This is a genomic window from Polaribacter porphyrae (assembly GCF_002954685.1).
Classification (GTDB): domain Bacteria; phylum Bacteroidota; class Bacteroidia; order Flavobacteriales; family Flavobacteriaceae; genus Polaribacter; species Polaribacter porphyrae.
In genome coordinates this window covers 3651774-3699951 of the sequence record NZ_MSCN01000001.1, presented here as the reverse complement: position 1 = coordinate 3699951, position 48178 = coordinate 3651774, and the positions used below count along the sequence as shown (strand labels likewise).

44 protein-coding genes and 1 pseudogene (1 of these 45 running past the window's edge) are annotated in these 48178 nt (G+C 30.9%); 17 read left to right on the top strand and 28 right to left on the bottom strand.

Translation table 11 applies throughout. The annotated features are described in order from the left end of the window. Positions 1-101 precede the first annotated feature (101 nt). From BTO18_RS16515 to BTO18_RS16505, 3 genes are all read right to left on the bottom strand, one after another. Complete coding sequence (locus BTO18_RS16515; protein ID WP_105017285.1) at positions 102-1349, bottom strand: recombinase family protein; 1248 nt, start codon at positions 1347-1349, stop codon at positions 102-104. After that, entirely contained in the window at positions 1315-1653 is a 339-nt protein-coding gene (locus BTO18_RS16510) for a recombinase family protein (protein ID WP_170063303.1), read from the bottom strand. The genes BTO18_RS16515 and BTO18_RS16510 overlap by 35 nt, the downstream gene beginning before the upstream one ends. 137 nt (positions 1654-1790) lie before the next feature. After that, on the bottom strand, positions 1791-2045 hold the full coding sequence (locus tag BTO18_RS16505; protein WP_105017283.1) for a helix-turn-helix domain-containing protein: 255 nt from the start codon (positions 2043-2045) through the stop codon (positions 1791-1793). A gap of 196 nt (positions 2046-2241) precedes the next feature. Here BTO18_RS16505 and BTO18_RS16500 point away from each other — a divergent pair, with 196 nt between their 5' ends. Next, complete coding sequence (locus tag BTO18_RS16500; protein WP_146106974.1) at positions 2242-2910, top strand: hypothetical protein; 669 nt, start codon at positions 2242-2244, stop codon at positions 2908-2910. Position 2911: 1 nt separating this feature from the next. Continuing rightward, positions 2912-3145, top strand: coding sequence for a DUF8108 domain-containing protein (locus BTO18_RS16495; protein WP_105017281.1), 234 nt, complete (start codon positions 2912-2914; stop codon positions 3143-3145). 68 nt (positions 3146-3213) lie between these two features. On the opposite strand, the gene tnpA is transcribed toward BTO18_RS16495, so the two are convergent. Next, the gene (gene tnpA, locus BTO18_RS16490; protein WP_105017280.1) at positions 3214-3654 is read right to left on the bottom strand and encodes an IS200/IS605 family transposase; all 441 of its coding nucleotides are present in this window, start codon (positions 3652-3654) and stop codon (positions 3214-3216) included. A gap of 134 nt (positions 3655-3788) precedes the next feature. Here tnpA and BTO18_RS16485 point away from each other — a divergent pair. After that, positions 3789-3991 (top strand): annotated as a pseudogene (locus BTO18_RS16485) (transposase); the annotation flags it as partial. Between the two features lie 381 nt (positions 3992-4372). Here BTO18_RS16485 and BTO18_RS16480 read toward each other — a convergent pair. The 5 genes from BTO18_RS16480 to BTO18_RS16460 all read right to left on the bottom strand — a co-directional run bounded on the left by BTO18_RS16480 (position 4373) and on the right by BTO18_RS16460 (position 6298). Beyond that, complete coding sequence (locus BTO18_RS16480) at positions 4373-4864, bottom strand: hypothetical protein (RefSeq protein ID WP_105017279.1); 492 nt, start codon at positions 4862-4864, stop codon at positions 4373-4375. Further along, positions 4854-5207: a helix-turn-helix domain-containing protein gene (locus BTO18_RS16475; RefSeq protein WP_105017278.1), complete on the bottom strand. Its 354-nt coding sequence runs from the start codon at positions 5205-5207 to the stop codon at positions 4854-4856. The genes BTO18_RS16480 and BTO18_RS16475 overlap by 11 nt, the downstream gene beginning before the upstream one ends. Before the next feature lie 157 nt (positions 5208-5364). After that, complete coding sequence (locus BTO18_RS16470; protein WP_105017277.1) at positions 5365-5832, bottom strand: replication protein; 468 nt, start codon at positions 5830-5832, stop codon at positions 5365-5367. Between the two features lie 58 nt (positions 5833-5890). Then, positions 5891-6085, bottom strand: coding sequence for a hypothetical protein (locus BTO18_RS16465; RefSeq protein WP_146106973.1), 195 nt, complete (start codon positions 6083-6085; stop codon positions 5891-5893). 30 nt (positions 6086-6115) lie between these two features. Continuing rightward, positions 6116-6298, bottom strand: a complete 183-nt coding sequence (locus BTO18_RS16460; protein WP_105017275.1) for a hypothetical protein — start codon at positions 6296-6298, stop codon at positions 6116-6118. Positions 6299-6675: 377 nt separating this feature from the next. Here BTO18_RS16460 and BTO18_RS16455 point away from each other — a divergent pair, with 377 nt between their 5' ends. The 11 genes from BTO18_RS16455 to BTO18_RS16410 all read left to right on the top strand — a co-directional run bounded on the left by BTO18_RS16455 (position 6676) and on the right by BTO18_RS16410 (position 19322). Next, positions 6676-8280 carry a recombinase family protein gene (locus BTO18_RS16455; RefSeq protein WP_105017274.1) on the top strand — a complete coding sequence of 535 codons (1605 nt, stop codon included), beginning with the start codon at positions 6676-6678 and terminating at the stop codon, positions 8278-8280. 98 nt (positions 8281-8378) lie between these two features. After that, a complete protein-coding gene (locus tag BTO18_RS16450) occupies positions 8379-9581 on the top strand; it encodes a type IV secretory system conjugative DNA transfer family protein (RefSeq protein WP_105017273.1) in 1203 nt (400 codons plus the stop codon). 49 nt (positions 9582-9630) lie between these two features. Beyond that, positions 9631-10098 carry a JAB domain-containing protein gene (locus BTO18_RS16445; protein ID WP_105017272.1) on the top strand — a complete coding sequence of 156 codons (468 nt, stop codon included), beginning with the start codon at positions 9631-9633 and terminating at the stop codon, positions 10096-10098. 65 nt (positions 10099-10163) lie between these two features. Next, positions 10164-10949: a DNA adenine methylase gene (locus BTO18_RS16440; protein ID WP_105017271.1), complete on the top strand. Its 786-nt coding sequence runs from the start codon at positions 10164-10166 to the stop codon at positions 10947-10949. Beyond that, positions 10946-11812, top strand: coding sequence for a DNA cytosine methyltransferase (locus BTO18_RS16435; protein WP_226789025.1), 867 nt, complete (start codon positions 10946-10948; stop codon positions 11810-11812). Before BTO18_RS16440 ends, BTO18_RS16435 begins: the two co-directional genes overlap by 4 nt. Then, positions 11805-12263 carry a DNA cytosine methyltransferase gene (locus BTO18_RS18095; RefSeq protein WP_226789024.1) on the top strand — a complete coding sequence of 153 codons (459 nt, stop codon included), beginning with the start codon at positions 11805-11807 and terminating at the stop codon, positions 12261-12263. The genes BTO18_RS16435 and BTO18_RS18095 overlap by 8 nt, the downstream gene beginning before the upstream one ends. A gap of 42 nt (positions 12264-12305) precedes the next feature. Further along, positions 12306-12527 (top strand): hypothetical protein, encoded by a 222-nt coding sequence (locus tag BTO18_RS16430; RefSeq protein ID WP_105017270.1) that lies wholly within the window; start codon positions 12306-12308, stop codon positions 12525-12527. Next, positions 12517-13113, top strand: a complete 597-nt coding sequence (locus tag BTO18_RS16425; RefSeq protein ID WP_105017269.1) for a hypothetical protein — start codon at positions 12517-12519, stop codon at positions 13111-13113. The genes BTO18_RS16430 and BTO18_RS16425 overlap by 11 nt, the downstream gene beginning before the upstream one ends. 66 nt (positions 13114-13179) lie before the next feature. Next, on the top strand, positions 13180-13821 hold the full coding sequence (locus BTO18_RS16420) for a hypothetical protein (protein WP_105017268.1): 642 nt from the start codon (positions 13180-13182) through the stop codon (positions 13819-13821). Between the two features lie 154 nt (positions 13822-13975). Beyond that, positions 13976-14248 carry a hypothetical protein gene (locus tag BTO18_RS16415; RefSeq protein ID WP_146106971.1) on the top strand — a complete coding sequence of 91 codons (273 nt, stop codon included), beginning with the start codon at positions 13976-13978 and terminating at the stop codon, positions 14246-14248. Between the two features lie 871 nt (positions 14249-15119). Then, positions 15120-19322, top strand: coding sequence for a hybrid sensor histidine kinase/response regulator transcription factor (locus BTO18_RS16410; RefSeq protein ID WP_226789023.1), 4203 nt, complete (start codon positions 15120-15122; stop codon positions 19320-19322). A 114-nt stretch (positions 19323-19436) separates the two neighbouring features. Here BTO18_RS16410 and BTO18_RS16405 read toward each other — a convergent pair whose 3' ends face one another. The 10 genes from BTO18_RS16405 to BTO18_RS16360 form a co-directional block, all read right to left on the bottom strand. Continuing rightward, a complete protein-coding gene (locus tag BTO18_RS16405; protein WP_105017265.1) occupies positions 19437-19778 on the bottom strand; it encodes an L-rhamnose mutarotase in 342 nt (113 codons plus the stop codon). 109 nt (positions 19779-19887) lie between these two features. Continuing rightward, positions 19888-21225, bottom strand: a complete 1338-nt coding sequence (gene fucP, locus BTO18_RS16400) for an L-fucose:H+ symporter permease (protein WP_105017264.1) — start codon at positions 21223-21225, stop codon at positions 19888-19890. Positions 21226-21256: 31 nt separating this feature from the next. Further along, positions 21257-22048 (bottom strand): SDR family oxidoreductase, encoded by a 792-nt coding sequence (locus tag BTO18_RS16395; RefSeq protein ID WP_105017263.1) that lies wholly within the window; start codon positions 22046-22048, stop codon positions 21257-21259. A gap of 56 nt (positions 22049-22104) precedes the next feature. Then, positions 22105-22932: an amidohydrolase family protein gene (locus BTO18_RS16390; RefSeq protein ID WP_105017262.1), complete on the bottom strand. Its 828-nt coding sequence runs from the start codon at positions 22930-22932 to the stop codon at positions 22105-22107. Between the two features lie 9 nt (positions 22933-22941). Then, on the bottom strand, positions 22942-24378 hold the full coding sequence (locus BTO18_RS16385) for a tagaturonate reductase (protein ID WP_105017261.1): 1437 nt from the start codon (positions 24376-24378) through the stop codon (positions 22942-22944). Between the two features lie 110 nt (positions 24379-24488). Next, positions 24489-26141, bottom strand: coding sequence for a UxaA family hydrolase (locus tag BTO18_RS16380; RefSeq protein ID WP_105017260.1), 1653 nt, complete (start codon positions 26139-26141; stop codon positions 24489-24491). Between the two features lie 9 nt (positions 26142-26150). Further along, entirely contained in the window at positions 26151-27161 is a 1011-nt protein-coding gene (locus tag BTO18_RS16375) for a zinc-binding alcohol dehydrogenase family protein (RefSeq protein ID WP_105017615.1), read from the bottom strand. A 101-nt stretch (positions 27162-27262) separates the two neighbouring features. Beyond that, on the bottom strand, positions 27263-28783 hold the full coding sequence (locus tag BTO18_RS16370; protein WP_105017259.1) for an alpha-L-fucosidase: 1521 nt from the start codon (positions 28781-28783) through the stop codon (positions 27263-27265). Between the two features lie 95 nt (positions 28784-28878). After that, positions 28879-30696 (bottom strand): beta-agarase, encoded by a 1818-nt coding sequence (locus BTO18_RS16365; RefSeq protein ID WP_226789022.1) that lies wholly within the window; start codon positions 30694-30696, stop codon positions 28879-28881. 4 nt (positions 30697-30700) lie between these two features. Then, complete coding sequence (locus BTO18_RS16360) at positions 30701-31663, bottom strand: hypothetical protein (RefSeq protein WP_105017258.1); 963 nt, start codon at positions 31661-31663, stop codon at positions 30701-30703. Positions 31664-31970: 307 nt separating this feature from the next. Here BTO18_RS16360 and BTO18_RS16355 point away from each other — a divergent pair, with 307 nt between their 5' ends. Genes BTO18_RS16355 through BTO18_RS16345 form a run of 3 tightly spaced genes read left to right on the top strand, consistent with a single transcriptional unit; the run spans position 31971 to position 37310 of the window. Then, positions 31971-33845 carry a T9SS type A sorting domain-containing protein gene (locus BTO18_RS16355; RefSeq protein WP_105017257.1) on the top strand — a complete coding sequence of 625 codons (1875 nt, stop codon included), beginning with the start codon at positions 31971-31973 and terminating at the stop codon, positions 33843-33845. Between the two features lie 23 nt (positions 33846-33868). Then, on the top strand, positions 33869-34753 hold the full coding sequence (locus BTO18_RS16350; RefSeq protein ID WP_105017613.1) for a family 16 glycosylhydrolase: 885 nt from the start codon (positions 33869-33871) through the stop codon (positions 34751-34753). Between the two features lie 7 nt (positions 34754-34760). Further along, positions 34761-37310, top strand: a complete 2550-nt coding sequence (locus BTO18_RS16345) for a glycoside hydrolase family 2 TIM barrel-domain containing protein (protein WP_105017256.1) — start codon at positions 34761-34763, stop codon at positions 37308-37310. A 10-nt stretch (positions 37311-37320) separates the two neighbouring features. Here the strand turns inward: BTO18_RS16345 and BTO18_RS16340 are convergent, their stop codons facing one another. The 9 genes from BTO18_RS16340 to BTO18_RS16300 all read right to left on the bottom strand — a co-directional run. Further along, positions 37321-38511 (bottom strand): HYR domain-containing protein, encoded by a 1191-nt coding sequence (locus tag BTO18_RS16340; protein WP_105017612.1) that lies wholly within the window; start codon positions 38509-38511, stop codon positions 37321-37323. Between the two features lie 147 nt (positions 38512-38658). Continuing rightward, positions 38659-40770 carry a beta-galactosidase gene (locus tag BTO18_RS16335; RefSeq protein ID WP_105017255.1) on the bottom strand — a complete coding sequence of 704 codons (2112 nt, stop codon included), beginning with the start codon at positions 40768-40770 and terminating at the stop codon, positions 38659-38661. A gap of 18 nt (positions 40771-40788) precedes the next feature. Further along, on the bottom strand, positions 40789-42348 hold the full coding sequence (locus tag BTO18_RS16330; RefSeq protein ID WP_105017254.1) for a sugar porter family MFS transporter: 1560 nt from the start codon (positions 42346-42348) through the stop codon (positions 40789-40791). A gap of 21 nt (positions 42349-42369) precedes the next feature. Next, the gene (locus BTO18_RS16325; RefSeq protein WP_105017253.1) at positions 42370-43488 is read right to left on the bottom strand and encodes a glycoside hydrolase family 117 protein; all 1119 of its coding nucleotides are present in this window, start codon (positions 43486-43488) and stop codon (positions 42370-42372) included. Between the two features lie 10 nt (positions 43489-43498). Next, positions 43499-44590: a mandelate racemase/muconate lactonizing enzyme family protein gene (locus BTO18_RS16320; protein ID WP_105017252.1), complete on the bottom strand. Its 1092-nt coding sequence runs from the start codon at positions 44588-44590 to the stop codon at positions 43499-43501. 4 nt (positions 44591-44594) lie between these two features. Then, a complete protein-coding gene (gene aldA / locus BTO18_RS16315) occupies positions 44595-46049 on the bottom strand; it encodes an aldehyde dehydrogenase (RefSeq protein WP_105017251.1) in 1455 nt (484 codons plus the stop codon). A gap of 174 nt (positions 46050-46223) precedes the next feature. After that, positions 46224-46988 (bottom strand): SDR family oxidoreductase, encoded by a 765-nt coding sequence (locus BTO18_RS16310; RefSeq protein WP_211295638.1) that lies wholly within the window; start codon positions 46986-46988, stop codon positions 46224-46226. A gap of 85 nt (positions 46989-47073) precedes the next feature. Further along, the gene (locus BTO18_RS16305) at positions 47074-48090 is read right to left on the bottom strand and encodes a zinc-dependent alcohol dehydrogenase (protein WP_105017249.1); all 1017 of its coding nucleotides are present in this window, start codon (positions 48088-48090) and stop codon (positions 47074-47076) included. Positions 48091-48109: 19 nt separating this feature from the next. Beyond that, positions 48110-48178: the 3' end of a LamG domain-containing protein gene (locus BTO18_RS16300; protein ID WP_105017248.1), read on the bottom strand. 909 nt of this gene lie beyond the right edge of the window; the window shows 69 of its 978 coding nt (coding positions 910-978); its start codon lies beyond the right edge, outside the window; its stop codon occupies positions 48110-48112.

The window sequence follows — 48178 nt, the reverse complement described above, 5'->3', positions numbered from 1 at the left end:
GATAACACTTTGTCTCTGAATACAGAAAATCTAAATGAAGGATCTTTTTTAAACGTCTGTAAAAATTATCCTTGGGAACTCGCTCACTCAACTGGAAATTATTAAACAGCTTTTCTTGATATTGCTTCTTGCCTTGCATTATTAAATATACGAAATTTCTGTATCTTTATCAAGTTGTGCAACAGACACACCGTGTATAGTTTATGTAACCCATTTGCAGTCGTTTTAAAAGAAGTGGTTTTGGGTAGGATATAGTTAAGGTTTATAGCTATTTCCTGTTCTCCGACTATTATTTTTTCTGTAATGATTTCTATAATTTTTCGTTTTTGTAGTTTGGTAAGTTTACTCCAGTTTTCATATAATGATCTTGCTTCTTCTATAATATATCCACTAGATTTAAATTGATCGTTTAAAGCAAATATCTCTCCTTCTAATTCTGGAATTTTCATTTTAAGTCGTTTTATTTCTCTATTTGGTTTGTCATAAAACTCATTAAAACGATTTGTTTCAATCTGTCCTTTTTCGTGTAGCTCAAATATTTTTTCAATTTTAACTTCTAGCTTTTCAATCTTTGATTCAATAATTTTTATTTCTTCTTTTTTCTCATTTATGACAGTATGGGTTCCATCAAAATATCTATTTACTTCTTCTTTAGATAAGATAAATTCTGTGAGTTGTTCTTTAAAGATTTCTTCAATGTCTTCGATTCCAATCTTGCGTTTACATTTTTTACAGGTGTATTTTGGGTTCCCTGATGGGATATACATTTTTCCACCACACTCACAAAACAAATAACCAGTAAACAAATGTACTTTTCTATTAAGTGGTTGAGTTCTTCCTATTTCTTGTTTGGCAATTAATAAATTTACTTCGCCCCATAATTTATCAGAAACAATTCTTGGTGCTTCATGAATGTACCATTCTTCTTTATCTCGTATTTCTGTTTTCCCTTTTTTATTAACTTTGGTATGATGAGACCTCCTTATTCCTTTGCTTGTTGGATCTTTAAGTAACCGCTTGATTGTTATTCCTGAAAAGAGACTGTTTCGTTTTGTTCTGTATCCTTTATCATTTAAAATTTTGGCAACCGTTCCAAAACGTTGATGTTCTAAATACAGCGTATACATCATTTTTCTAATTGGAGCTTCTTTTTCATCAAGTTCCATTTCTTCTTTTCCTACTCGTTTATAGCCAAAAGGAATAGCACCCATTACTTTTCCCATTTTAGCTCTTACTTCTACAGAGGAATTGATACGCTCTACAATATTTTCTCTTTCCCATTGGCTCATTGCAGAAATGATTGTATAGAAGAACCTACCAGATGGAGAACTTGTTATCAATAGATTCATGTAAGGAAATTAAATCTGCATTGTATTCTTGGAAATGATCAGAAAATTCCAATAGTTCTTTTACATTTCTTGCAAGACGGGCAATTTTAGAGAAGATAAGACCTTCTATTTGTCCGTTTTGGATATCTCTTAACATTCGTTGAGCTTCATGATGTGCCATTACACTTTTTCCACTTACTGCTTCTAGATGATATTCTTCTACAATTTCCCATTCTTTCAAGTCTGCATACATTTTTGCTTTTTGTAAATGATGCTCAGGACTGTCTGAATTTTGCTGTAACTTGGTGGACACGCGAATCCACACCCCAACTTTTTTTTTCATTGTTTACTTATTGACATTCAATGTCTAAAGTAACACAAATGTTTCAAACATTTAAAATATAAGTAAGCAAAAAGTGTGCTTTTATAATATTAAAATCAATAATAGGCTGCATAATTTTATTACTTTTCTGAATCATCAACTTTAGGTAAATCAATAAAAGAATTGGTTTTTACATTAAGCACATCTGCTAATTTAAAGAGAAATAGTATTTGAATATTTGTTTTCCCCTTTTCGATTCTTCTTAAAACACGAACGTCAATGTCTAAAAGATCAGACAATTCATATTGTTTCAAACCCTTTTTTTCACGTAATCTAACAATATAAATTCCTAACTTTTTTAAATACTCCTCTTGGTTCTTTTTTGACAGATTCAAGTTACTTTTCTATTTATTTGAAATGTATAGGAATATTTAAAAAAATAAGCGGACTATATTGTCCGTATTTAAAATTATTTGTTATGTTTGCTTTTTAACTTAATAAAAACAAAACATTATGAAAAAAATCTCATTTATTTTAACTCTTTTAGTTCTTACAAGTTGTGGTTCGGCACCTAAAGTAGCCCAGAAAGAAGTGCCAAGGTATAACCCAAATTTTGATTACACACCACAAGACAGATCTAATCCTAGAAGTGCCGATATTACCATTGCACTTTTGAACCCTGTTTTTGCAGACAAAAATCCAAATTTAAGAGTTCAACCTTATTCTACATTTATCGAAAATATGGCGGATGACTTTGAAGAAATGCTCATAGCTAAAGGTTTTTCATTACGTGGGCCATTCAAAAATCGTGACGAGATGGTCTATGGAGATAAAAAGAACTCTGATATTGCACTAGAGATTAGAATTAGTTTAAAAGACGAGGGAAATTTAACGTTAAAACAACAAACAAACTGGTCGCAAATGATTAGTAAAAATGCTCCTAACCATTACAAGGTTTCAGGAACATTCTATCACTTTGGCAATATTATCATTGAGGCTACTGATCCTTTTACTGGAGAGAAGTTTTGGAAGAAAACTATAGCACTTCCACGTAAAGAAATTACGGCTAAAGGAAACAAGACGTGGACAGGCAAACCAACACCGAGACAATTAATGTCAGAAGATACAGGAGTGTATAATCCAACAGCTAAAGCACTTGAGGAATACTACCAAGAAGCTATAAAAACCGCATATAGACATATTGATGTTAACGAAATGAAAATGATTAAAAAAGAAATCCAAAAATCTAAACAAAATTAATATGAAAAACCAAGAACAAACTCAAAAAAGAGAAGAAGCCATTAAGGATATGAAAATGTATCTTGCAAATGATTGGAATTTAAAAGAAGAAACACCAGAGTATTTTTTATTAACAAGAAATACCGCATCAACTACGGTACATATTTTATTAGCCTTTTTCTTTTTTTGGATGGCTTTTATACCAAATATTGTGTATCATTTTTCTAAAAAAGAGAAAAAGAAAATATTGAAATAAGACTATTTTATAAATAAACTACTACCGGCTCCAAGCCGGTAGTTTTTTGTAAGGCTTGAAAGCCTGTATTATGCAGACAAAACCGTAAAGTCATCTCCACGCTTATCAACATCTTCATCTTGGTTGGTAATGTATTCAAGGATCATTTCATCAGTGATTTGCCTTGAGGTGGTAGCAAAGTATCCACGAGCCCATAGGTGATTACCCCAGTATTGTTTTGACAGTGCCTTGTCTTCTTGGAGGAGTTTACGTGAGGTTTTACCTTTAATGAGTTGTGCGATCTTTGATACTGAAATCTGTGGTGGCATAGAGATGAAGATATGGATGTGATCTTTAGATACATGACCTTTTAAGATTTGTACGTTATGCGTAAGACAGATTTCACGTATCAAATCTCGTACATGCTTCCCTCTACGTTCAGTGAGGATAGGTTTGCTATACTTGGTGGCCCATACAATATGGTACTTGAGATCATAGAGGGTATGAGATCCTTTGCGGTAGAGTTGCATGTAGGTAGTGTATCATGTTGACCTAAAGGGATCGCCTGAAGGCGAGGGTTTTGCTCCCAAAGATTGGAAAATAAAAACTTCAACTTTTTTGTTGGAGTTTTTTTTAGTTATTTAATTGTCTCGTCCTAAAATAGTGTAATAAAATTAATAAATTAAAGATAGTGGTTTTTATCATTGTCTATTTGGAAAGCATAATAAACAGCAGTAATTTAAAAGGCATAAACTCTAAAATTCAACTTGCTAAAAAAGAGCTAGAGGGTACAGAAATATCAATAATTTCATCAATATGATTTACTTTATTTATGGTAAACTCAAATTTGATTACCCTCTAATTTAACATATGGCCTATTTTTAAATATCAATTGATCTTGATCAATTGATGCAATTGCATGGTAAAGCATCATAATTGATTTGCCTTACCATCTAATGGTGTTATCTAAACGTAAATTAATCATCCATAAAGATATTTAAGAAGAATTTTAGACTTTTTTAGAGAAAATATAAGTTTATAGTTGCCTATTTTTAATTCTCTTTTTTTATATATTTTTTGTAACTATAAATTTACTCTTCTTTATTTTTAGCATTGTTTTAAAGTAAAAATAATATTTCCCTCCGATATGTATTTCTGATAGCAGAGTGGATTTATTTTATATGGCAGAACATAGGTAAGCTCATGAAGATCTTGCAAAGAAAATACGTGTTAAAACGATAAAATTATTTAATTCTCAATATAATAATGGGTTAACATTAACGCAAAAGCATCAAAAACTCCCATTTGATAATGCTCTGCTTTCGTATTTTTACGAATATCAGGCATCCGTGATTGCAACTCTGGATACCAAGAACTAATTGTTTTTGAAATAGCATATTTAGAGTTTCCACCAAACTGTTTAAAAACTTGCTTGATATCCTCTCGTGAATATTTGAAAATGAGTAAATTTTGTTTTTCCGCTTCAAGCTCAAAGGTTTGTATAATATTGATGACTCGTTTACTGATTCGATTGTCAGTATCTCGATATCCTCGAAGTATAATGATTGTTGGACGGTATTGCTTAATGTAATAAAGTAGTCTTTTTACATAATGACTTTTAGAAAGTGGTCTCACTCGTGCTACACCATAATTAATCAATTCTTTGGGTGTTTCACTTATAACATAGCCCATACCAAATGCGTTTGGATACAATGTAATGACCATAGGACTAACGTCCATGGTTTTTATCCAATTCAAGTAATCTATCAATAATGGTATCCACAAGAATAAGGCGTTTATCAATATGCGGTGCTTTCATCTCGTCCAATAATTTATCTTTCAAAACAAGCCCATTCCTCAAGCAGTTTTTTATAATTTCAGGATAGTGATTTTTAAACAGTTTTTCAATAGGAATTTTAAGAATGAGATGGTATGAAAAGAGGATTAAAATACTGGCATCGAGTTTGCCGTGTTCTACTTTAGAAAGGTTACCAGTATCTACGCCAATAAAGGTTGCCATGTCTTGAAGTGATACGCCTGTTCGTTCTCGATAACTTTTAAGGAGATGTAATGCGTTTGTCATAAAAAATTAAAAAGCATTGGGGTTAATGAATTGTCCAACGCTGTTACTATTTTAATATCTTCCATCACCACAATATAGATACCCCATTTTGTAAATACTACAAAAAAAATCGCTGTCTCTCAATATTTAGTGGAAGAAATGCGTACAAGTTGGTTTGTTAAGGTTTTGTATGTTTTTTAAATTGTATGCGTTTTAAACTCAGTGAACTTGCTTCACTGTACTTATCTGTATGTTTAATTATTGTAGTGTGAACTTGCTTCACTGGTTTATTACCTCTAACTTCACAGCTTTTTTGAAAGGTAGTGGAGAAATAGAGTTTTGAAGCATATTGACGCTCTTTGTTTCCAAAAACCAGTCTTCCCTGTTCGTTCTTAACTTTTATTATATTCTTTGTGATGAGCTTGGAAATAGCTGTCGAAACAGCCCTTGCCGAGAGCCCTGTTTTTCTAACGAAAAACTGTTGCGATATCCAATCCCAATGTTTATGTGTTCCAGTATGTGTATCTTTCCATCCATAGGTTTGACGAATGATAACCATGAGTACTTTTAATTCTGCATAACCTAAATCTTTTAAATGGATATCAAATATGATGTTGGGTACATTAGTAAAATAAATATAACTCATCCCTAAAGCATACTAATACTTTAGATGGAATTATAGATAATCATAATTGTATTAATAATTATTTTTTATGTTGTAATGTTCTTACCATTTCAATTATTTTTTCATCAATATCTGGCTCATCCCAGTTCTCTGGATAAAACAAATTGGCATACTTTATAAATTCCTCTTTGATTTGTGTATCAAAGTGAGGGTTTAATAAATATTGCAGATAGGTATAGAGTAAATTTGAAACTTCTTTATTAAATGCCATCATTTCTGGGTCGCTAATTCGAGAGAGTGCATCCTATGGAATTTCACCAAAAGGAGTAACAACCTTAACGTCTGAATAATCTCCTGTTTTTGATTGAAGAAATACTCCTGTGTGATAGTTTTCAATTACAGTATTTATTACACAAGCAACTGCCATTTTGAGAGCGTCTTTTTTTAATGAGTCAGTAAATTGTTCATTGCTTGGTGTGGTTTTCATATTTTGATTATAACATCAATGCATTTCTTTTTTATAGGCGTTTTTACAAAAAGGGATATCTATATTCTTGTTTTTTTTAGTTATAACATTGTAACGAGCAATTACATCGTTGTTTATTATGATTTATGGGTACCAATAAAAAGTTGAAAAATGAAACAAATGTTAAGGAAGAACCAATTAATAACTTAATAGGGTTTTTCAATATTCTATTAATAATAGATAAAAAAACATTAACTCAAAATAAAAACAATGCTATAATCAAAAAGCCAAACTAGAAATTATAAGTTATTTAAGAACAAAAGGGAGTAACGGAAATTTTTAGTTTGGCGACTTAAATTGCTAATCCGTTACTCCCTTTTGTTTTTTTATGAAAAACAATGAAAATATATGATAAAGACTTAAAAGCCGAAGATGCTTATTTACTTGCTCGTGTCTCTTCAAAAGAACAAAAAGCACAAGGAAACTCTATTCCTGCTCAAATAGAACGATTACGAGATTATATTAATAAAAATGAACAACTGTCACTCATAGAAGAATATGCCTTTGATGAAAGTGCTAGTATATTAGAACGAAAAGAATTTGAACGTTTTTTAAACCGCATTGTAAAATCAAGAAAAACGATAGCTATTTGTTCAGATAAAGTAGATCGTCTTCTTCGAGATTTTCCTACATGGCTACCCAAATTAGATAAGTTGAGAAAAAAAGGGTTGATTGAATTACACTTCGTTTCTGATCACCTTATTGTTCATCAACAATCTACTGCAATCGATTTGTTTCAGTTTAATATGGCTGTGGCTTTAGCACAGTATTTTGCTGATAGTATTAGTGATAATACCAAGCGAGGTTTAGAAGGAAAAATCCTTAAAGGAGAGTGGGCTACTGGAACTATTCCAAGAGGATACCATGCAATAAAAGAAGTGGTAAGAGGAAAATTAAGAACTACCGATATTATTCCGTTAAAGGAAGAATTTAAAATCATCCAAAAATTATTCAAAATGTATGGAACAGGCTTGTATTCCTTAAACCAATTAATAGATTGGTCTTTTAAACATAATTTTAAAAGTAGAAATGATAAAAAAGCTTCACGAAGACTGATTGCTGATATTTTGCATAACCCTTTTTACTATGGATTAATGAAATTTAAAGGAAAGCTATTTCCTCATAAATATCAACCTATAATAACCAAAGAACTTTTTGATACTGTTCAACAACAATTTGAATTAAAAAACAGAAATAATACCAAGAATAAACAAAAGGTACTCAAACTTTTTCAATCACTTATTACTTGTAAAAATTGCGGTTGCACCATTACTGCTGAAAGTAAAAAGGAGGGGCGATTTATTCTTTATAGCTGTACAAATTATTATAAAAACTGTAAAAAAATCTATGTAAATGAGACACATTTAATTGAGCAAATTGAAAGTTTTTTTCACTCAATAAAACTCACGGATAAACAAATCAAACTAGTTGTAAATCAATTAAGGATTCTGCACGAGTCTCATAAAAAATTTCAGAATCAAACCATGAAGAGTTTACAAAAAGAACATTGCTTAATTCAACAGCACATAGATTCTTTATTTGATAAATATACCAAGCCCAATAGCCCTATAAGCGATGAAATGTATAATTCTAAATTAATCACTCTAAAAGAACGCCAACAAGCCGTCAGTACCCATTTAGAGTCTCAAACGGATAAGGACGAACAATATCATATTAATGTTCGGAAAATATTATCCCTATCTCAAAAAGCACACGAATTATTTATGAGTTCGGAAACTGAATTAAAACGTGGGCTTATCAATTTTTCACTATCGAACTTAATGTTAGATGGTAAAAAGCTATATTTTACAATACGTTCTCCCTTTAAAGAGTTAGTAAATGCAAAGACTTGTAACGAATTGGGTCAATTATGTAACACGTTCCGAACTATAAATTTACAATCAATCTCAAAAGATTTAGATTTTTTGAAACAGAACGAATAATTATACCTCCATCAATACCATCAATTTTACAATACTAATAATTTATTTACAATAAAGCTAATCTATATTCCCTTTTTCAGACACGTTAATCTATGTCTATGAAAACCTTTCTTAACCCATACATTAGTTACTTTGCACAAGTTGACTTTAGAGACCAAAACGACCATTTTGGTATCTACCAACACGATAGATTATTCGGAATGTATCTTCTTGGAAAAACTGGAAGTGGTAAAACAAATGTTATGAAAACATTAATTTATCAAGACATCATTCATCATAGAGGCTTTTGCTTATTTGATATTAATGGAGATTTACTCAAGGAAGTATTGAATCTCATCCCTGCACATCAAGAAAAAGATATTATCCTGCTTGATGCTAACAATTCAACTACTGAAATTGGGTATAATCCGCTTAAAAGAGTCAGCTATCAAAAACGAGCCCTCATTGCTTCAAGTATTTTGGAAACTTTTCAGAAGCTATGGGGTAAGCAATCGTGGGGATTGAAATTAGAATACATATTACGGAATGTGATTCTAACACTCCTTGACCAGCCTAAAGCTAATTTTAGTGATATTTCCAAATTGCTTTTAGAGCAAGACTTTCAACAACAATGCATCAAAAATATTGTCAGTAAAAATGTTGTTCGTTTTTGGCAATTAGAGTTTCCAAAATATTCAAAAAATGACCTTTTGCCTGTTCTGAATAAAGTAGGGAGTTTTTTATCTATTCCAATGATTCACAAAATACTCGTGGAGAACAAAAAACAAATTTCACTGCGAACTATTATTGATTCTAACACCATATTTTTAGTAAATCTTTCTAAAGGAAGTTTAGGAACAGATGGTTCTCATTTATTAGGTTCACTTTTGCTCACTTCCCTTTCATCAGCTGGTTTTAGTCGTATTAATATCGAAGAAGATAAACGCATTCCTTTTTATATTTATCTTGATGAATTCCAAAATTATACAACTGCATCACTTACCAATATGTTTTCTGAATTACGGAAATTTAAAATTGGATTTATTCTTGCTCATCAATATTTGAATCAATTACAAACTGATATTAAAAATGCTGTTTTAGGAAATATTGGAACGATTATCTGTTTTAAGTTAGGACAAGCTGATGCTAAATACATGGCTCAAGAGTTTCATCCCATTTTTCAAACATCAGATTTCACCAATTTAGAGCATTTTCATATTTATTTAAAATTACTTATTGATGGTAAATCGCCAGCTCCTTTTTCTGCAAAAACTATCACATTTAACGATTTAGATTACAAAAAAGGCTATCTATATCGATAAATAAAATTCCTTCATACTGGTTACAAATAAACCTTTAAATAAATAAAAAATGAAATCAACAAACCTATCAACCAAGCTTATGGGTTGTAATGAAATCGAACTTCATTACAACCGCACTGTATTTTCAGAAATGAAATACATCAAAAGTGCAGAAGATGTAAACAAACTCATCAGAACTTTTATAGATACCAAACGGATTGATTATAAAGAGTTCTTTTGGGTACTATTGCTCAATTATGCGAATAGAGTTTTAGGAATTTCTGAAATTTCTGTTGGTGTAAGTACTCATGTAACTGCAGATGTAAAAGAAGTTACACAACTCGCACTTTTAACAGCCTCTACGCAAATTATTGTTATTCACAATCATCCATCTGGAAAACTAAACCCTTCTAAAGCTGATGAAAATATTACTGCAAAAATTAAAAAAGCATTGAACCTTTTTTATATTGTATTACTCGATCATTTAATTATTACTTCAGAAGATTATTTCTCATTTGCAGACAAACACCTTCTTTAAATACGAATGCAATTCATAATTTTTCCCTTTCAACTTTATTACTTCCTAACTCCCCAACTATTCTTATGAAAACACCCATTGCCTACTATGGAGGAAAACAAAATATGGTATCTACCATTCTTCCTTTAATTCCAAAACACTCTATATACACAGAAGCCTTTTTTGGGGGTGGCGCAATTTTCTTTGCAAAAGAATCTGTTGAGTCTGAAATCATAAATGACACAAATAATATGGTAGTGAATTTCTATGAAGTAGTAAAAACCGATTTTGAATGGTTGAAAACGAGAATTCAAGCTACTGCCTTTTCAAGAGCAACTTATAATGTGGCTTTGACCATCTACAGAATGCCCCATTTATTCAATAAAAAACAACAAGCATGGGCATTTTATGTAGGAACAAATTTTGGTTTTGGCTGTGCCATTGGTTCTTGGGGTTATGATAAATATGGAAAACAAGCGAAGAAATTATTAAATAAGAAAATGAACTTTAATATCGATATTTTCAAACGATTGGAAAGCACACAAATTGAATGCAACGATGCTTGTAAAGTAATTAAAGCAAGAGATTCTGTGGATACGTTTCACTATATCGATCCCCCTTATTTTAATTCCTGCCAATCTTTTTATAATGGTTATTCTGAAGCACATTTTGAAGAACTTCTTGTAACACTTGGAAGTATCAAAGGTAAATTCTTATTGAGTTCTTACCCTTCTGAAATTTTAACCAAACACATCAAAAAAAATGGATGGCACACTAAAGAATATAACAAGCCTTTAACTGCTAAAAAAAGTATTGCAGGCAAAAAACGAAAACGCAAAATTGAAGTCTTAACTGCCAACTATCCTATATGAAAGTCCCTCTAACTCCTAAAAGGGGAGAAACAAAATCACTTTCCAACAACCAAAAATCAGTAACCAAAAACAAATTAAAAGTTGTCGAACTCTTTGCAGGTGTTGGTGGTTTTCGGATTGCTTTGGAAGGATATCCAAAGAAAAAGGAAGCTGACTTTGAAGTGATTTGGAGTAATCAATATGAACCACGAACCAAAAAGCAACACGCCAATATGGTCTATAAGAATCGTTTTGGGAGTGAAAATCACTCTGAAAAAGATATTGAACATATTGTACAACATCAGATGCATAGTATTCCAAAGCACGATTTGTTAGTTGGTGGTTTTCCTTGTCAAGATTTCTCTATCGCCAATAGAACACATAACAAAGGGATTGAAGGTGAAAAAGGAAAACTTTGGTGGGCTATTCATACTATACTCAAAGAAAAACGACCCAAGTACATCTTACTTGAAAATGTAAATCGACTTTTGTCTTCCCCTGCCAAACAAAATGGACGAGATTTCTCTATCATTCTCCATTGCTTAAACCAATTAGGTTATGCAGTAGAATGGAGAGTCATCAATGCTGCAGATTATGGTTTCCCACAAAGAAGACGTCGTGTATTTATTTTTGGATATCATAAAAAAACACCACAATTCAAAAAAATGTCCAAGACAAATCCTAAAGTCTGGATTGTGAAAGATGGAATTGCTGCAAAAACGTTTCCTGTTCTAGCAGTTGGGAAACTCCAAAATGGAAAACTTCTTAAAAATATGGAAGAAATTCAAAAATTCTTTCTTAAAGACAAAGTAAAATTTGAGAAAGCAGGAATTATGATGAATGGGAACTATTATTCGAATCATGTAAAAGCCCAATATGACTAAAAAATATCATGTGTTAAAAGATGTTTTACTTCCTATTGAACATATTCCAGACCCCTTTTTTATACCTCAAGAACTGTTTTCTAAATGGGAATTTGTTAAAGGAGCAAAAGCTATTCATAAAGTTAACAAGAAAACTGGACAGGCCTACATTTTTAAAGAGGGTAAGGTTCCTTTCCCTGATGATATTAATAAACCAGCAAGAACTATTGTAACTACGGAAGGTGGACAATATGTAGCAAGAGAAAAACACGTCATCATCCAAAAGGGACGTTATCGAAGATTACACCCTATTGAATTGGAACGATTAAATGGATTCCCTGATGACTTTACAAAATGTGAAGGGATTTTAGAAAGCCAGAGAGCCTTCTTTATGGGAAATGCATTAGTAATAGGAGTTGTAAAGAGATTGGGACAGGAATTATCCAATGCAGTGAGTCAACACAAAAAATAATATTAATCTGCGGCAGTTTGTCGCCACTAAAACTAAATATAAATGAAAAAAGTAGTAACCAAAACCGTCAACCTTGACTTGGTTGGCGTAAACGGAAATGCATTTATGATTATGGGTGTATTCCAACGACATGCCAAAAAAGAAGGCTGGTCTCAACAAGAAATTGACTTGGTATTAGCAGAAGCTAAAAGTAGTGATTACAACCACCTTCTTACAACGATTGAGAACCATTGTGAACCTAAAAATGAAAACGATGACGATTAAAGAACGAAAATTGATACTTCACTTTTTAGAAATGTTGAAGCACCAACTTGATAGTAGAAAAATTACAGAGATTAATCCTGTTTTTCTTCAGCTATTTTCAAGAAAAGAATTGATTAAAATAGTTTTATGGCTCTTTACCAATTATGACAGAAGTATGCTAACTGAAAAAACAGATGCAGAACTTCTTGAACTCATTGGTAATGATGCAAATGTACTATCCTTTGTTGTTGAAAAATGGAAAAGTAATATTATTTCAGTACCTACATTAACCCAAGAAAAAGTAAACAAATTCTTTGATGAGTTGCAACTTCATATTCACTATTTAAGACATAAACCAGTTTTAGAATGGGATGATTATGATGTGAGTAATTATTATTCAATATTATTCAAACGAGGAAAGACCAAACGTGTCTTTGCCATCTTTACATCAGATGTAAAAGATGAAGACAAGTATGCAGTATCTACTCAACCTTCATTCTTTTTTGATACTAAAAAGGAAGCAGAGGATGAATTAGCAAAAATCTGTAATGAAACTAAACAAAGTGCATCTGATTTTGTGATTCATGCACTTTGGAGAATAAACTAAAAATTAAATATAAATCCGTGCAATTTGCACTTAATGTGGCGATTTGTCACCTAAAACTACATAATTATGAATACAAGTATTGTAGATGTATTAATTGAAAACATCCAAACAGACCTACAGTTACTGCAAGAAGTAGAAACAAAAATGGAAGCTTTAAAAAGTGAGAAATCTATTATTTTTGAACGGTTAAAAAGTTCTCGAAAAGATATGGGCGTAATGTTAAAATATGCAGATGAAACACAGCAAAAAAAGATTGAAACATTAGGTTTTGATATTTCAGAACCTCAAAAAAGTGTAAATACTATTGCTACTGTTGCTTTTGATATCATTATGAAAGTAAAAGACAATCAAATAACCAATGGCGATTTGTATGATGCTTATGTAAAGTATTGTAAAGACAAAAAAGAAGAAGCTGAAAAGTATTCTGCATTTAACATTAAATGTCGTTCGTTGTTTAATACGCAGAAATTGCTGCGTAAAAAAGGAACTGATCCAAAATCCACTAGAGAAGATATCATTTCTTTAAATGGGCGTATACTTTTTAAAGAGGAAGCAATCGCTAAAGAGAAAACAGAAACTCCGGAAAAGGAAAATACGCCAATTTTAACCTCTAAAAAAACTTCAGAAAAACCAAAAGAAATTCCTTTGCCTCTTGATTCTAAAAAGAAAACTGCAACTGATAAAAAGCAAAACAATGGAAAAAGATAATTATTTGGATATTTTTGACTCACAAGAAAAAGCGATTCATCATTGTCTTTGACTCAATTTTAAATATCGAATTGCAAAAATAACTTTTGGAATTATACATGGTCCAAATAACAATTGGTCTGTAGCAGAAGAAGCTACAGCTAAAGAAATGGAAATGGATTTTCTAGATATTTTACCAAAAGATTATTCGAATATGAATTATGATAATATTCGCCATATACGAATGGATAAAGAGCCTTTGCCTCATTGGGAAGAAATTAACGGAATATTATCTACTATGGATGGAGAAATTTTACGGTTTTTAATCCACAGTAAAATTCCTATTGAAAATTTGATTCGTTTTGAATTAGCAGGACGTGGTTTTGATAAAAATCACAGATGGATTGGTTTTAGTAAGTCTTTTGAGATTTGGTTAAAAAACAATTGAATACCAAAACACTCATTTATTTGAGTGTTTTTTTACTTCTATGATAGACTAAAAATTGCTTATTTTAACTCTTACTTTTTCTCTCAACCTTTATGTAACTCTTGGAATTTAGAATGATATAGTTATTATTCCAAAATCTTTTTAACGAACAAAACGAATTTTCGTAAAATTTTAAAAAATAAAAAAGGATATCCATTTTTTGAATATCCTTGTTTAAAACTATTATTAATTTATGAATCGAAATTTATCCTCTTTTTTCATAAAACCTTATGATTACAAGAATTTCCAATATTGTAACCCTTTTGTCTAGATTTAAATAGCTGGTGCTCGGGTCTCGTGGATATGATGAGAATTATCGCTGGTGTGGATTTTGCAATTCTTATGAAATTTGGTCAAAATAACAATTGAATACCTTAATCATTGAAAATATATTTTGAATGCTTTTTTTACAAAACCTATAAGAAAACACAAATAATAAAATCATAATTTACTTCTTGCTTTTAGTATTTAAGTATTTTTAGTGTTAAAAAGACAGGGAAAATATTATTATTTATTTAAATAGTAGAATTATTTAATAATATATTAGTTGTAGATTAAGTAAACAGCTAATTGAAAGGAATTAGTTTATTACAATTAGTATTTCCTTCCTATTTTTACATTAATTATTAAAATTAATAAAGTGAAAAAAATCAACAAGTATAATTATATTTCATTAAAATTGTTATAACAAAAAGCATCTTAAAATTAAAAAAACAAAACAAATGGTTTTTAATAAAATACAAATGGTTTTTAATTAGGTTACACTATGCACATTAATTAATATTGATTCTATTATAACTTTTCATTTATGTGCAGGCACTTCTTTCTTTTTTTGAAATCAATATCTTTTTTACTAATTATTGGATTTAATCAAGTTTGTATAAGTCAAAATTCAGTAGTTTTTGATAGAATTTCAACCAACCAAGGTCTATCACAAGGAGATGTAAACACCATATATCAAGATGATAAAGGATTTATGTGGTTTGGCACACACGATGGGTTAAACAAATATAATGGCTATGAATTTACAGTTTACAAACCAAATCCTAATAATTCTAATAGTATAAGTAGTAATTTAATATATGCCATAACAGGTGATAATGGAGGGAATTTATGGATAGGAACAACTGGAAATGGTTTAAATTATTACAATAAATCTACAGGTAATTTTATACAATATCTTCATAAGAAAAAAGACAAAAATAGCTTATCTAACAATCATATAAACGTACTCTTTAAAGATAAAAAAGAGAAACTTTGGATAGGTACAGCTGATGGTCTTGATTTAATTGATTTAAAAAAGACCAAAGATTCAATTAAATTTAAACATTATAATTTAACGAGCAATACATTATCTAGCAGTATTTCTAAAAATGATATTTATTCAATATTTGAAGATAGTCAAAATCAACTCTGGATTGGAAGCGCAAAAGGCTTATTTAAATTGTCTAGAGACGAAAACGGAACCATATATTTTAGATTGATAAACGACCTTATTGATTTACCTCAAAACATAACTGTACAATCTATTGCAGAAGATAATAAAGGGAAACTAATAATCGGTACAGGAAAAGGATTGTATGTTTTTAAGCCAACATTAAATTCTAATAAGGTAACTAAAATTCAAGATGGTTTTTATAACGATATTCAGATAGACCATAAAAATAATATTTGGGCGGGTTCTAATATGGGATTATTATACTTTGAAAATCAACATCCAATTAACCCACCAACATTAGAAAACAAATTTATTTACGAACCTAAAGACGTAAATAGTATTAGTAAAAATATTATTAAATCACTTTATATAGATAAAACAGGTATTCTTTGGATTGGAACAAATGGTGGAGGTATTAATAAAATGGATCCAGAACGTAAACAATTTAAGATTATTAAAAAAACACAAAACCCTAACAGTTTAAGTTACGATAAAATTAGATCTATTTTCGAAGACAGTAATAATAATTTATGGATAGGTACTGAAGGTGGAGGTCTTAATATACATACACAAAAGAATGATGATAATTACACAAATTTCATAAATTTAAAAACGGTACTAAAACCATTTGCAATTGAAGAATTAGCAAATAAAAAAACCATATTAATTGGTGCAGAAAATACTCCAGGTTTGTATGAAATTAATGTATCAAATATTAATAACATTAAAGAAAGTAATTTAAAACCTATTGATGAAGTTACATATAGTGTGTTTTCAATATTAGAAGATAATAATGAAAATGTTTGGATTGGGACTTATAGTGGAGGAATAAATAGATGGCTAAAAAACAAAAACGGTAAAGGTTACACTAAAGATATTATTATACACACACCTTCTAATAACAAAAGTATTCCTAGTAATATTATCAGAAATATTTATGAAGATAAAAATCATAATATTTGGTTTGGAACTGGAAATGGCTTGAGCAAATTAACTCCTTCAGAAGCACTAAATAAGAATCCAAAGTTTATAAACTACAAACATAAAGTTAATAACAAAAACAGTATTAATCACAATTACATTTTAGCAATACACCAAAGCAAAAAAGGTGACTTTTGGATAGGAACATTTGGAGGTGGTTTAAATAAAATTGAGTTCCCTGAAGACGAATCAAAAATTACTTTTAAAGCGTATACAGAAAAGGATGGATTATCTAATAACGTGGTTAAAGGTATTTTAGAAGATGATAATAATAACTTATGGATTTCTACAAATAAAGGTTTATCTAAATTTAATCCTATTAAAGAAACTTTTAAAAACTATGATGTTAATGATGGTTTACAAAGTAACGAATTTCAAGAATTAGCAGTTTTAAAAAGACAAAGTGGCGAAATGCTTTTTGGGGGTGTAAATGGATTTAATGCTTTTTATCCAAAAAACATAAAGGACAATCCTTATAAAGCTAAAGTAGTTATTACAGATTTCTTTATTTCAAATAAATCTGTTAAAAGAGGAGAGAAAGTAAATGACAGAATACTTTTAGAAAAATCCATAGATGAAATAGATTATTTAAAATTAAAACATTTTGAAAACAGCTTTTCATTTGAATTTGCAGCTTTACACTATTCTGCCCCAAACAAAAACAAATTTGCTTATAAGTTAGAAGGCTTTGATAAAGATTGGGTATATACAACAGCTGGTAAACGATTTGCCACCTATACAAATTTAGAATTTGGTGACTATACTTTAAAAGTAAAAGCATCTAACAACGATGGTATTTGGGAAGATACTGCAACTACCATTAATATTACAATTGTACCTCCAATATGGAAAACAACTGGAGCTTATATATTATATGTAATTTTAGGAATTGCAATTATTGCCTGCTTTTGGACCAACACAATGTCTAGAGCAAAGAAAAAATTGGAGCAAGAATTAGCTGATTTAGAAAAGAAAAAAGAAAAAGAGTTACAACGTTTAAAATTAGAGTTTTTCACAAATATTTCTCACGAATTAAGAACTCCTTTAACCCTTATAAAAGGTCCTTTAGAATATCTACAAAAAAAAGGTAACAAAGTAAAACCTGAAGTAGCTCAAGAACAATATGGATTAATGAATAAAAATGCAAATTATTTAATGCGTTTAGTTAATCAATTGCTAGATTTTAGAAAGATAAATCAAGGCAAAATGAGATTAGTAATGCGTCATAGCAATATTACTGCTTTTATTAAAGAAGTAGCAGAACCCTTTCAGTTTTTATCTCTCAAACAACATATTAAATTATCTGTAAACACTACTAAAGATGAATTTATTACTTGGTTCGATCACGATGCTTTAGAAAAAATTATCAATAATTTACTATCCAATGCTTTTAAATTTACTCCTAAAAACGGCACAATAGACATCAATGTATTTAAAGGAAAAAGTAACAATGGGTTGTTAAAAAAAGATAGTGTTGTTATAGAGGTAAAAGATTCTGGAGTTGGCATACCCAATAATAAAATAGAAACTATTTTTGAACGTTTTTACACAAAAAAAGATGCCGCAAAAAATAATTCTGAAGGAGTTGGTATAGGTTTATCTTTTACTAAAAGCCTTATAGAACTGCATCAAGGTACTATTGAAGTTATTAGTGAAACTGGAGAAGGAACTAGCTTCATTGTTAAAATTCCAGCAAATAAACAAGCCTATTTAAACATTCCTGAAATTAGTTGTAAAGAAAGTACAGATACAGATTTTATAAGACGAACATCAGAAAATGAATCTTTTGCTATTGATTTAGATGATGAAACTACTGATGAAAAAATCACCAAAGAAAGGTCAGAATCACCAGTTTTATTAATTATTGATGATAATGAAGATATAAGAACTTTTATAAAGCAAGTTTTATGTGATGATTACAAAATCTATGAAGCCGAAAATGGACAAGAAGGATTAGAAATAGCAAAAAAAATAATTCCAAATATTATTGTTACTGATTTAATGATGCCAATTATGGATGGTTTACAACTGTGCGAAAAATTGAAAACTACGAAAACAACCAGCCATATTCCAGTACTAATTCTTACAGCAAAACTATCTCAAGAAAGCGAATTAGAAGGTTTACAACATGGAGCAGATGATTATATTAGAAAACCTTTTGATGTAGAATTATTGCATTTAAAATTGAAAAATATTTTACAAAAAAGAGAACAAATGCGTATTCGTTTTAATCAGGAAATAACACTCCAACCCAAAGAAGTAACAGTAACCTCTTCTGATGAAAAGTTTTTACAACAAGCCATAGAAATTGTAGAAAAACATATGATGAATACTGATTTTAGTGTAGAAATGTTAGTCAAAGAAATGGGACATAGTAGAAGTAATCTCTATTTAAAATTTAAAGAAATTACTGGGCTTTCCTCTAGTGAATTTATAAGAAACATTCGACTAAAAAGAGCAGTTCAACTTTTTGAATCTAGTGATTTATCTGTAAAAGAAATTATGTATATGACAGGTTTTAACACTGCATCTTACTTTGCAAAATGCTTTAAAAAACAATTTGGTTTAAAACCAAGTGATTATGTAAGAAAATCTAAAAATAACAAATCAGAATAAGTTTTAAACATACCTCAAAGATTTTTTCCTCAAACCAATTCAGCACAAAAAATCTTGGAAACCTATTTACCAACAAAACTCTGCCAACTTTGCGCCTTTGCGTTTAAATTCTTATTACAACTGAAAAATCTGCTCTAAAAGAATCCATTTTTCACCATTTTTTGCCCAAGGAAGTTCTTGCTGATACTTCCACATTAAATTTTCCCATTCTTGTACTTTAGGATTATTGGCATCCATTTTGGCTTTTTTTACAGAGTTAAAAGTTTCATCAACTTCCATAATCATAAACATTCTATTCCCAGTTAAATAGATTTGCATATCAATAATACCTGCATCTTTAATACTTTTCGTAATTTCTGGCCAAGCTTTTCCAGCTGCGTGATATGCTTTATATTCTGCAATTAATTTAGCATCGCTTTTTAAATCGCAAGCATAACAAAATCTTTTAGTTTTCATATTGATTAGATTTTTAAAATGTTTTTACACAGATTTCACAGATTTACTGAAAGTGTTTCGTGTATATTTTTAAAATTTTACAATCATACTTTCAGTTTGAGAAAAATTTTTAAGCTTTAGATTTTTTAAAAGTACTATATCCATAATGCGCAACAACTGCCAAACAGATTAGTGGTAAAATAAATGAAAAATTCACTTCAGGAATAAATCCTAAAATTTGTTCGTCTGCAAAACCTGAACCTCCCCAATCTAAAATACTACCTTGTAAAACTGGCATTAAGGCACCACCAACAATTGCCATTACTAAACCTGCTGAACCTATTTTTGCTTCATCTCCCATATTTTTAAGCGCAATTCCGTAAATGGTTGGAAACATAATTGACATGAATAAAGACACAGCAACTAAAGAATATAAACCCAAAGGTCCTTGTATTAAAATTGCGCCAGCACAAAATACAACACCACCAATTCCAAATAACATCAATATCTTTGATGGATTTATCGTTTTCATTAACCCAGTTCCAATCCATCTTCCTGTTAAAAAAATAATCATTGCTGCCACATTAAACCAAGTTGCTGTTAATTGTTCGTTTGCTGGTAAATTTTCATTGATATTATCTACATATTGAAAAATATAGGTCCAACACATAATTTGAGCTCCTACATAAAAAGCTTGTGCTACAACTCCGTGAACATAATTTTTATTAGCAAATAATTTATTGAAAGATTCTGATAAAGATATTTTATCTTCATCTGCTGTTTTAGGAATTTTTGTAAAAATAATAATCACCATAATTGCCAAAACAACCAATCCTAAAATGATATAAGGCACACTAATAACGTCTAAATCATTCTCTCTAACCGCACTTTTTGCAGTTTCTGATAACGTATCGTAAATTAATGCTCCAGAAGCATCTTTATCATCAGAACGTAAGGCAGAAATCACAAATTGTTGTGCAACAATCATCCCAATTAAAGAACCAATAGGATTAAATGCTTGTGCTAAATTTAGTCTTTGAGTAGCAGTTTGTTTATCACCCAAAGATAAAATTAACGGATTTGAAGTGGTTTCTAAAAAAGCCAAACCACAAGTAATAATCCAAAGTGAAATTAGAAAATAATTAAATTCTTCATTTGTTGCAGCAGGATAAAACAAAAATGCACCAATTGCATATAAAGACAATCCTAAAATTATGCCTGATTTGTAACTATATTTCCTGATAAATAAAGCAGCTGGTAAAGCCATAAAAAAATATCCGAAGTAAAAAGCAAACTGTACTAAAGAGGCTTGCATATTCGATAATTCTGGCATCACTTTTTTAAATGCAGAAACCATTGGATTTGTCAAATCATTGGCAATTCCCCATAAAGCAAATAAAGACGTAATGATGATAAAAGGAAATAATAATTCTTTTTTTACTACTGGTATTTTTTTTGAACTGCTCATTTTATGGTTTTATTTGATTAATTGAAGTTGATTATTCAGTTAGTAAAGACCTGTCTAAATTTACATAACCACCATCAACAGCAATAAATTGACCAGTTGTATGTGATGATTTTTCTGAAATGGTAAACAAACATTGATCTGCAATTTCTGCAGGCGTTGTCATTCTATTTTCCAAAGGAATTTTCTTAACAATAGCCTCTAATTTTTCTGCGCCATTTTCTAATGTTTTAATCCAAGCATCGTAAGCTGGTGTCCAACTTTCTGCAATAATAATTGCGTTAGAACGAATTCCGAAAGAAATTAAATCTACAGCCCATTCTCTTGTTAAACCTAAAACGCCACCTTTGGAAGCTGCATAACCAGAAGTACCTCCTTGACCTGTTAAACCTACTTTAGAACCTATATTTAAAATATTTCCTTTCGATTTTTTTAAGAATGGCAAAGCGTGTTTTACCACTAAAAAATAGCTGACCATATTTAGTTTTAAAGACCACATAAAGTCTTCATAAGAAGCGTCTAAACCCACTCCATCATTTACACCAACATTATTGATCACTGCATCTATTCTGCCATATTTATCAGTGATTTTTTTTACTGAAGCTTCTATTTGAACTGGATCTGTTACATCAGTTTTGCAAAAAATAGCATCAATACCTTTGGCTTGTAATTCTTCTACATAACCAAAACCTCTATCATTTCTATCGATAACTGCAGGTATTGCACCTTCTGTAGCTAAATGTTGTAAAATGGTTTCGCCAATACTTCCTTTTAAACCTGCAGCTCCTGTTATTAGAACTACTTTTCCTTTTAATCCTAAATCCATATTGTGTATATTTTTTTAGACCTGTCAGTTTTAAAAACCTAACAGGTCTTGATTCTTTATAAATTGTAAAACTTTACAGCATTTAAACCCATTATATTTGCTTGTTCTTTTTTACTGTATTTTGATATAAAATTGGTTACTAATTCTTTTACTTGCGTATAATTCCCAGCCACTAAACAAACTGGCCAATCTGAACCAAATAGTATTCTATCAGTTCCAAAAGCTGTAAAAACGACTTCTAAATATTTTTGAAATTGTGCTTCTGTCCAAGTTTTATAATCAGCTTCTGTAATTATTCCTGAAACTTTACAAAACACATTTTCTTGTTTGGCTATTTCTTGCATTAGAACTGCCCAACCCTCAAAAAAACCATCTTTTATATAGGGTTTTGCAATATGATCTATCACAAATTTCTGATTCGGAAATCGTTTTACAAATTCTAAAACAGCCAATAATTGATGAGGAAACACCAAAATATCATAGGTGAAATTGTGTTTTTCTAATGCTGAAATTCCTCTTAAAAAATCGGGTCGTAATAAAAAATTATGATCTGCTTCTCCTTGAACAACGTGCCTAAAACCTTTAAGTTTATCAAACTTGCTATACTTTTTTAAAACAGTTTCAATATCATTTCCTCTTAAATCTACCCAACCCACAATTCCTTTTATGAAGTTGTTTTTTGACGCTAAATCCAACAAAAAATCGGTTTCTTCTAAAGTTTGATCTGCTTGCACTGCAACACAACCATCAATGTTATTTTGTTGATATACTTTTGCTAAATCTTCTGGCAAAAAATCTCTTCTGATGACTTTCATATCCTCATCAATCCAACTGTGTTTTACAGCTTCATATTTCCAAAAATGTTGATGGGAATCTATAATCATTTTTTAATATTAATTTACAAATTCGTTTAAAGCTGTTTGCATTCCTTTATTCTGAATTTCTTCTAAATAAATAATGATTGCTGTTTCAAAACCATCAATTTTTGTTAAATCTGTACCCCAGAAATCAGTATTTGATAACGTTTTTTTAGCGACTTCATTTACATCATTATTTTTCCAAACCTTATTAAAGAAATCTAACACCTTTGTATCATCTTTTAAATTGATTTCAGTACCATTTCTGTCTCCTTTATAAAAAGTAATTAATGCAGCTAATGAGAATAACAAGTTGTTTGGCAAAGCTTTTTTTCTTTTGATAAATTCTAATACAGAAGGCAATACTCTTGTTTTGTATTTTGAAACAGAATTCAATGAAATACTCATCAATTCGTGTTCTAAATACGGATTTCTAAATCGGTCTAAAACATCCGCAGAAAATTGATTTAATTCTTCTTCTGGTAAATCTAAAGTTGGACAAATATTGTTGAATAAGGCGTCTTTTAAAAACTTACCAACAACCTCATCTTCTAAAGATTCGCGAACTCTATCAATTCCATATAAATATCCTACAGGTACTAAAGTTGTATGTGCTCCATTTAAAATTCTAACTTTTCTGGTTCTGTAAGGTTCCATATTATCCGTAAAAACAACATTTAAACCACAAATTTCTGATGGAAATTCTTCTTTTACTGATGCTGGACCTTCAATTACCCACAAGTGAAATTGTTCTCCTTCAACCACCAAATTATCTTTGTAACCCAATTCTTTGGTAATTGCATCCATTTTATCTCTTGGATAACCAGGTACAATTCTATCTACCAATGTATTACAGAAAATATTGTCTTCATTTATCCATTGAACAAATCCTGAACCTAAATTCCAATCATCTGCATATTGCAAAATTATTTTCTTTAAATTATCTCCATTTCTATCAATTAACTCACAAGGAATTACAATCAACCCTTTGTCTGAAGCACCTCCAAAAATTTGAAACCGCTTGTATAATAATGCCGTTAATTTTCCAGGAAAACTACTTTGTGGAGCATCTTCTAATTTGTCATTTTCATTATAACAAATCCCAGCTTCTGTAGTGTTTGAAATCACAAAGCGTACATCAGGATTATTTGCATTGGCTAAATAATCTGCAAAATTTTCATAAGGATTTATCCCTCTTTGAATACAATCAATCACTTGATGTTCGCTGATTGCTTCTCCGTTTTTAATCCCATTTAAATACAAAGTGTACAATCCATCTTGGTCATTCAACATTTTAATCAACCCTTGATTTATAGGCTGAATTGCTACAACACCAGCATCAAAATTGGCTTTTTTATTCATCTCGTGAATCATCCAATTCGCAAAAGCCCTTAAAAAATTACCTTCTCCAAATTGTATAATTCGTTCTGTGTATGTATTTGCTTTGACTGTTATTCTGTTTAATTCTTGCATTTTTTCTTTTTTCTTCCTGCAAGGTTTTTCTTAACCTTGTAGGTATGATTTTGTTAGTTGAATTTTCTAAACCTACAAGGTTTTTGAAACCTTGCAGGTTAAGTTTTTGATTATAATGACACCCCTCTTTTCCAAGGAATAAAATCGTTATTTCCGTGCAAAACTGCTTTTGATGGAGTTTCTCCACTTGCCACTCTAATAATATGGTCTAAAATCTTTTCGCCCATAGTTTCAATGGTATCTTCGCCAGTAATTACAGTTCCTGCATTAATATCTATAATGTCATTCATACGTTCGTATAAATTAGTGTTGCTCGACATTTTTAAAACGGGTGCAACTGGATTTCCTGTGGGTGTTCCTAAACCTGTAGTAAAAACCACCACATTACAACCAGAACCCACTAAACCTGTTGTAGATTCTACATCATTTCCTGGTGTACACAATAAATTTAAACCTGGTTTTGTAACTTGTTCTGTATAATCTAACACTTTTACAACAGGGGAAGTTCCCCCTTTTTTAGCTGCTCCTGCAGATTTCATAGCATCTGTAATTAAACCATCTTTGATATTTCCTGGTGAAGGATTATTCTCAAACCCAGAACCAACTGCCACTGCTGATGCAGAATAAGCTCGCATTAAATCGTAGAATTTTTTTGAATCTTCTGCAGTTTCACATCTGTTAATGAGTTCTTGTTCCACGCCATTTAATTCTGGAAATTCAGACAAAACAGGACTTCCTCCTAAAGCCACCAACAAATCTGAAGCAAAACCCAAAGCTGGATTTGCAGAAATTCCTGAAAAACCATCTGAACCTCCACATTCTAAACCTAAAGTCAGTTTACTTAAAGGTGCTGGTTTTCTTGAAATTTTATTTGCTTCTGTTAAACCAATAAAAGTGTGTTTTACAGCTTCTTCTATTAAATGTCTTTCGCTTGCACTTTTTTGTTGTTCTAAATAGTGAACTGTTTTTGCACAATTTGGGTCAATATCTTCAATTGCTTTTTGCAACATTTCTATCTGTGCATTTTGGCAACCTAAACTAAAAATTGTGGCTCCAGCAACATTAGGGTTTGTAATATAACCTGCTAATAATTTTACTAAAACTTCTGAATCTTGTCTGATTCCTCCACAACCTCCATCGTGTTTTAGAAATTTGATTCCATCTACATTTGGAAATAGTCTATTCTTTGAGATTTCCTCTTTTGTAGTGATAATTGGCGTATTTAGAATTTCTTCTGATGTTGCTCCTGCTTTGTATTTTTTGATTAATGCATCAGTATCAACAGCAAAATCTTTTTTTGTTTCGTAGCCTAATTTTTCTGATAAAGCACCTTCTAAAACATCTAAATTTCTGTTTTCACAGAATGTTAATGGAATTACTAACCAATGATTTGCAGTGCCAACTTTTCCATCAGCTCTATGATATCCATTAAAAGTTCTATTCTTAAAATTAGATGCATCTGGTGCTGTCCACGTAAACTTTTCTTTAGCATCATTAAATGTAGCTGAAGCGTGAACTACATTATGAATCGTAATTGCACAACCTTCTAAAATGGTTTCAGTAGCTTTACCAATTAAAACCCCGTACATAAAAATTTCATCACCGATATTAAAATTATTTAATGAAAATTTATGTTTTTGTTTGATATTCTCTTTTAAAACAACTTCTTTACCTGCAACCAACGTTTTTAAACCTTTTTCTAAAGGAGTTATGGCAACAATAATATTGTCTTTTGGATCTATTTGAACGTAATTTTTAGACATAATTTTCCTCTAATTAAAACTTACAGTGGCTTTTATAACACCAGTTTTTGGATTTAACCAACTATCGAAATTTGAAATCATTTCTGTATAATCTACAGAATGTGTAATAAATGATTCTGTAGGAAATTGGTCTAACACATTAATAACGTGCTGAAAATCTTCTGTAGTTGCGTTTCTACTGCACATCAAAGTCATTTCTTTAGCGTGTATTTTGGGGTGTGTATATGTCAATTCTCCTTTTGATAATCCTACCAATACAAAACGACCTCCATGAGACATATAATCTGGACAAGCTTCTAATGCATATTTATTTCCTGACGCATCAAAAACGGCTGTACATAAATCTCCATTGGTAATTTTTGATATTTCTTCAACAGCAGTATCTCCTGCTTTTACTATATAATCAACTCCAATTTTTTCTTTAGCATATTTTAAACGCTCTTCATTCATATCAATTGCAATTACTTTTGCGCCTGCAATTTGCGCTAATTTCATAATGCCAATTCCTATAGGACCAGCTCCAACAACCGCTACAATTTCTCCTTTTTTTATGGCAGCTCTTCTTACTGCATGCGCACCAATTGCCAAAGGCTCTACAATAGCCATTTCATTATCTGAAAGATGGTTTGCTTTTAATAAAATTTTTGCTGGTACTGTAATTTGTTCTTGCATTCCTCCATCTCCATGAACTCCTAAAACTGTAATATTTGTACAGCAATTTGTTTTACCATTTCTACAAGCAATGCATTTTCCACAACTTACATAAGGCATTACAACTACTTTATCTCCTGCTTTTATTCCTTGTTCATTTTCATCAATTTCTAAAACTTCTGATGCTAATTCGTGTCCTAAAATTCTTGGATAGGTAAAAAATGCTTGATTTCCTGAATAAGCGTGTAAATCTGTTCCACAAATACCTACTTTATTAATTTGTAACAAAGCTTCTCCTTCTTTTCTTTTTGGTGCTTCCTTTTCTTTTAAAAGAAATTCTCCGGGTTTTTCACAAACGATGTATTTCATTTTTAGTTGATTTTTTATGAAGTAAAAATTTAAATTAAGTTTAAAAAGAGCATATCTTTTGGTTGATATACTCTTTTCTCTTCTTAACAAAATTCAAAAAATTATAAAGTTAGTTCTAGTACAAAAGCGTGATTTCCTGGTTTTTCTTTTGGCATTCTTACCAATAAACCTTTATCACTTTGTGACCATTTTAAGTTAGCATTGCTACCTAACATTTTTACTTTTGATATTTTATCTTCAGGGGTTATCGATTTTATCAGTACACTTTTATTTTCTGGCCATTCCATCATAATTGCATAAACTTTTCCTTCTTTTTGCGTAAATCTGATATCTTGACCCGTAAAATCTTTATTCCCCCCTTCTGAATGGTGTCCTGTACCTACTTCTGTTGGTCCTTCACCAAAAGTTCTCCAATATTTGGTATCGTAAATTGCTGCACCATTCATATCTAGCCATTCTCCAATTTCTAATAATATTTTTTGTTGGTCTTCTGGAATTGTTCCATCTGCTTTTGGACCAACATTTAATAATAAGTTTCCGTTTTTAGAAACAATATCTATTAAATCATCAATTAAAGAATTGGCTGTTCTAGATTTCCAGTTTGTAACATGAGACCAAGAATTTTTACCAATAGAGGTATCTGTTTGCCAAGGTAATTTTCTAATTCCTGGCAATTTACCTCTTTCTAAATCGTAAATAACTGTACCTTCTGGAAATGCTTGTTCGTAGAAATTTTTGTCTTGTAAAACCACTTCTTTTCCCCATTCAATACCTTTATTGTAGTAGTATGCTGCTAATTTTGGACGATATTCTCTCCATTCTGGAGTGTCTAACATAAAATCGAACCATAAAATGTCTGGTTGATAATTATCGATTAAATCTTTTGTTCTTGCCCACCATAATTCTTTAAACTCTGCTGAAACTGGCTCATTTAAGTTTTTTCCTTTCTTCGAATATAAATCTGCATAAGCAGGATTAGTAGTATCAAAATGATCTTTTTTATTGAAAAAAGACCAATTGAAAGCATAATGAGAAGAAGCGCCCATAATCATTCCTTTTTTACGACCTTCTTTCATCAATTCTCCTAAAATATCTTTTTTAGGTCCCATATTTACAGCGTTCCAACGAGTTGTATTAGATTTGTACATGGCAAAACCATCATGATGGTCTGCAACAGGAACTACATATTTTGCACCTGCTTTTTTAAATAAATCTATCCATTCTGCTGCATTAAAATTTTCTCCTTTAAACAATGGTATAAAATCTTTATAACCAAAGTCTTTGTGTTTTCCCCAATTTTTTAAGTGATGTTGGTGTTCTTTTGAAGGTCCATTTCTTTGTAATTTTAATTCCGCCGTAAATTGAGTTGAATCCATATACATATTTCTTGGATACCATTCAGACCCATAAGCTGGTACTGAATAAGCTCCCCAGTGAATAAAAATTCCAAATTTCTTTTGATTGAACCATTCTGGATCTTTATAATTTGCTTTGATTGATTCCCAGTTTGGTTCAAATACTTTTTTCGTTTCAATATTTTGAGCTATTCCTTTTTTTTCAGTTTTACAAGAAGTAAAACCAATACTTAAAGTTAAAATAAGGATGAGAATTTTAGAATTCATTCGTAATCGTTTTTCAGTTAGTTTAATACACTACAAAGAATGTTTTTTTGGCGAAACATTTAATTCACTTATGTTTTATTTTGTAGAACAGATGATTAATTTTTCTTATTTTCTACATTTAAAATTAAAGAACTTAAATGTCCTCCATCATCTGGAAACGCAATATTTACTATGTTTTCTCCTGTTTTTAAATATTTTACATCAAAAGGGATTCCTATCACTCCAAAAAATAATTTCCTGCTTGCTTGATCATAACCTGCCCAATTATTAGGTACTTCAATTGAGTTTCCATTTACAGTTATTTTTGGTTTTTTACTTAAATCGTGATTTCTACCAATTCCCATTTTTAAAGAAGTTCTTCCATTTGTAACTGCCGGCAATTCGTTAAAAGTGAATGATAAAGTCTTATTTTTTTGAATAGATTGTAAATAAGTTTCTGTATAAAAATTTTGTTCTTTTATTGAATTTTTAAAATCAAAATCTGTAATGTCACATTCTGCTATAATTGTCTCTCCAGGTTTTAAATTAACAGTATTTAGGCTTTTAATATTTGTATAAAAAACCAATCGTGGCAATCCAGTAGTTGTTGTATATAATCTTCTTAAAGTGATATTTTTGATATATTTATCACTATTATTTAAAAACGAGACTTTTACTTCTTTTTTCTCATCTGTCAAGTTGTTAATGGCTACAAAACTCTTCCCTTTTTTAATAAAAGAATGTATTTGTATATCTGGGTTATTAGAGGCAACTTCAGTTCTTTTTCCAGAAATCCCTTTCCATAATTCATAGAATTTTTTAAGATGTGTGAAACTGTAAGAACCGTCTTTTTCTTTCTTTTTAATTACCCAAGGATAAGGATAACCGTCTGGATTTTTATCATTATAAAACCAAGTGGCTTTTGCAGTAATAAATGGAATTGCTTTTACCAAACGATCTGGTTTGTCTAACAATTGCATTAATATTTTATTGTAAGCTATTAAACAAGTTCCATTCAATTTTGGCGAATAAGGTTTACCCACCAAACCTTGGGCTGTAAAGCCATATTCTGATATTAAATGTGGTTTTACAACCTTCCATTTTTTATAACTGTATGCTTCTATTAAATCTAAAATGGCTTCAGAATTACTTCCAGAACGTAAGGTAAAATCTCCTTGAACATTTCTACCATCGTAAATATGTGTTGCAAAAAATTGCATACTTTCTCCTGCAACATCCATAAATGTTTTCATACGAGTATTCCAATAATCAAAATTATCTTTTTCTACTTCTGGATAAGCAGATGCATAACCACCAACTTGCATTCCTGGAATTTCTTGATGCACTTTGTCTGCAACTGCTTTAAATACTTTAGACATTTCTACTATTACAGCAGGTGTTTCTGCCCAAGTTTTCACATAGTCTTTTGCGTGTACAAAAGGCTCGTTCATTACCTCATAATATTTTGGAGTAATAGGATAAGCGTTCTTTAAGAAAGCGACATTATACGCTGCAATTTTATCGTAATCTTTATAACTGTACTGAAAAGCATCTCTTGGATGGTCAGTAATTACAAAATCTGCAGTACCAAATTCTTTAAAAAGTGGGCTTTTTTTAATATTTGCATTGCTCCATTTTGATCTTCCTTCTGCTTCAGAAATCGATTGTAATTCTGTTTTTGATTTTCTAAAAGGAGCTGGACCTCCAAAAGTTCGTCCATATTCTATACCTAAATTCTTGAATAAATACTCTCCATCAGAAGCTAAATCCCAACTTGTGTAAGAATCGTGAATTGCAAAATATTTTGCTCTGTTTAATTCGCTTTCATTACCAATAAACTTTTGTGTTGTAAAATCTATTTTGACTTCATTTTCTTGCGAAAAAAAAGGGACTGTTATCAAAAAGATAAATACAATTATATAATTTTTACTCATCATTTTAAAATTTAGAAAATTTGTAAAAATCGTCTGTATTTGTAATTGCATAGTAACTGCCTTTTGGTAAATCATTTATTAAAATTGTATTCGTGTTTTTACTTTCCTTTATAATTTGTCCTCTAGTGGTTATTATTCTAATAAACTCAAAAGAAGATTGTATGGGTAAAGTTAATTCTGATGAATTTTTGTTGATAGCAATCGTAACACTCTTCTCTTTTAAATCATCTAAAGTTAAAGTCTTAACGGCTTTTGTTATTTGTATTCCAGAAAGTTCTTTACTTACAATATTTGTGTTTGGAAAACCTGCTCCAGAACCATAATACAATACATATCTATACGTATTTCCTACTGCAGGAGCACCTGTAGAAATGGTTACTTTTACAGTTCCTTCTCCTGTTTGTATAGTTTTATTTTTACTTGCTCCAATCCATTGTCCACCATTCCAAAGTGCAACTTGTAACAATCTTGGTTCGCTTGCTTTGTAATTAATTTCGAACTCAAATTTTTCGCGGCTTGTTAATGAGGTTGGAGTTGCTAAAGAAAAAGTAGCATCATCTGTTACAACTTTATCTTTACTTGTAATTTCTACATTTCTGATGATAGAACTGGCTTTTTCGGTTTTCCAATCACCTCCTCTTTCTCTAACTGATACTAAAACTCTATATCCTTTTCCTGGGCTTGGTGTTTTGTTGGTTGAAATAGTAAATTGAAAAACGCCTTTTCCCTTTGCTACTGGAACTGTTTTTCCTGCCCAAAATTTATTTGACCCTCCAGAAATATCCATTGCTAAATCTGAATCTTCTTCAACTTCGTATCCAATAAAAAATGAATAGGTACTTTGACTTTTCATTTTTACTGGCACATCTTTTACAAACAACACCTTATTTTGTGCATTGTTATTTAATGAGAAACAACATAAAAACAGGAAAAAAATCCCCTTTAAAGTATTTGTTTTTTTGTTCATTTTTATAGTTTTTTTATTTAAAATAAATCTGTTTAACCAAATATTTTCTGCTGAATTTTCAGCTTTAAAATGAAAAATTACTAGAATTTAAAAGTAGTTGATAAATGGATTAGTAAGAATAACAGATGTATTTAATAGAGCAACAAATGTTTATTTGATATTATATTAAGTCAATTCAAAAAAAAATTAACAGAATAAATATTAAAGACATATATAGTCTTAAAAAAACTGTTTTTATCCCTAGTTATAATTATTGCTTTCTAATTTTGATTGAGATAAACAATCAAAATTATTTACACTTTCTGTTATGAAGAAATTCTTTTTCTTATTACTATTTATAACTATTTCTATTAAAATAAATTCTCAACCTCCAAAACCAGCAAAAGGTTTTAGATGGGTTTTATATGATAAATATTCTGATGAATTTAATGGAACATCTTTAAATACTTCTAAATGGAGAAATACTTTTTTAACAGGTTGGCAAGGTCGTCCACCTGCAAGATTTGAATCTTCTGCAGTAAGTGTAAAAGATGGAACAATGCAATTAAAAAGTGGAAAATTAGATTCGCCTCAAGGTAATTATACAATGTTTGGTGGCGCAGTTACATCTGTAGATGAAAATGCTCATTTTGGGTATTATGAAGCAAAAATGAAATCCTCTAAAATTGCAATGTCTTCAACATTTTGGTTGTCAAATAGCAAACAAAATTATTACACCTCAAATTGCACATCAGATTCTTATAGTCAAGAACTAGATATTGTTGAAGCTGTTGGAGATACAAGAAATCAATCTTCATCTTTTAGAACAAAACAGAAATCCAACACACATTTTAGATATATTCCTTGTGGAGAATCTGATGAAACTTTTTATTCAAATGGTACAGAATCTAATGAGTTAAGTAGTGAAGTTTGGGAAGATTATCATACCTATGGGATGTATTGGAAAAACACAAAATCGGCTACTTTTTATTCTGATGGTAGATTAGGAGAAACCGTTTCTTTTAATACAACCATAGATGCAAATCCTTTTGATAGACCAATGTTCATAGCAATGGTATCAGAAACTTATAATTGGTTAACACCATACCCTACAGATACAGAATTAAATAACGACGCTATAAATACTGTTTATTATGATTGGGTTAGAAGTTACAGACTAACTCCAATTTTTGGTGCAGAGGGTAGCATTCCTCTAGAAAATAATGATTTCGAAAATGGCGATTTAACAAACTGGACAGGTTGGGGAGGCACTATAAGAAATGTTACTTCAACTGATGTTTATGAAGGTATTTATGCTGCACATATTAAAGGAAATGGTGCACACGAATATGCAGTAATTTTAAAACCAAATACAACTTATAATCTTAAATGTTTTGCTAAAGTTGTAAGCGGAAATGTAATTTTAGGAGCAAAAGAAAATATTATAGGTGGTGCTATTTTAGCATCTAAACATTTAACAAATACAACTTACGAACAAGCCGATTTAGAATTTACTACAGGAACAGAAACTAAAATTAAATTCTATTTTTATACACAATCTGATGCAAATGAAGCTTTTGGAGATAATTTTGAAGTCATAGAAAAAAATACAATTGTTACAAAAGCACCAATTTTTACTGAAGATATCGATTTTAATACAACACCAACTGTAACAAACGGAAACACTTCTTTAACCGTTTCTTACAATTACAAAGCGAATGTAAACAGAGAAATTAATTTTTACGTGCACGATGCTGCAAACAATGAAGTTTATAAAAAAACTGTAAATGGTTTGGAAGGTTTTGGTAATAACGAAATCACATTTTCTCTAACAAATGCATTAGCAAATGATACTTATAAAGTGGTTGCAGATATTAGACCAAATGGTGGAACTGACGCTCAAATAATTGATAAAGTTACTAGTTCTCAATTGGTACTTTCATCTGCGAGTTTTATCAAAAATAATGTTAACATTGAATTATTCCCAAATCCTGCAAGTGGTTTGGTGCATATTAAAACTGAATTTTTAGAAGGAATTACAACTGTTTCTGTTCATAATTTATTAGGACAAAATATAATGAATTCCAAATTTGAAAACAATAATTTAGATTTAGACATCAGCTCTTTAAAAAATAAAGGATTGTACTTTATAACTTTTATAAATAATGGAAAAAGTATTGTTAAAAAACTGATGATTAAATAGTGATAAAATTAATGCCACCAAAAATGAATTTAATATCAAAAAAAAGCAACTGTTTATTAATTATAGTATTCTTAATTACAACAACATTTTTTGCACAAAAATCACCAACTTTTAAAGACGGAGAAGACCCAAAACCAGCTGACAAAAAATGGAAATTGGTAAAAAAAATGTCTGATGAATTCGATGGCAAAAAAGTAAATGAAAGAAAATGGCAAATATATGGTCAAGGTTGGATTGGTAGAGCACCAGGTTTATTTGTAGCTGATAATATCAAGGTTAAAGATGGTAGTTTACAAATAACAACTACACTATTGCCAAAACCTATCATTAAAAATAATCAAACATTTACACACGGAGGTGGTTTTGTTGGTTCTAGAAAATCGATGAAATACGGTTATTATGAATGTGAAATGAAAGCGAATAAAACATTTATGTCTTCAACTTTTTGGTTGATAAATGACAGAAGCAAAGCAAATGGTTGTGATAAAAGAGTTACAGAATTAGATATTACAGAATGCGTTGGCGAGATTACAAATAAGGCAGAGTGGATGAAATATTTTGACCAAGCTATGAACTCAAATACCCATAGTAGAAATATTCCTGAAGGTTGTGATTATGTAAAGGCATCAGAAAAAGCACGTGCAGATTTAGGTGGAAAAGTATATGACGATTTTCACGTTTATGGAGTTTGGTGGAAATCTAAAGACGAAATTTTATTCTTTTTAGATGGTAAATTTCAATCTAAAGTAAAACCTCCAGCAGATTTTGATATTGATATGCATTTAAGATTGGTGGTAGAAACCTATAACTGGAATCCTGTTCCTGAAGATGGAGGAATGACAGGTTCTAAAGAAGATAGAACCACTACTTATAACTGGGTAAGGTCTTGGAAATTAGTTAATAGATAATAAACTGATGAAATATTTTTTTTATTTAATAGGAATACTAATTATAGCTGCGTGTTCAAAAAATGATAATCATAGAGTTGTTAAAGATTTTAATCAAAATTGGAAATTTTCTTTAGCAAATGAACCAAATGCAGAAGCAATTGATTTAGATGATACAAATTGGAGAACATTAAATGTTCCTCACGATTGGAGTATTGAAAAAGGATACCAAAAAGAGGGAGAAACTGCTTCAAGTACAGGTTTTGTAGAAGGTGGAATTGGTTGGTACAGAAAAACGTTTATTGTAAATGTTGATGATAAGAACAAACACATTTCTGTGCTATTTGATGGAGTTTATAACAACTCTGAAGTTTGGATTAATGGACATTTTCTTGGAAAAAGACCAAATGGTTATAGCTCTTTTTCTTATAATTTATCAGATTATTTAAATTTTGATGGTTCAATAAATGTGATTGCTGTTAAAGTTGATAGAAAAGCCTATGCAGATTCACGTTGGTACACAGGTTCTGGAATTTACAGAAAAGTGCAATTGATTAAACAATCGAAATTACACATTGCTCAATGGGGAATTCAAATAACAACTCCAGAAGTTACGACTGAAAATGCAGTTGTAAATATCAATACAAAACTTGAAAATTCATCAGCTGAAGATGTGTCTAATCTTTCTTTGAATTATAAAATTTTCGACAACAATGGTAATGAAATCACTAAAAACGATAAAGAAATTTCCAATATTGACGAAATAGCAACTATCAAAATTGATATTAAAAATCCAAAATTATGGTCAACTGAAAATGCAAATTTGTACAAGTTAGAAGTAAATTTACTTCAAAATGGAAAAATAATTGACAATACAACAGAAACTTTTGGAATTCGTTCTATTCGTTTTGATGCCAATAAAGGCTTCTTTTTAAATGGAAAAAATGTAAAAATAAAAGGTGTCAATTTACATCACGAAGCTGGTGCTGTTGGTGCAGCAGTGCCAAAAGCAATTTGGGAATATCGTGTTGAAAAACTAAAATCTATTGGTGTAAATGCGATAAGATTTGCACATAATCCACACGCAATTGAGTTGTTAGAAGTTTGTGATGCTCAAGGAATTTTAGTGATGAATGAAGCTTTTGACGAATGGAATGAACCTAAAAAAAAGAGTAAAATTCATATTGGAGACAATGCAGCTTCTATGGAATCGTCAAAATCATACCCAGCAGTTTTTGATGAATGGGCAGAACGTGATTTGAAAGATTTAATTCGAAGAGATTTCAATCATCCATCTGTATTTATGTGGAGTATTGGTAACGAAATTGAATGGACTTTTTCTCATTATCCAAAAACTTTTGCTGAAGTAAATGCAAAATCTAGCGATCAAGGTTATGAGCTTGTTCCTACTTATGATGAAGCAATTATTAAAAAAGTTTTCCATAAAAATATTGATGGAAAAGATCCTTTAGCAAGCATTGCAAAAAAACTTACAAAATGGGTAAAAGAAGAAGATACAACAAGGCCTGTAACTTGTGGTAGTGTGTTACCTTCTGTTGGAATGGCAAGTGGTTATGGAAAAACGGTTGACGTTTTTGGGTTTAATTACAGAGCAACAGAATATGATGTTGCTCATAAAGCATATCCTAATTTAGTTATTTTAGGTTCTGAAAATTGGGGGAATTATGACGAATGGAAAAGCGTAATAGAACGTGATTTTGTATCTGGAATTTTCGTTTGGACAGGTTTTGCCTATTTAGGTGAAGCTGGTCCTTGGCCAAGAAAAGGCTTGAATATTTCGTTTTTTGATTACGCAGGTTTTAAAACACCAAGAGGTCATTTTTATGAAACCCTTTGGAAAGATGAACCAAAAGTATATATGGTTACAACTCCAGAAAGTGAGAGTGAATTTTCATTTTCTAAAAAAAATGGCTGGAAATTTGAAATGCAATTTACACCTCCACCAGTTTGGAAAATGCTACGTAAATGGGAATGGTATAAAGTATATCCAAAATGGAAATATGATACTAATGAAGCTATTGTAGTACAGGCATATACCAATTGTGAAGAAGCAGAATTATTCTTAAATAACAAATCTTTAGGAAAACAGAAACTCGCAGATTTTACAGACACAGATCACATTATTAAATGGTTAGTTCCATATTCTAAAGGAGAATTAAAAGTAGTTGGTTATGATAATGGTAAAAAAGCGGATGAATATATTTTAAATACAACAAGCAAAACAGTTACAAAAATTAAAATTGAATCGACCAAAAATGAGTTGAATGCAGATGGTTATGATGTAGCAATTGTCACGATTAATTTATTAGATAAAAATGGAAATTTAATTACAGATAACGACCAAGAAGTAACTTTCAATTTATCTGGCGAAGCAAAAAATATTGGCGTTGATAATGGTTGGGAAATGAATGTGCAATCTCATAAAACAAATAAGATTATCACGCATCAAGGAAAAGCTATTATAATTGTACAATCGACTAAAGAGCAAGGGAAAATTTTAGTTTCTGCTTCTGTGGAAGGAGTAAAATCTGATAACTTGGCAATTATATCAAACTAATTCTCTAATATTATTCATCTTCTAACTTCCAAGTTCTAACCCAATCGTATTTAGTGGTCAATTCATCAACAGAGCCTGTGTTAAATATACTCCCTGCATCATCAACAGGATTCCAATCATAGGTTTCAATTGCCATTGTTATATGCCCTTCTAAATCAAAATCTGTAGGTGGTGTAATAGAGTGTGTGTATTCTCCATCTAAATAGAATAAAATTTCTGTTGGAGATTTCCACCAGCAACCATATACAAAATATCTTGAATTATTTTCTTCGCTTAATATAGTTTTACCAGGTGATTGTTTCGATTCGTTTTCGCCAGTATCGCAAGTTCTTTGATGTCTCCAAGTATTAGAAGCGAAAATGTTAGCATAATCTTTTGCCCAATCTGAAGTACCATTATGAACACGTCCTACACATTCTTGAATATCCAATTCAAGTTTTCTAACAGGACCAGAACTACAACTTTGTTTATAGGCAATCCAAAAAGTAGAAGACATCACTGTACTATTTGCTTTCATTCTACATTCATAATATTGGCCTTGAACAGCAACTTTCTTTGAACGTATAATTGCTCCACTATGTGTATACTCGTTTCCATTTACTGTTTGTGTAGATGCCAACTTTTGAACAGCGACATTTAAATTTCCATTAGCAACTGTAACATTTTCAGATTTGAATAATCCTGGAGGTCTTCCTCGCCAGTTAAAACCATCTGTAGAAGGATTTCGATGCCATTTTACATCATCAAAAGTTGTTCCGTTAAAATCATCAGATAAATTTTCAACTTTAGTCCATTTTTTACCAGTTGGTTTTGGGTCATTTCCAATAAAATAAGGTTGGTTATTAGATGGTGAGTCTCTTGTTACAATAACATCAAAACTACATTCAACAGAATTTCCTGCTTCATCAAATGCTCTAAAAGTATTGGTAGTAGTTCCAACAGGAAATTGTTCTCCAGACTTTAATCCTTTTAAAAGAATAACTCTTGCACTAACATTATCTGTTGCTGTTGGCAATGGATAAGTAATTGCTACTGAACTTTCAGTAGAAGCAATATTTACATTAATATTAGCTTGACAGGTAATAGTTGGATTTTGAGTGTCTTCAGGAAAATTTTCTTCACCATCATCACTACTACAAGCAAATAATATTCCAAAAATTAAGAATAAGTTTAATAGGTACACTAATTTCTTTTTTACCATTATCATTTTTTTCTATACTTAATATATCTGATGTATTACACAAAAGTATCTTTATGATTGATAGCTAAAGGAAACAGAATATTTAAAATGTAAAACAAATGGTTTTTTTACAACTAAAAATTAAACTTTATAAAAACAAAATTTGTTTTATTGTTTAAAAGAATTGTTTATTCGATAATCATACATAGAATACGTAGTTTCTTTTACTTTTTTGATTAAATCTTCAAAAGGATTATCAGCAATATCTACAAAACCAACGTTGTAGTTTTCACCATCAAAACGTCCTGTATTTGGTTCATCTATATATTGAAACCAATGTGCACCTACAATATTTGGATGTCTTAAAGCACCTCGAATATAATCTTGATACATTTGTCCTCTTTCTGCTTGATTTCTTGCTTTTTTTATTCCTACGTGAAAACTACCTTTATCTAAAGCCCCAAAATGAAATTCTCCAATCATAACTGGTTTGTCTACTCCTTTTGGTAATTTGAAGTTTTCGATACTATATTCGTATTTATTAAAGCTCATAATATCTAAATATTTACCAGCTGTAGAAAGTACAATATCATTATTTGCCCAAGCAAACCTACATCCTAAATAATTTTGATTTGGAGCTGTTTTTTTTAGTTCTTCATTAATAATTCTAAAATAAGTATCAACAATTTCTCCATAAAAAGCAATTAAATCTTCTTTAGCATTTGCTTCATTTGGTGGAATTGTTGATTTTAACAAATCATCCCAAGAATTGTGTTTTGTTTTCCAAACAGCATTTAATACTTCAATTTTTTTGTATTTATTTTTTAGATTTTTAATGAACTTAATTTTCGCTTGTTGACTTTTATCACTTTTTAAAACTCCAATTGCTAAAAAACCTGGTAAACCCCAAGACAATTCATTATCTACAAAATAACCAATACACCAAGGGTCGTTTGCGCCTTCTTTTTGAGATTCAATTGAATTTTTTACAGCAATTCTAAAAGCTGGATCAAAGACATCATGAAATTTACCCCAAAAACCTTCAGAACCTAAAATTTTTGGCGTATTTTTTATCCAAATTGATCCCACATAAGGAGTTCTGTGTTGTTTTGTTGCGCCAAAATCGGACATAAAACCAATCGTGTTCATTCCCCAATCTTTTATTCTTTTGTGAGCAACATCTCTAAAAGATGCCAACCAATCATCACCATATTTTCTAAATAGATTACTTTGATAAAAATTATAAGCATCGTAAGGTAATTTATCTAAATAAAATCCGTGAGAAGTAAATGTTCCTTTAGAGTAAAATTGACCAAAATCAGAATCTCTACTAGGTAGTTCTTTAAAATAGTTTTCTCTATCAGAAACACCAGTATAAACAGCATCTGAAGCCACACAATTTAAACCAGCTGTCCAGAAGATATATCCTTCAGGATCAACAATCCACCATTTATTATTGACTTTTTCTGTTCTAAAAAAACCAGTTGCTTTTAATTTTGGACCTTTTGTATAACCTCCAAATTTTCCAATATTTTTAGGCCCTATACTTTTATTTAAATGTGCTAATTCGTTCTTTGCACTTTCTACTAAATCTTGATTAGAATGCATTTTACCTTCCCAATCTTTATGAATAAACTGTCCAAATTCATCAATAAAAGGAAAGAAATTTTTAGGATTTCTTATCTCTAATTTACCTTCTGCTCTAATATTATCTACTGTATAATGTGTACTATTTTTTGCATAACGTGAGTTAAAAGAAACCTGATTTATTTTTTGAATATCCGTTTTTAATTTTCCTGGAACACCACGCATTCCATTGACTTCAATTTGAGGCGAAAACGCCCAATCTTCTGTCCAAGCTAAATTTACAGCAATAGTTCTAGTTTCTCCAGGATTTATGTCCATATAATCTGAACAATACCATTTTACCAAACCATCTGGGTCATCGCCCACAAACATTTCTACTTGAATCGCTTCATCACCTTTATTGGTAACATCTGCTTTTACAGTTTTATACCCTGTTAAATCCCAAGGTTTATCTGCAGATTCTTTAATTACAACTCCTGGTTTATCAGCTGTAAAACCACTATTCACTTTTAGAAGGTTATCATCTGAATTCTTAATTAATTCGAAGGTTGCATCTTGAGGAATTACTTGAGATTGCTTAAAATTTGTATCAAAATCTAATAAGACTAAAACATCTTTAGCGTCTTCAACTTTTTCATTTTTACATCCTATAAAAAATATAGAAAGCATTAAAAAGAATATAAATTGCTTCATTTTATTTAATATTAAATTTTATTTTACTAATAATTCTTCCAATTCCTCCAATGATTTTCCTTTTGTTTCTGGAACTTTTATCCAGATTAAAACCAAACCAATCACTGCAAAAACACCAAACAATAAAAAGGTGTTTGTGTTTCCTATTTCTGCCAATTGCCAGGGGAATAATAATTGCACTAAAAAAGCAACTGCCAAATTTATTAAGCCAACGAATGAAATGGCAAGTCCTCTAATTTTATTCGGAAATAATTCTGAAAACAATACCCACATTACAGGACCAATAGACATTGCAAATGCACCAACAAAACCAATAATTCCTATTAAAATAAGGATAGTATTCATATTTGCTGATGCAGTAATTAATGTTGATTCGTGTGTTAAAGCAGCTTCTTCTCCTAAAGTAGAAGTAAGTGCTGCTTTAAAATCAATATCACTTTCAAATACTTTATCTTTTAATTGAAGAATTTTAGTTTGATTGATTTCAGCAGGTAAGTTTGAAATTGCTGTCTCATTTAAAGTATAAGTAGCTTCGCTAAAACCGTAACTTAATAAAAACAAAGAGATTGCAATTCCTACCATTCCAATAATTAACAATGGTTTTCTTCCGAATTTATCGATTGTTAAGATGGCAAGTATAGTAAACCCTAAATTGGTAACACCTACCAAAGCTGCTTGAATAAAAGATGCATCTGTACCAATTCCTGTCTGTTCAAAAATCATTGGCGCATAAAAAAGAACTGCATTTATACCTACAATTTGTTGAAAAATTCCTACAATCAAACCAATAACTATAACCTTTCGCATATTTTTCTTAAACAAATCGCTAATTTTGGATTTTGTTTTGTTTTTATCTTCTGCAATACTTTGCTCTACTTCATTTAATTGAGAAATAGCTTCATTTTCTGAAACTACTTTTTTCATAACAACAAGTGCTTCTTCTTTTTTATTTTGAGTCATTAACCACCTTGGACTTCTTGGCACTATAAATAATCCTAAATAATATAAGATTGCTGGTATAGCTTCTAAACCTAACATCCATCTCCAATTCCATTTGTCGAAACCAAAGGTTTTTGTCCATTCAGCATCAGAATTTCCCCATTTCAAAATCAAATAATTTGTAAAAAAAGCGATAGAAATACCAATTACAATATTCAACTGATTGAAAGAAACTAACTGACCACGTTTTTCTGGTGGTGCAACTTCAGCAATATACATTGGAGCGATAATTAATGCAGCACCTACTGCTAAACCACCAATCATTCTAAAAATAATCAATGAGATAAATGTACCTGCTAATGCAGAACCAGCAGCTGAAATTGTGAATAATATAGCCGCAAATTTTAGTATTTTTCTTCTTCCATGTTTATCACTCATTGGACCAGCAATCATCATTCCTAATGCAGCTGTCAAAGTGATGGAACTAACTGCCCAACCTAATTCTAATTTTGTAAGATTAAATTCTGGTTCTATAAATTTTACAACTCCAGAAATAACAGAAGCGTCAAAACCTAATAGAAATCCTCCTAATGCTACTATAGCTGCAATTTTGACTACAAAGAATTTTTTACTTGACATATTTTAGTTTTAGTTAATTGTTTATGTTGTTATTTCTCCTTTTGCTGTATGATGTCTCATTTTCCAAGTAGTAAACCTTCTTATATATTGATAATCATCATTCATATATTTGTGAGTTAAACCCCACCTTAAAATATGTGTTGGATGAATTTCTGGGTCTACATATCTATTTAATCCTATTGCATGTGGAGCACCTTTTACCACACTTTTTATTTCGAAGTTAATTCCATCTGGAGACCATTGTAAGGTGTTTTTTTCTGGACCATCAGTAGTGATTAAAGAAGATATTCCTCCATTATATGGCCAAACACAAATTTCGTGTCCGCTATTAGAAATTGGATTGTATTCTGACTTTATATAAGGCCCTTTAGGATGGTCTGCAATAGCAACTCCGTGTCTAATTTGTCTACCACCAAAGGTGATAGCTTCTCCCATTTGCTCACCTTTATAGTACAAATAGAATTTATTATTGTAAGGAATTATACAAGGGTCGTGTACTTTATGGCTATCAAAATCCCCCTTTTTTTCTACTGCAAATCTATTCTGTGTTTTTCCTTTCCAAATACCATTATCTGCTGGTTTTAAAATAGGTATTTTACTTTTTTCCCAAGGTCCATAAGGAGAATTTGACCAAGCTAAACCAACTTCATTTTTTACACGAACTGTATAGTCTCCTTTTATAGTTTGATAGGATAAATAATATACTCCATCATATTCCATAATTTCTGGTGTAAAAACAGAACGATCATCATAATAACCTTTTTTTCCTCTTTCTACAGCTAAACCCTCTTCTTTCCATGTAATACCATCATAAGAAGTGGCATACCACAAATCACATCTATCCCAAGGAAAAACTTTATCTTCAGAAATATTTCCAGCAAAACCTTGAGTTGGACCAACACTTCTGCTATACCAAACAAAATATTTGCCATCAAACTTTATCATTGCACTTGGGTCTCTTCTTACAATGCCTTCTTCGTAAGCCAAATCTCCTTTAAGGTCTTCAATTTCATACTCAAAAAACCAATCACAATCTAAATCTGAAGGCCATTGCAAAGCTCTTTTACTTGCTGCACTTAATTTGTCTTTATTCCTAATTCCTAAAAAATCTTGTTGTTTATCTGTAATTTCTATACTCATTATTTAGGTTTTATTGTTGATGAGGAGCTAATTTTTCCCAATTAAACTCTACTCCAACTCCAGGTGTATTTGGAGCTACTGCTCTATAATTTTCTACCATTAAAGGACGCATTGTATATTCATCAATAGGGAAACTATGGACTTCTAACCAACCTGCATTGGGTTGAGCAGCAACTAGACTCACGTGTAATTCTTGCATCCCATGAGAACATGCAGGAATGTTATTTTTTGCAGCCAATTTTGCAGCAGCCAACCAGCCTGTAACACCACCACAATTAGATGCATCTGGCTGTACAAAAGACAATTTTGATTGCTCCATTGCATACTCAAACTCATGAATAGTGTGTAAGTTTTCACCCATTGCTAAAGGAAAATCTGTAGCATCCACAATTTCTGCATAGCCTTTGTAATTATCAGGAATAATAGGTTCTTCAAACCAAGTAATATTATATTGTTTAAAGCCTTCTATTGCTTTGATAGCTTTTTCTACTGTCATAGCATAATTGGCATCTACCATAAACGTAACATTTGGTCCAATATATGCTCTAACTGCTTTTATTCTGTCTAAATCTTCTTGTAAATTTTCTCTACCAATTTTTATTTTTACAGCGTTAAATCCTCTTTCCAAATAACTTTTTATATTCCCTAAAAGTTTTTCAATTGGAAACATTAAATCAATACCTCCACAATACGCTTTACAGGTGTTATTTGCACCACCTGCTACTTTCCATAAAGGTTGATTTAATTTTTTACACCTGATGTCCCAAAGTGCAATATCAACAGCAGAAATTGCGAAAGAGGCTATTCCTCCACGACCCACATAATGAATATGCCATTCTAAAAAATCGTAGATTTCTTCGATATTTGTTCCATCTTTTTCGATTAAAACTTCTGTAAAATCGTGTTCAATCATCGCTTTTATTGCGTGACCACCTTTTCCTCCAGTATAAGTATACCCTGTTCCTTCACTACCATCTTCTAAAGTGATGGTGACAGTGACCAACTCAAAATGATAATGATCTCCATGTTTCGCATCAGACATTACTTCTGGTAATGGAACTGTAAATAATTTTGTTTCTATTTTTTTTATCTCTGTACTCATTTTATTAAACTTTATGTCTTATATAAAAAGTCTTTTTTTCTAAATATTGTTCAAAACCATATTTACCATCTTCACCTCCAGAACCAGATAATTTATATCCATTATGAAACCCTTGATGTTGTTCTCCATGCCCTCTGTTTACATAGATTTCTCCATACTCCAGTTCATCATTACATTTCATAATGGTGTTCATATTATTGGTAAAAACCATTGCAGCTAAACCATAGTCACAATCGTTGGCATACCCAATTACTTCATCAAAAGTTTTAAATTTTAAGACTGGTAAAATTGGTCCAAAAGCTTCTTCGTGTACAATAGTCATGTCTTGAGAAACATTGGTTAAAACAGTTGGCTCAAACCAATATCCTTTTTCAAATTGTTTTCCTTCGGGTCTTTTACCTCCAGTGGCTAAAGTTGCTCCTTCTTCTAAACTCACTTTTACTAAATGCTCCATATGTTTTAATTCGTTTGCATTTACTTTTGGTCCCATATCAGAATCTTCTAACATTGGATCTCCTACTTTAATCTTTTTCACTTTCGCGATGAATTTCTCCATAAAAACATCATATATATCTTTATGAACATACATACGTTCATTACATGTACATACTTGTCCACAATTGTCAAATCTTGAATGTAAAGCAGCGTCTACAGCAGCATCAATATCTGCATCTTCAAAAACAATAAAAGGAGCTTTACCACCTAATTCTAATTGAACGTGGGTTAAATTTTGTGCTGCATTTCTTGCAATTTGTTGGCCAACAGGAGTAGAACCTGTCATTGTTACCATTTTACAAATAGGGCTTTCTACCAAGGCATTACCCATTGCACGTCCTGGACCTGTTAAAATATTAATAACCCCTTTTGGAATACCAACTTTGCTAGCAAGACTCCCTAACTCTAAAGTTGCTAAAGGTGTTTCTGATGTCGGTTTGATAACAATTGTATTTCCTGCAATTAATGCTGGTCCTAATTTACGTGCTGCTAAAGCAAAAGGGAAATTCCAAGCTGTAATTGCAACTACAACTCCTCTTGGTACTTTTTGAATCCAGATTTGTTCATTTGGGTTATCAGATGGAATAATATCTCCTTCTATTCTTCTTGCACCTTCACAAGCATATTCTATAAAAGAAGTAGCTACAGCAACTTCCATTTTTGCTACTTTTAATAATTTTCCTTGTTCTTTTACTAACAATTCCGCTAAAAAATTTGCATTTTCTTTTATTTCATTAGAAAGTTTGTACAGCAAATCTGCTCTTTCTCTAGGTGGTAATTTTTTCCATTCTTTTTGAGCAACATCTGCTGCATTTAAAGCTTCAATAGCTTCTTCTGCTGTTCCGTTTTGAACTCTAGCCACAATTTCTTGCGTTGATGGACTAACAATGTCTATGGTTTCTCCTGATGTAGAAGTTATCCAATCACCATCAATAAACATTTGGTATTCTTTAATATCTGACATAATATTTGTTTTTCTCGCAAAAACGCAAAAGCGCAAAAGCAGTATATATTTTTTTCTGCAAGGTCTTTTTTTGACCTTGCAGGTATTATTTATTATTCACTTTTCTATTTATACCTACAATTTTTTTAAACCTTGCAGGAAACTTGTTAATTTTCCTTTGGGATTAAGGGCTTTTTATCTACCCATCCAACCACCATCAACAAGAACTATAGAACCATTCATATAAGATGCTGCATCTGATGCTAAAAATACAGTTGGACCAGCAAAATCAGTTGGTTTCCCCCATCTTCCAGCAGGAATTCTTGATAAAATTGATGCTGATCTGTCTGGATCATTACGTAAGGCTTCTGTATTATCTGTGGCAATATATCCAGGCGCAATTGCATTTACATTTACACCTTTGCTTGCCCACTCATTTGCAAAAGCCATTGTCATTTGACCAATTGCTCCTTTACTTGCTGCATATCCAGGTACTGTAATTCCTCCTTGAAAAGTTAGTAATGAAGCTGTGAAAATCACTTTTCCTGAACCTCTTGCAATCATTTCTTTTCCAAATTCTCTGGTTAAAATGAATTGTGCAGTTTGATTTACTTCAATTACTTTATCCCACATTTCATCTGGATGTTCTGCTGCTGGTGCACGTAAAATTGTACCTGCGTTATTTACCAAGATATCTATTTGTGGAAAATCTTGTTTTACTTCACTAATAAATTTGTACAGGGATTTTCTATCAGAAAAATCGCATTGATAGGCGTTGAATTTTTTACCTCTTGCTATTACTTCTTTTTCAACATCAGAATTATTTAATTCTAATGATGCTGAAACTCCGATAATATTTGCACCAGCTTCTGCTAACCCTACAGCCATTGCTTTGCCAATTCCTCTTTTACAACCTGTTACGATAGCTGTTTTTCCTTCTAAACTGAATGTATTTAAAATACTCATTATTATTTTTTGTTTAATTGTTGAAGTGTTGAAAAGTGTAAACATCCCTATTAAACAATTACACAATTCAACATTTTTACTATAACTGGCAATCCATTAAGACTTTTAATCCATCAGGATTATTATCTATATTTTCAAAAACTTGTTGAATGTTACTTAAAGGTTGTACATCTGTTATCATATCTGTAAATGGCAATTCATTTGTTGTGATTAAATCAATTGCTTTTTCATAATCTTCTTTTTCGTATACTCTGGCTCCAATCAATTTTAATTCTTTCCAGAAAAACTTAAATAAATCCACTGGTTTTTTTTCTCCATGAATGGCTACCATTACAATTCTTCCTCTAATTCCTGCAATTTCACACATCATATCTAAAGCTGGTTGTACACCAGCAACTTCAAAAACAACATCTGCTTTTCTTCCTTCTGTTTTATCAGAAACATATTGTACTAAATCAATATCAATAGGACTTACAGCATCAAAACCTAAATCTTTTGCTTTTTGAATTCTTTTTGGATTTACTTCTGAAATAATCACTTGAGCACCCACTTCTTTAGCAACCATTGCTACCAATAAACCAATAGGTCCACCACCTAAAACAACTGCAGTTTCTCCTTTTTTTAATTCGCTTAAACGAACATCGTGTGCTGCAACTGAAAGTGGCTCAATTAAAGCCGCCAATTTTAAATCGGTAGTTACTTTTAATTTATGAAGCGTAAATGCAGGTACATTCCAATATTGTTGCATGGCTCCAGGACTGTCTATTCCAATAAATTTTAATTCTTCGCAAACGTGATTGAATCCCTTGTCTGATGGTTTTGCTTTTCTGTCATCTAATGGACGAACCACTACTTTTTCTCCAATAGAAAAATTAGTAACATCACTTCCAATAGCATCAATAACTCCTGACATTTCGTGACCAATGGTTACAGGGATTTGAACTCTTTTATCCATCATTCCATGGTAAATATGAACATCTGTTCCACAAACACCTACATAAGCAACTTTTATTCTTACTTCGTCATTTTTTGGTGCTTCTATTTCTTTTTCTATAACAGAAAATGTTTGATTTCCTTGATATTGTGTAGCTTTCATTTATAATTTATTCTCTTATTTAATTCTTATGAACGGGTCTAAATGTTCTTACATAATCTACCAAATACTTGTTTTTTGTTTCATCAGC

Coding starts and splice junctions, on each gene's coding strand:
- BTO18_RS16355 (WP_105017257.1), top strand. CDS start 31,971: ATGAAGAAATTCTTTTTCTTATTACTATTTATAACTATTTCTATTAAA.
- BTO18_RS16440 (WP_105017271.1), top strand. CDS start 10,164: ATGAAAACACCCATTGCCTACTATGGAGGAAAACAAAATATGGTATCT.
- BTO18_RS16425 (WP_105017269.1), top strand. CDS start 12,517: ATGACGATTAAAGAACGAAAATTGATACTTCACTTTTTAGAAATGTTG.
- BTO18_RS18095 (WP_226789024.1), top strand. CDS start 11,805: ATGACTAAAAAATATCATGTGTTAAAAGATGTTTTACTTCCTATTGAA.
- BTO18_RS16435 (WP_226789025.1), top strand. CDS start 10,946: ATGAAAGTCCCTCTAACTCCTAAAAGGGGAGAAACAAAATCACTTTCC.
- BTO18_RS16465 (WP_146106973.1), bottom strand. CDS start 6,085: ATGATGGCATTTAATAAAGAAGTTTCAAATTTACTCTATACCTATCTG.
- BTO18_RS16515 (WP_105017285.1), bottom strand. CDS start 1,349: ATGAATCTATTGATAACAAGTTCTCCATCTGGTAGGTTCTTCTATACA.
- BTO18_RS16335 (WP_105017255.1), bottom strand. CDS start 40,770: ATGAAGCAATTTATATTCTTTTTAATGCTTTCTATATTTTTTATAGGA.
- BTO18_RS16495 (WP_105017281.1), top strand. CDS start 2,912: ATGAAAAACCAAGAACAAACTCAAAAAAGAGAAGAAGCCATTAAGGAT.
- aldA (WP_105017251.1), bottom strand. CDS start 46,049: ATGTCAGATATTAAAGAATACCAAATGTTTATTGATGGTGATTGGATA.
- BTO18_RS16445 (WP_105017272.1), top strand. CDS start 9,631: ATGAAATCAACAAACCTATCAACCAAGCTTATGGGTTGTAATGAAATC.
- BTO18_RS16415 (WP_146106971.1), top strand. CDS start 13,976: ATGGATTTTCTAGATATTTTACCAAAAGATTATTCGAATATGAATTAT.
- BTO18_RS16430 (WP_105017270.1), top strand. CDS start 12,306: ATGAAAAAAGTAGTAACCAAAACCGTCAACCTTGACTTGGTTGGCGTA.
- BTO18_RS16340 (WP_105017612.1), bottom strand. CDS start 38,511: ATGGTAAAAAAGAAATTAGTGTACCTATTAAACTTATTCTTAATTTTT.
- BTO18_RS16475 (WP_105017278.1), bottom strand. CDS start 5,207: ATGACAAACGCATTACATCTCCTTAAAAGTTATCGAGAACGAACAGGC.
- BTO18_RS16395 (WP_105017263.1), bottom strand. CDS start 22,048: ATGGATTTAGGATTAAAAGGAAAAGTAGTTCTAATAACAGGAGCTGCA.
- BTO18_RS16350 (WP_105017613.1), top strand. CDS start 33,869: ATGAATTTAATATCAAAAAAAAGCAACTGTTTATTAATTATAGTATTC.
- BTO18_RS16360 (WP_105017258.1), bottom strand. CDS start 31,663: ATGAACAAAAAAACAAATACTTTAAAGGGGATTTTTTTCCTGTTTTTA.
- fucP (WP_105017264.1), bottom strand. CDS start 21,225: ATGAGCAGTTCAAAAAAAATACCAGTAGTAAAAAAAGAATTATTATTT.
- BTO18_RS16370 (WP_105017259.1), bottom strand. CDS start 28,783: ATGAATTCTAAAATTCTCATCCTTATTTTAACTTTAAGTATTGGTTTT.
- BTO18_RS16345 (WP_105017256.1), top strand. CDS start 34,761: ATGAAATATTTTTTTTATTTAATAGGAATACTAATTATAGCTGCGTGT.
- BTO18_RS16450 (WP_105017273.1), top strand. CDS start 8,379: ATGAAAACCTTTCTTAACCCATACATTAGTTACTTTGCACAAGTTGAC.
- BTO18_RS16325 (WP_105017253.1), bottom strand. CDS start 43,488: ATGAGTATAGAAATTACAGATAAACAACAAGATTTTTTAGGAATTAGG.
- BTO18_RS16380 (WP_105017260.1), bottom strand. CDS start 26,141: ATGTCTAAAAATTACGTTCAAATAGATCCAAAAGACAATATTATTGTT.
- BTO18_RS16420 (WP_105017268.1), top strand. CDS start 13,180: ATGAATACAAGTATTGTAGATGTATTAATTGAAAACATCCAAACAGAC.
- BTO18_RS16320 (WP_105017252.1), bottom strand. CDS start 44,590: ATGAGTACAGAGATAAAAAAAATAGAAACAAAATTATTTACAGTTCCA.
- tnpA (WP_105017280.1), bottom strand. CDS start 3,654: ATGCAACTCTACCGCAAAGGATCTCATACCCTCTATGATCTCAAGTAC.
- BTO18_RS16480 (WP_105017279.1), bottom strand. CDS start 4,864: ATGGACGTTAGTCCTATGGTCATTACATTGTATCCAAACGCATTTGGT.
- BTO18_RS16405 (WP_105017265.1), bottom strand. CDS start 19,778: ATGAAAACTAAAAGATTTTGTTATGCTTGCGATTTAAAAAGCGATGCT.
- BTO18_RS16365 (WP_226789022.1), bottom strand. CDS start 30,696: ATGAGTAAAAATTATATAATTGTATTTATCTTTTTGATAACAGTCCCT.
- BTO18_RS16305 (WP_105017249.1), bottom strand. CDS start 48,090: ATGAAAGCTACACAATATCAAGGAAATCAAACATTTTCTGTTATAGAA.
- BTO18_RS16375 (WP_105017615.1), bottom strand. CDS start 27,161: ATGAAATACATCGTTTGTGAAAAACCCGGAGAATTTCTTTTAAAAGAA.
- BTO18_RS16455 (WP_105017274.1), top strand. CDS start 6,676: ATGAAAATATATGATAAAGACTTAAAAGCCGAAGATGCTTATTTACTT.
- BTO18_RS16390 (WP_105017262.1), bottom strand. CDS start 22,932: ATGATTATAGATTCCCATCAACATTTTTGGAAATATGAAGCTGTAAAA.
- BTO18_RS16385 (WP_105017261.1), bottom strand. CDS start 24,378: ATGCAAGAATTAAACAGAATAACAGTCAAAGCAAATACATACACAGAA.
- BTO18_RS16460 (WP_105017275.1), bottom strand. CDS start 6,298: ATGAAAACCACACCAAGCAATGAACAATTTACTGACTCATTAAAAAAA.
- BTO18_RS16470 (WP_105017277.1), bottom strand. CDS start 5,832: ATGAGTTATATTTATTTTACTAATGTACCCAACATCATATTTGATATC.
- BTO18_RS16330 (WP_105017254.1), bottom strand. CDS start 42,348: ATGTCAAGTAAAAAATTCTTTGTAGTCAAAATTGCAGCTATAGTAGCA.